This is a genomic window from Streptomyces sp. NPDC034043, from assembly GCF_055575675.1.
Window position 1 is genome coordinate 1 of record NZ_JBVISF010000015.1, and the last position, 55465, is coordinate 55465.

A 55465-nucleotide genomic window follows, 5' to 3' on the forward strand; every position below is an offset into this window, starting at 1 on the left:
GTACGGTCCTGCTCCAGCGCGTCCAGATCACCCGTGAACTGCGGAATCGTGCACGGATTGATCGGTACGTGGTCGGTCACTTCTGACCCGCCCCCCGAAGTCGAGCTGCGTTCGCGACCATTCTTGTCTACCCGTCAAATGACGTGAACACAAATGCGAATGGTTCCACGCGGCGTTGTGGTGGCAGTGCCGCGGCTGACCCGGCGGCGAGGGCCTCTCAGTCTTGAACCGCCCCTGGGGAAACACGTCCGCGCCGGTGCGTGGTTGTCGGGCCGCGCCCGCCGGCCGGCGGGCGCGGCGCGCTTGGCCCGGGTGGTGGTGATGACGTGGCCCGGCTCGTCGCTCTCGCGCATCAGGATGTGGCCGGCTTGCCGGCCGACCTCGATGCAGTTCTCGCCGTTGCCTCCGGAGAAGGAGGACTTCTGATCCGCTCCTCGCGATGCCGAGGCGCCCCCGCCTCGATGTGGCTGATCTTCGCCTGATCGACCGACAGCTGACCGGCCGCTTGCCGGGCCCGTCATGCCTCCGGCCTCGCCCATCGGTCGAGCGGACAGATGCGAACAAGACGGCACCGGTGCATGGTTGACGTTTTTCGTGACACCGCGTCGCACACCAGAAAGTCCGAAGTGCAGCCGTCGGTACGCGCCTTGGGGCGCGTGTCATCTGGGGCGGCCAAAGCCACGCATGGTGCGCGCGCCGCGAACTCGTACAGCGTTGGGAGACGACCACGATGAACACGAGCGCATTACGTCACGCCGGGCCCGTGCCGGCGGAAGGCCTCAGCTACCGGATGGTCGCGCCCAGCCGGGCCGAGACCGTCAAGGTCGCCCGGGACTGGGTGGTGTCCGTACTGCGGAGTGCCGGGTGCGGGGAGCTGGGGGAGCGGGCCCGGCTGTGTGTGTCCGAGGTCGTGACCAACGCCCACCGGCATACCGACACCGCCGAGATCGCCGTCGAGGTCAGCCTGCTCGGCGGGCACGTCACCGTGTACGTCTACGACTGCGCGCCCGAGCGGTGGCCCGTGGGAGGCACCGGCGGCGGGTTGATGGCGACCCGCGGTCGGGGGCTCGCGCTCGTCGCCGCGACCGCCGACGACTGGGCGGCGGTCGCGCAGGGGGACTGCGTCAAGGTCGTCTGGTTCAGCTTCGCGGCCGATGCGTGACGCGCCGAGGCCGCCCGCACCGGCGCCGGTCGGGCGGGGTGCGGGCGGCCCGGTCGAGGGGTCGGGTCAGCAGGGGCGGATGTGGTAGACCGGGGTCCAGGACGCCGTGCCCGTGCCCTTGGCCACGTGCGACCAGCGCTCGCTGCCGTCGGAGTTGTAGAAGCGGGCCCGGGTTCCGGAGGTCTGGTTGTTGTTGAACGTGCCGTCGCCGATGCCGCTGAAGCCGTAGTAGCCGCAGCGGTAGTAGTCGTAGGTGTAGCCGCGGCCGTCCACGATGCACAGGTGGCCGTTGTCGCAGGCCAGCGCCGTGTCCGGGGCCGCCAGGTCGCGGGTCTCGGTCTGGCCCGGGGCCCTGACGACGAGCTCGCCGCCGGCGACGGTCAGTTTGTTCGCGGAGATCTGGCGGGCCTGCGGGTCCGACGCGAGGACGGCGTCGACCCGCTGCTGGAGCTCGGCCGCCTGCGGGGCGGTCAGCCCCGCCGCGCGGGTCTGCTGGGAGAAGGCGGTCGAGGTGGAGGCTTCGGCTGTCAGTACCGGGCCCGCTATCAGGGCCGCGGTCACGGTCATCATCGCCAGGATCTTGCGCGGTGACATGGGTGTTCCCCTTTTCGTCTTCGGCAGCCAGGTGGACGCCGCTCGTGGCGGCGGTCTGGGAGTCGCGGGACTCATCGTTCCGAAGTCGGGTCGGGTGCATGAAGGGGGGATTCGGCCGGGTTGCGGCTCTTGTGTGGATAACTGCCGTGTGCACCAGCCTCGGACGGCACAGGAGTATCCGATCAGGTGTGTGGTCAATGCACCGTTTCCGCTGGCCGGCCCGGGTTCCCGGTCGGGCCCGGCGGCCGTGGCGTGATGGGACGGGTCACAGGACCGCCACCGGGGCCACCGGGGTGCCGGTGCCGCCGACGAAAGGTTCCGGCATGGCGGAGAGGAAGAAGCGGTAGCGGCCCGCTTCCGCACAGGCTGTGGACAGTTCCTCCAGGTTCCAGTTCTGGCCCTGGTGCATGCCCATCTCGACCAGGTCCAGCGCGTGCACCGGCAGCCAGAGGTTCTCGATCTCCGGCGGGAAGATCTCGAAGGTGAGGGTGTCGTTCGCGACGGCCGCCACGTCCCGCGCGTGGAACCACAGCGGGGTGCGGACGGAGAGGCCGGGGGAGGGGAATCCGTAGCCGTGCTTGTCGCCCGCGAGGTAGACCTGGACCTGGCCGGTGCGGACGAGGACGACGTCCCCCGCGCGGACCGTGACGCCGCCGAACTCCTCCGCCTCCCCGAGGTCGTCCGGGGTGACCGCGTGACCGCCCGGGAGTCGGTCCAGGCCCTTGGCGCGGGCCACGTCCAGCAGGACCCCGCGCGAGACGATGTGCCGGGCCTTGTCGATGCCGCTGAACTCCGAGCGTCCGTGCGCGGTGATCGTCGACGCCGGGCGGCCGTTGTAGATGCGGCCCGAGTGGGAGACGTGGGTCAGGGCGTCCCAGTGGGTGGCCGACTGGAGTCCCATCGTCACGGCGTCGTCGCTGCACGCCACCGTGCCCGGGCCGAAGAGCTCCTGGTTGATCTGGACCATGGTGTGGAGGGGGTTGACCCGGCCCGGGATGAGGCCCGCCTGGACGCCGTCCTCCTTCAAGGGGAGCGCGAGGGGGATCCGGCGGCCCGTACGGATCTCCGCGGCGGCGGCGCGCACCACCTCGTCGGTGATCAGGTTCAGGGTGCCGATCTCGTCGTCGGCGCCCCAGCGGCCCCAGTTGTTGACGCGCTCGGCGATGTCGTGGAACTCGGGAGGGAGGGTCACCGGCCATCAGCTCCTAGGGCCCGGGGCTTGTGTGAAGGGATCCGACTGGCCATAGAATCTAACGGTCCGTCAGAAAACACGGGAAGGGGTCGGCCGTGGGGAACTTCTTGGCAGGCAAGGTGGTCGCCGTCACCGGCGCGGGCCGGGGCATCGGCCGGGCGGTGGCGCTCGCCGCCGCCGCCGAGGGCGCCAAGGTCGTCGTCAACGACCACGGCGTCGGGATTGGGGGCGGCGAACCGACCAGCGAGGTCGCGCAGGACGTGGTCAAGGAGATCCACGCCGCCGGCGGCGAGGCCGTCGCCGTCGCCGACGACATCTCCACCATGGCCGGCGGTCAGCGCGTCGTGGACACCGCCCTCGCCGAGTACGGGCGCCTCGACGGCGTCGTCTGCGTCGCCGGGATCCTGCGCGAGCGGATGCTGTTCAACATGTCCGAGGAGGAGTGGGACCCCGTCGTCGCCACCCACCTCAAGGGCACCTTCACCGTCTTCCGCGCCGCCTCCGCCGTCATGCGCCGGCAGGGCTCCGGCACGCTCATCGGCTTCACCAGCGGCAACCACGCCGGATCCGTCGCCCAGGCCAACTACAGCGCCGCCAAGGGCGGGATCATCTCCCTCGTCCGCAGCGCCGCCCTCGGGCTGAACAAGTACGGGGTCACCGCCAACGCCGTCGCGCCCGTCGCCCGGACCCGGATGTCCGCCAACGTGCCGATGGAGCTCAAGGAGATCGGCGAGCCCGAGGACGTCGCCGCGCTCGTCACCTACCTCCTCAGCGACCGCGCCAAGGCCGAGGACATCACCGGACAGGTCTACACGATCGCCGGCCCCAAGATCGCCGTCTGGGCCCAGCCGCGCGAGCTCCGCGCCGGCTACGCCGAAGGCGCCTGGACCCCCGAGAAGATCGCCGACTTCCTCCCCGGAACCGTCGGCACCGACCCGATGCCGATGCTCGCCCAGCTCGAAGCCATGGCCAAGGCCGCCGCCGCCAAGGACCGGCCCAACGCCTGAGGGGAGCGCCGTGGACTTCAGCTTCGGGCCCGAGGACGAAGAGCTGCGCGCCCGCGCCCGCGCATGGCTCACCGGGCACCTCGTGGGCCCGTACGCGCGGGCCGCCGGCCTCGGCGGACCGGGCAGCGAATACGAAGGCGCCGGGATCCGCCGCGACTGGGAGCGCGAGCTGGGCCGCGGCGGCTGGATCGGCCAGGGCTGGCAGGAGGAGGGCTACGGCAACCGGCGGCTCTCCCTCACCGGACAGGTGGTGTGGGCCGAGGAGTACGCGGCGCTGCGCGCCCCCGCCCGGGTCGGCCACATCGGCGAGAACCTCCTCGCCCCCACCCTGATCGCCTACGGCAGCCGCGAGCAGAAGGACCGCTACCTGCCCCCGATCGCCCGCGGCGAGGAGCTGTGGTGCCAGGGCTACAGCGAGCCCGGCGCCGGATCCGACCTCGCCGCGGTGCGCACGGCCGCCGTACGCGACACCGCGGACGGGCTGCTGCGCGTCACCGGGCAGAAGATCTGGACCTCCCTGGCCCGCGAGGCCGACTGGTGCTTCGTCCTGGCCCGCACCGAGGCCGGCTCCCGCCGCCACCGGGGGCTGTCCTTCCTCCTCGTCCCCATGGACCAGCCGGGCAGGGTGGAGGTCCGGCCGATCCGGCAGATGTCCGGGACGGCGGAGTTCAACGAGGTCTTCTTCGACGGGGCCGTGGCGCGGGAGGCCGTCGGCGGCGAGGGCAACGGCTGGGCCGTCGCCATGGGCCTGCTGGCCCTGGAACGCGGCGTCTCCACCCTGGTCCAGCAGATCGGCTTCGCCGCCGAACTGGAGCGCGTGGTCAAGGCGTACGCGGCTTCGGGCGCGCCGGACCCGGTCCTGCGCGAGCGCCTCGTACGGCAGTGGGCGGAGCTGCGCACCATGCGCTGGAACGCCCTGCGGACGCTGGGGGGTGCGGGGGGTGCGGGCGACGCCGGTGCGCCCAGCGTGGCGAAGCTGCTGTGGGGCGGGTGGCACCGGCGGCTCGGGGAACTGGCCGTCCAGGTGCGGGGTGCGGTCGCGACGGCCGGGCCCGGGCTCTGGGCGCGGGGGGACCCGTACGAACGAGGGCTCGACGAGGAACAGCGCCTCTTCCTGTTCACCCGGGCCGACACGATCTACGGCGGCTCGGACGAGATCCAGCGGAACATCATCGCCGAGCGGGTGCTCGGCCTGCCTAAGGAGCCCAGGTGAGAGGCGTCGTGTTCGACGGCAAGCAGGCCCAGGTGGTCGGGGACCTGGAGATCCGGGATCCGGGACCGGGGGAGGTGCTGGTCGCGATAGCGGCGGCCGGGCTGTGCCACAGCGACCTTTCGGTGATCGACGGGACGATCCCCTTCCCGCAGCCGGTCGTGCTCGGGCACGAGGGCGCGGGCGTGGTCGAGGCCGTGGGGGCGGGGGTGACGCACGTGGCGCCCGGTGACCACGTGGCGCTGTCCACCCTCGCCAACTGCGGGACCTGCGCGGACTGCGACCGGGGCCGTCCGACGATGTGCCGCAAGGCGATCGGGATGCCGGACCGGCCCTTCTCGCGGGACGGACAGCCGCTGTTCCAGTTCGCCTCCAACTCGGCGTTCGCGGAGCGGACCCTGGTCAAGGCCGTGCAGGCGGTCAAGATCCCGGATGACGTTCCGCTGACCTCCGCCGCGCTGATCGGCTGCGGGGTGCTCACCGGCGTGGGCGCGGTCCTCAACCGGGCGAAGGTCGGCCTCGGTGAGACGGTCGTGGTCATCGGGACCGGCGGGATCGGGCTCAACGTCATCCAGGGCGCCCGGATCGCGGGCGCGGCGGTCATCGTCGCGGTGGACGCGAACCCGGCGAAGGAGGCGGTGGCCCGGCAGTTCGGCGCCACCCACTTCGTCGACGCCTCGGCCGTGGCCGACACCTCGGCGGCGGTCCGGGAGGTCCTCCCGACGGGCGCGGACCACGCCTTCGAGTGCGTGGGCCACGTCAAGCTGATCCGGCAGGCCGTCGACCTCCTCGACCGGCACGGGCAGGCGGTGCTCCTCGGGGTGCCTGGCTTCAAGGAGGAGGCGTCCTTCCTGGTGTCCTCCATGTACCTGGACAAGACGATCATGGGCTGCCGGTACGGGTCCTCGCGCCCCCAGCACGACATCGCGCTCTACGCGGAGCTCTACCGGCAGGGGAAGCTGCTGCTGGACGAACTGGTGACGGAGGTCTACCCGGTGGAGGACTTCGCGAAGGCCGCGGACGACGCCCACCACGGGCGGGTCGCGCGCGGGGTGCTCACGTTCTGATCCGAATGGCCCGGCGCGTACGGAGTCCCCCGTGCGCGCCGGGTCCTCAGGTCAGCGCCGGCGCCGGCGCGGGCGTGGGGAGCGTGGGGAGGGCCCGGGGCCGGGGGCGGCGGTCAGTCGGCCAGGCGGGCGAAGCGGCCCTTGTGGAAGAGCAGCGGGTCGCCCTCGTCGGCCGCGCCCATGGCTTCGACCCGGCCCACGACGATGAGGTGGTCGCCGCCGGTGTGGACGGCGTGGATCCGGCAGTCGATCCAGGCCGGTACGTCGTCCAGCCGCGGGGATCCGGTCGCGGGGGCGGGCTGGTGGGAGACGCCGGCGAACTTGTCGGCGCCGCTGACCGCGAAGGCCCGGCACAGCCCGCCCTGCTCGGCTCCGAGGATGTTGACGCAGAACACCCCGGCGCGGGCGATGCGCGGCCAGGTGGCCGACGTGCGGGCCACCATGAAGGTGACCAGCGGCGGGTCCAGGGAGAGCGAGGCGAAGGACTGGCAGGCGAAGCCGGCCGGGCCCTCCTCGCCGTCGGCGGGCGGGGCGGTGACGACCGTGACGCCGCTCGCGAAGTTGCCCAGTACGGCCCGGAACTCGGCGGGACTGACGGGCGCGCGCTCGTCCGCGCCGACGGCCCGCAGGCCGGGGCGGGGCGGGGGGTACCCCGGGACGAAGTCCGGGGGAGCGCCGGGCTGCCCGCCGGAGGTGGGGGAGCCGGCTGATCTGAGGTATCGGACGACGGTGGCCGCCATCCCTGCGTGTCCCATCACATGACGATTGAAGCTGACGGAGTGTCAGATTGGAAGGGGGTGGAGTGCGGGTGGGGGGAGGGTGCCGGGCGGGTGCCGGGTGCGGGTGTAGGGTGCCGGTCGGTTGAACGTGTTCAAGTCGGAGGGGCGGGGCACGATGGCGCACGAGGTGCGGGAGCTGGGCGTGGTCCGCGGGGCGCGTGTGCTGCGCGGATCGGGCGGGAGCGGGTCGGCATCCGTCTGGAGCCGGGAGCTGCCCGGGGCGGTGGCCATGGCGGCCGGGCAGCCGCTGCTGCTGTTGGGGGCCGCCACGCTGCACGCCTCGCGGCAGCCCGGGTGGGACCCCGCCGACGGCGGGATCTTCGGGCCGATGTTCCTGCTCTGCTTCGGGATCGTGCTGTTCCCGCTGCTGGGGCTGCTGCACACCGTCCTGTTCGCGCTGCCCGTCACCGCCGCGGCCCGGGCGCTGGGCCGCCGCACCGGCCTGCCCGCCGCCGCCCTGGCCGTCCTGCTGGGAGCGGCCCTCGCCGCGCTGTACGCGGCCGAGGGATGGCGGCGCGGGCTGCCCTTCGGGCCGGCCTGGGCGTGGGTGGCCGGGCTCGCGGTGCTCCCGGTGACCGGGGCGCTGTACGCCCGCGCGCGGGACGCGGGGCCGCTGACGATGCTCGCGCGGGGCGTCGGCGTCACGGTGGCCGGCCTGCTGGTGCTGCTGCTGTTCGGCGTCGGGCTCGCCGTCGGGGGCTGAGGACCGCCGCCCGCGACCCCCGAACGGGTGAATCCGCCCGGCCTCGGGCGGCCGTACGCCGTCGCGTGCGCGAGGCGTGGGCAAGGTGGCCAGCGACCGTGTCGCCCCACCCGCTGGAGGACCCCATGCTCGGCACCGCGTTCCGTACCGGCTCACCCAACTGGCTCGACCTCGGCAGCCCCGACACCGGCGCGGCCGCCGCGTTCTACCGGGCGGTCCTCGGCTGGGAGTTCGTCTCCGCCGGACCCGAGGCGGGCGGGTACGGCTTCTTCCGCCTCGGCGGGAAGACGGTGGCCGCACTCGGTCCGCTCACCGAGGAGGGCGCGCGGTCGGCGTGGATGGTGCACTTCCAGAGCCCCGACATGCGGGCCACGGCCGAATCGGTGCGGGCCGGGGGCGGGCAGGTGCGGACGGAGCCCATGGACGTCATGGGCGAGGGCTGGCTGGCCCAGTTCACCGACCCGCAGGGCGCGCAGTTCGCCGCCTGGCAGCCCGGGAAGACCGGCGGGCTGGAGATCGCCTCCGAGGAGAACACGCTGGTGTGGGTGGAGCTCCACGTACCGGACCCGGTCGCCGCGATCCGGTTCTACACCGGGGTGTTCGGCTGGCGGTCCGCCGAGATGGAGGCGCCGGGGATGACGTACCGGGTGCTGAGCGTCGGCGACGGGGACCAGGAGGAGGGGTCCTTCGGCGGGGTCGCGCCGCAGGGCGAGGGCGCGGGCGGCGCGTCGACGATGGTGCCGCGGTGGGTGCCGTACTTCCAGGTGGCGGACGTGGACGCCACCGTCGCGGCGGCCGAGGAGCACGGCGGCGCGGTGCTGATGCCGGCGGAGGACGTGCCCGAGGTCGGCCGGATCGCCTGGGCCTCCGACCCGGCCGGGGCGGTGTTCGCGCTGCTGAAGCCGGAGCCGCGGAGGTAGCGGGGCGGCGGGGGCGGGGGCGGGGGTCGGGGGCGGGGACCGGCCGGCGGGGTGCGCGCCCCGCCGGGCGGGCGCGTCAGCGGTCAGCGGCCCAGGTACTTCGGGGTGCGGCGCTCCACGAAGCTCGCCACGCCCTCGTTCGCGTCGGCGGTGGTCATGTTGAGCTCCTGGGCGGTGGCCTCGGCGGCGAGGGCGGTGGCGCGGTCGCCGTCGAGGGAGGCGTTGACCAGCTGCTTCGTGAGCGCGAGGGCACGGGTCGGGCCCTGCGCGAGGCGCTCCGCCCAGTCGCGGGCGGCGGCCTCCAGCCCGTCGGCCGGGACCACCCGGTTGACCAGCCCGAGGCGGGCGGCCTCCTCGGCGGGGACGGCGTCACCGAAGAACAGCAGCTCCTTGGCTTTCTGGGGGCCGAGGAGGCGGGGCAGGAGGTAGGCGCCGCCGCCGTCGGGGACGAGGCCGCGGCGGACGAACACCTCGATGAAGCGGGCGGTTTCGGCGGCGATGACGAGGTCGCAGGCGAGGGCGAGGTGGGCGCCGATGCCGGCGGCGGTGCCGTTGACCGCGGCGATGACGGGCTTCTCGCAGTCGAGGACCGCGGTGATCAGGCGTTGGGCGCCGAGGCGGATCATCCGGGCGACGTCACCGGCGACGCGGTCGCCGGTGACCGGCGCCCCGCCGCGCAGGTCGGCGCCGGCGCAGAAGCCCTTGCCGGTGGCGGTGAGGACGACGGCGCGGATGCCGGGGTCGGCGGAGGCGGTGCCGAGCAGGGAGATGACGCGGTCGCGCTGGTCCGGGGTGAGGGCGTTCATGGCGTCGGGGCGGTTGAGGGTGATCCAGCTGACGCTGGCCTCGACGCGGTGCAGGATCTCGTCCATGGGGTGCGGGGGCTCCTGTCGGGGTGGCGGTTGCCCGTGCCCTGGCCGGGCGGTTGTCTGGTGGGGCGGGGTGCCCGGCTGGGCGGGGTGGGGGTGGGGGTGGGGGTTGCGCTGTCGGGGCGGTTGCCCTGTGGGACGGTGCCGGGGTGCGGTGTTGCCCTGCCGGGCCGGGTTCGGTGGGGTGGCTTCGGGTGGGTCGGGGGCGGTGCCGGGGTGGGGTGTCGTCCGGGGCGGGCTTCGATGTTCGGCGCCCGTTCCGGGTCTGAGTCGTACGAGGCACCGCGCGCCGAATTCATCTCGTTTTAGCCCCGGACAACACCCCACCCCGTCCCCGCCCCCTTGCGTCCGTTGTCCGGCCGCCCGCCCGTGGTTTGCCCACGCAGGTGTGCTGCTCCAGCTCGGCCGGCAACTCCAGCCTCGCCGGCGTTTGAGGCGCGGGGGTCTGGGGGCTGGCCCCCAGGAGACGGTCCGCAGATGGACGGGCTGCGCAGGTACATCCAGCTTGGTCGGCAACTCCAGCCTCGCCGGCGTTTGAGGCGCGGGGGTCTGGGGGCTGGCCCCCAGGAGACGGTCCGCAGGCGGGCGGGCTGCGCAGGTACATCCAGCCTCGCCGGCGTTTGAGGCGCGGGGGGGCTGGGGGCTGGCCCCCAGGAAGGGGGCCGGGGCGGAGCTCCGGGGAACGGGCGAAGGGTGGGGCGGGGACGGCCCCGCGCAGCGGCGTCAGAGGCACACGGCCAGCGCGTCCAGCGCCACCGCGCCCTGGCCGCGGGGGAGGACCATGAGGGGGTTGATGTCCAGCTCGGAGAGTTCGTCGCCCAGTTCCAGCGCCATCCGCTGCACCCGCAGGACGACCTCCACCAGCGCGTCCACGTCCGCCGGGGGTGCCCCCCGTACGCCTTCCAGCAGGGCGTGCCCGCGTAGTTCGCGGAGCATCGTGCGGGCCTGGTCCTCCCCGAAGGGGGGTACGCGGACCGCCGTGTCGCCCAGGACCTCCACCAGGACGCCGCCCAGGCCGACGGTGACGGTGGGGCCGAAGAGGGGGTCCTGGGTGACGCCGACGACCATTTCGACGCCGCGTTCGATCATCTGGCAGACCAGGATGCCGTCCAGGGGGACGTTCTCGTAGCGGGCTATGTCCGTCAGTTCGCGGTACGCGTCGCGGATCTGGCTCGCCGAGGTGAGGCCGACCTTGACCAGGCCGAGTTCCGTCTTGTGGGCCAGCTGGGGGGCGGAGGCCTTCATGACGACCGGGTAGCCGACGAGGCCGGCCGCGCGGACGGCGGCCGCCGCGCTGGTCACCAGCTGCTCGCGCGGGACGCGGATGCCGTAGGCGCGCAGCAGCTGCTTGGCGGCGTGTTCGCTGAGCTGCTGGCCGGGGCGCATCAGGGCCTGGGCCTTGCGGTGGGAGGGGGAGGGGGTGCGGGGGGCGTCGGCGAAGGGGGAGCGGTAGGAGGCGGTGAAGCGGTGGTGCCCGAGGTAGGCGCGGACGGCGGTGATGCAGTTGCCGAAGGTGCGGAAGGTGGCCACGCGGGAGGAGCCGAGGAGGGTGGTGCGGTAGGCCTCCTCGGTGCCGACGGGGGAGCCCCAGATGACGCAGACCAGCTTGTCGGTGGCTTCGGCGGCGTCGACGAGGTCCTGGGCGAGCCGGTCGCTCATCGGGGGGAAGGGGCCGGTGATCGGGCAGATGAGGACGCCGACCGAGGGGTCGGCGAGGAGCGCGTCGATGATCTTGCGGCCGCGCCAGTCGCCCACCGGGTGGCCGCCGTTGTCGACGGGGTTGGCGACGTCGAGGTAGGAGGGGATCCACTGGTGGAGCTCGGCCTGTTTGGCCTCGGAGAGGGTCGGCAGGGTCAGGCCCGCCTCGGTGGCGAGGTCGGAGAAGTGGGCGCCGGTGCCGCCGGAGATGGAGTACACGACGACCCCGTCGGCCCGTGGCGGCCGGGCGCGGGCCAGGAGGGCGGCGGTGTCCTGGAGCTCGTCCAGTCCGTCGACCCGGATGACCCCGAACTGCCGCATGGCGGCGTCCACGACGGTGTCGGCCCCGGTGAGCTTGCCGGTGTGGGAGGCGGCCGTGCGGGCTCCGGTCTCGGTGCGGCCGACCTTGACGGCGACGACGGGGACCTTGTTGCGGGCGGCGCGGTCGGCGGCCAGGAGGAAGGAGCGGCCGTCCTTGAGGCCTTCGACGTAGCAGGCGATGGCCCCGACCTCGGGCCGCTCGGCGAAGTAGGAGATGAAGTCGGAGGTTTCGAGGTCGGCCTCGTTGCCGGTCGGCGCCCAGTGGGAGAGGCGGATGCCCAGCTCCTGGAGGGTGTAGACGGGCCGCCCCTGGTGGCCGGACTGGGTGATGAGGGCGATGGCGGGGCCGTCGAGGTCGTCGCGGAACTCCTGGAAGGCGTTGAGGTTGGTGTTGGGGCCGAGCAGACGCAGTCCGGAGCGGTGGACGGCGGCGGCGAGGCGGGCCTGGGCGGCGGCGCCCGCGTCGCCCGTCTCGGCGAAGCCGGAGGCGAAGGCGACGGCGAACTTGACTTTGGTGTCGGCGAGTTCCTCGATGACGGGGACCGGGTCCGCGACGAGGAGCACCGCGAGGTCGACCTGTTCCGGCAGCGCGGCCACGGAGGGGTGGCAGGGCAGGCCGAAGACGGTGGTGCGGGTGGGGTGCACGGGGTGGACGCGGGCGCCGACGCGTTCGGCCCAGGCGATGAGCTGGCGGGTGATGCCGGTGTTGGGCCTGCCCTCGGCGTCGGAGGCGCCGACGACCGCCACGGACTCGGGCCGGAAGAACCGGTCCAGGTCGGGCACGTCGGAGCGCAGGGGCCGTCCGCTGACGTCCAGCGCGGCCGTGTCCTCGGCGGTGGCCGTGGAGTGGACGGCCGTCCTGGGGGTCTCCCCGCAGGCCTCGACGCGCGCGCGGAAGTCGGTGGTGAGGGTGCCGTGAGTAGATCCAAGCATCGCTTCGCCCCGCCCTGCTCGATGAGTCCCTAGCTGACGCGTAGTCAGATTACTGAACTGACGCGCCGTCAGGAACAGGGCTGCGCAGGAAAGGTGGTGGAGGTGATGTGCTTGAACGGTGGCAGAGGCGTCCGGTCCGGTACAGGGTGATTTCGGCCCTCTAGCGGCGGGAGAGGGCCTTGGCTATGCGTACGGCGTCGAGGGACAGCTCGCGGAACATGCCGCTGATCGGGTTCGTGTACCCGGTGAAGTGGAGGCCCGGGGCGTTCCGCGGGGCGTGGGCGCCATGGGAGACGGGGCGGCCGCGGTCGTCCAGTACGTCCAGGTGGCCCACCAGCCCCTCCAGCCCGCGCCGGTAGCCCGTCGCCGCCACCACCGCGTCCGGGGTGATCCGCGTACCGTCGGCCAGCACCACCTCGGCGCCGTCGAAGGCGGCCACGGCGGCCACCGGTTCCACCCGGCCCGTGCGCACGGCCTTGATCAGGCCGACGTCCTGCACCGGCACCGCCCCCTGCCGGACCCTGCTGTACAGGCCGGTGTCCGGGCGCGGGAGTCCGTACGCCGACAGGTCGGGGACGGTCTTGGCCGCGAGCGCCCCCAGCCGGTCCACCAGCCGGACGGGGAGCCGGCGCACCAGGATCCCGGTGCGCTGCGCCGGCCAGCCCAGGGTGGAGCGGCGCACGATGTGCGGGGCGGTGCGCACGGCGAGCCGCACCCGGGCGGCCCCGCCCTCGGCGAGGTCCACGGCTATCTCGGCGCCGGTGTTGCCGGCGCCGACGACGAGCACGTCCTGCCCGGCGTACGGGGCCGGGTCGCGGTAGTCGCGGGCGTGCAGCAGCCGTCCGGTGTACGTGTCGCGGCCCGGCCAGTCGGGGAGTGCCGGGGTGTGGTTGTAGCCCGTCGCCACCACCACCGCGCGGGCCGCGAGCAGGCGCCCGCCGGAGGCGTGCAGGGTCCAGCCGTCCCCGTCGGCGGCGGGCTCGATCCGGGTCACCTCGACCCCGGTCACCAGCTCCAGCTCGTGGAACTCGGCGTACTTCTCCAGGTACCGGACCACGTCGGCCCGCGCGACCCAGCGTCCGAACCGGCGCGGGATCGCCAGCCCCGGCAGGGCCGACAGCCGCCGGGTGGTGTGCAGCCGCAGCCGCTCGTAGTGGTTGCGCCACGAGGAGCCGACCGCGCCGGACCGCTCGACGACCACCGCGCGCACCCCGCGGGCGCGCAGGGCGGCGGCGACGGCGAGGCCGCCGGGGCCCGCGCCGATCACGTACACGGGGCGGGGCTCGGTGGAGGTCAGGTCGGGCTCGGACATGGGCAGTGAGCGTATCGACACCCAGCGTTGATGGGTCTCGGACGAGGAGGGAATCGATTGCGGATCGATCACGGGCGGCGGCGGGCCCGGCGCGGCCCGCCGCCATGGCGGCACGAGTGATGACAAAGTGGGGCATTCGATCCCGGAGAGGAGTGCGTGCGCGATGTGGCAGCCCGACGGGTGGGACGTGCGCGTCCGCCTCGGTGTCCTCACCCCCCACGCCGACGTCGGCCCCGAATCGGAGCTGCGCGCCATGGCCCCGTCGGACGTGGGCCTGCACACCGCCCGGGTGCCGTTCGCCGCGATGGGGCCCGGCGGCGCGATGGGGCCGACCGTGCCGCTCGCCCCGGTGCGGGCCTTCGCCGAGCCGCCGCACGTGGACGACGCGGCCGAGCTGCTCGCCGCCGCGCCGGTGGCGGCGATCGCCTACGCCTTCACCAGCTCCGCGTACGTGATCGGCGCGCGCGGGGAGGCGTACATGCTCGACCGGCTGCGCGAGCGCGCCGGCGGGCTGCCCGTGGTCGCCACCTGCGCCGCCGCCGTCGAGGCGCTGCGCGCGCTCGGCGTCGCGCGGCTCGCGCTGGTCGATCCGCCCTGGTTCGACGCCACCCTGAGCGACCTGGGGCGGGGCTACTACGAGGAGGCCGGGTTCGGGGTTCCGTACGCCGCTCCGTGCGGGCTGCCCAGCGGGCAGGCGCTGATCCGGCCGGACGCCCTGTACGGCTGGGTGCTGGAGCAGGTCCCCGACGAGGCCGAGGCGGTGGTCGTCGGCGGCAACGGCTTCCGGGCCGTCGGGGTGATCGAGGCCCTGGAGGCGGAGCTGGACCGGCCGGTGCTGACCGCGAACCAGGTGCTGCTGTGGGCCGCCCTGCGCGCGGCGGGCGGGCCGACGGGCGGGATCGCCGGGTACGGGCGGCTGTTCTCGGCACCCTGACGCGGGGCCTTGCGCGATCCGCTCCGGTCCGCTGAACTGACGTATCGTCAGATCGAGGGGTGGAGGGGCGAACCGTGCAGACCATCTGGCTCACCGGCGCCGAATGGCTCGCCGTGCTGCGGATAGGCCTCGGCCTTTGGTGGCTGGAGAGCTGGCGGCACAAGGACAAGAAGGGCTGGTTCGAGCGCGGCACCGGCATCGCCTGGGCCGCCGACGTCGCCGGGAAACACCGCTGGACCTTCGTCAGGACCGGCTTCGACAAGGTCGTCCGGCCCCGGCCCAGGCTGATGGCGTACACCGTCGTCTACGCCGAACTCGCCCTCGGGCTGGGCCTGGTGCTCGGCTTCCTCACCCCCGTCGCCCTCGCCGGCGGGCTGCTCCTGAACCTGCTCTACCTGGTCCTGATGATCCACGACTGGGCCGAACAGGGGCAGAACGCGATGATGGCGCTCATCTCGCTCGTCGCGCTCCTCGCGATGTCCTGGCAGACCTGGTCCCTCGACGCGACGATCGGAATCCTGCTGTGAGCGCCGTACGGTACGACCTCCCCGAGCCGGACGAGTTCACCCGCCCCTACTGGGACGCCGCCGCCGAAGGCCGCCTCCTGCTGCGCCGCTGCGCCGACTGCGGGCGCGCCCACCACTACCCGCGCGAGTTCTGCCCCCTGTGCTGGGCCGGCGAGGACCGCGTCGCCTGGGAGCCGGCGAGCGGCCGCGCCACCCTCTACACCTGGTCCGTCGTCCACCGCAACGACCTGCCGCCCTTCGGTACGCGCGTCCCCTACGCGGCGGCCGTCGTCGACCTCGAGGAGGGACCCCGGATGATGACCGAGGTCGTCGACTGCCCGTACGAGGACCTGCGCGTCGGCATGCCCCTGCGGGTCGCCTTCCGGGAGGCCGCGGAGGGGGTGCGGGTGGCGGTGTTCCGGCCGGACGGGCCCGCCGCTCAGGGCCAGAGCAGCTCCCGCAGCCAGGAGTCCCCGGCCGAACGGCGGTAGCGCAGGCGGACGTGCCGGCGGGCGGCGTCACCCTGGAAGAACTCCGCCTCCGCGGGCTCCAGTACGTACCGCGTCCAGGTCGGCGCCGGCGCGTCCGGCTCCGCCGCGGCCCGCTCCCACGCCGCCGCCGAGGCCCGCGCCAGCTCCTCGGCGGAGCCCAGCACCTCGCTCTGCCGGCCGGTCAGCGCGGCCGCCAGCGCCCCGCGCGAACGCACCGCCAGGTCCGCCCGGCTCTCCTCGGGCCCGCAGGCCACGACCCGGCCCCGGATCCGTACCTGCCGGCCCACCGACGGCCAGTAGAAGACCAGCGCCGCGTCGGCCCGGCCGGCCAGCTGGCGGCCCTTCGCGCTCGTGGAGTGGGAGGCGAAGTGCCAGCCCCGCTCGTCGGCGTCGTGCAGCATCAGCACGCGCGCGTCGGGCCGCCCCTCGGCGTCGACCGTCGCCAGGCTCATCGTGTGCGGCTCCGGCTGCCCCGCCCGGGCGGCGTGCAGGAACCACTCCCGGAACAGCGCCGTCGGCGCGGCGGGGGCCCCGGCCGGATCGAAGCCGGGAAGCGGCGCCTCCCACACCCGCAGGGAGTGCAGGACCTCGTGGAACTCGCTGCTGCTGTCGCTCATGCCGCCCAGGCTAGGCGGTACCCCGCCCGGCCCGGGACGACCGGTCCTGCGGGGACGAGGCCCGCCTTCGGCGGGGAGGGAACGGGGCCTACGTCCGCGGGGAGCGCGGGGAGCGGGGCGTGTGCGGTCATGCGGCGGTCTTCGGCGGCGGCCGACAGGGCCGTGGCCGCGTCGGAGACGCAAGATGCGGCGAGCTGGCCGGCCACCCCGATGCGCCCGGCCCGGTAGGCATCCCATCCGGCCGCGAGATCGTCGGCGAAGTCGACGGGCTCCCTGTCGGTACCGATGCCTGCCGCGGTGTCGTGGACCGTACGCGAGAGCTCGCGCACGGTGGTCCGGTCGTCCGAGAGCATCGCCCTCCTGGGCGCCTGCTGCCCCACGATCACGGAGATGTCGGCGCCCAGGGCATGGGCGAGCCGGAGGAGGGTGGGCAGCGAGATCTGTCCCCGGTCCTGCTCCGCCTTGCGGATCGTGGCGATGGACAGGCCGGCGCTTTCGGCGAGCTCTTCCTGGGTGACGGCTCCGCGCAGCAGTTTGATCCGCTGACCGGTGGTGTGCTGGTTCCCCTTCATGGCGTCCCCTTCGTCCCTTGGGACGGGTACTGCTCACACGGGAGTTGCCGGCGTCCATGCCCCGTAAAGATGAAGGCCGCCACCGGCCGGCCCGGTGCCGGGCGGCGGCGCAGTCGCCGCCGCCCGGCCAGAGGCTCCGCCCGACCCCGACCGGAAGCGAGGGGGCCGGCAGCTCCGTCAGATCCAGCCGTGGTCGCGGGCCAGGAGGGCCGCCTGGAAGCGGTTCGTCGCCCCCAGGCGCTGCATCAGGTCCGCCACGTACTTGCGGTACGTGCGGACCGATACGCCCACCTCGCGCGCTCCCGACTCGTCCTTCTCCGCCTCGTACATGGTCGTCAGCACCTTGCGCTCGATCTCGCTCAGCCCGCCCTCCGGTCCCTGGCGGGCCGCGACCGCCTCCGCCAGCGGGACCGAGTCCGACCACATCCGCTCGAACAGCGAGACCAGGTTGGCCACCAGTCCCGTCTCGCGGATCACCAGCGCCCCCAGGCGCGGGTCCTGCGGGTCGATCGGGGTCAGCGCCGCCGCCCGGTCGAAGACCAGCATCCGTTCCAGCGGCTTGTCCGAGATCCGGATGTCCGCGCCCATCGCCGAGATCTCCTGGAGGTAGGCCAGCGTCGGGGCGTCCTCCACCGCCGCCGGGCGCATGATCGTGCGCATCTTGATGCCCCGCCGCAGGATGCGGGCGTCCAGCGGGCGCGACGCCTCGATGCTGGCGGCGCTGAGCGCCCCGTGCGGCTGGGTGGTCAGCCCCTCCTCACGGGTGAAGAACGTCAGCTCGTCGATCACCGCCCGGACGTTGGGCGTCCCCTCCACCCGCTCGATGGCCGGCCGCTCCGACGCCCCGCGCATGACCGGGCGTACCGCGTCCCGCTCCGCCAGCAGCGATTCCACCACCCGCTGCTCGGCCGTCACCCGCCTCAGCTCCTCCTGCAGTTCCCTCAGCCGCAGGTCGATGAGCCGCTGCACGGCGATCGCGGGCGGGGCCGGCCGGATGCTGCCGTTGTCCGCCAGGGAGGTCAGCTCCATCGATTCCAGCCGCGCCAGCCACTCCTCCACCTCGGGCAGCGGCGCCCCGAGGTGTTCGGCCAGTACGGCGGGTGTGCCCTCCGTGAGGCGGAGCAGGCATCTGTACAGGTCTTCGTCCTCGGTTGTCATCCCCAAGTGCACGAGGCTTCCGGCGCGCAATGTTCCCCCTTGTGGTGGTGCTCCGTGTGGTCAGCACGGTGGGCTGATCATACGAACGCGGACACCGGCTGACCATGGGTAACGGAAGCATTCCCACCGGTTTTGGTTCCCGCGTCCGTGCAGCTTGTTGCACACACCGACGCAGGAAGCTGCGTCCAGATTCGCTCGAAAGTCCGACCAGCGAACGGCAGTCTTATCCATGTCGGAACGACGACGATCCACACAGGGGGAAACGATGAAGAAGACCAAGCTCGGCGGGCGCGCTCGAATCGCCTCCGTCATCGCGGGATTCGCGGTGGCGGCCGGACTCACCTTCTCCGGGCCTTTCATTCACCCGCCCACCCAGGACACACTCACCGCGTCCGGTCAGGCGGCCGACAGGGCCCGTTGCTTCCTCTCCGTGGTGGAACTCGAGGACGTCGACTTCCGGAACTGCGCCGGCATGGGCAAGCCGCACTCCGACCGGCGTGAAACCTTCGACTGGGTTTAGAACGCAGAGCCGCAGATCCCACAACGCAGAGCCGCAGATCCCGCAACGCAGTACGAGGAAGGAAGAGGGGAGCACGACACCATGACCGCCTACTCGGTACTCATACCGTTCCTGCCGCGCCGGCCGGAACAGATCCTCCCCTACGCCGGCCTCGTCCACTGGACGCACGCCCAGCGGCTCTGGCAGGGGCAGTCCCTGATGGTCGAACCCCACCACGGGTTCGTCCACGCCGCGGGAGCCGGCTTCCGGGTCCCGACCGGGCTGGGCGTGACGCTCATGCCGCTGCGCCACCCCTACGAGGCCGCGCTCCAGGCCCGCTCGCTGGCCCTGGCCACCGGGCAGCCGGTGACCGCCGGCTTCGGGCCCGGGGCGCCCTCCCTCCAGCAGGCCCTGCGCGGGGCCCCGTACCGCAGTCCACTGACCGCGGCCCGCGAGTACCTGACGGCCGTGCGCGGCCTGCTGGCCGGGGAGAACGTACGGATGGAGGGCGAGTACGTCACCTGTGACGCGCAGCTCGCGCCCTTCCCCTCCGCCCCGGTGGAGATCGGGCTCGGCGTGCTGCGGCCCGCCATGGCCCGGCTCGCCGGGGAGGTCGCCGACGTGGCGATCACCTGGCTGACCCCGGCCGCCTACCTGCGGGACACCGTCCTGCCGGCGCTGCGCGAGGGCGCGGCGAAGACCGGCCGGCCGGTGCCCAGGCTGACCGCGATCGTGCCCCTGGCCCTCGCCCGGACCGACCGGACACCCGGCGAGATCGCACTGGCCAGCAACGCCGCGCACCTGGGACTCCCGCACTACGTCGACATGCTGCGCAAGTCCGGGATCGGCATCACCGGCACGGACCGGGAGCTCGACGCGCGGGCCCTCGTCGAAGGGCGCGGATTCCTCAGCGGCGACATCACGGAACTCCTCGCGCAGCTGAAGGAGTACGAGGAGGCGGGCGTCGACGAAGTCGTCCTGAACGTCACCGGCGTGGCGAATTGCCTCGGTCCGCAGGCGGCCACCGAAGAACTCAGGACGATTCTGTCCGCCCTGGCCTGACCCCGGCCCCGTCCGGGTCCGGCCCCACTCGGGCCGGGCCCCGATCCGGCCTGCCCGGACGCGTCCCCGGCCGGAGTCCGGCCGGGCTCCGATCACCGGATCCACCGCGTCCACCGCGTCCACCGCGGCCACAAAGTCAACCGACTCGACCGAGTCCACCGGGTCCGCCGCTTTCAGCGCGTCCAGCGCGTCCGGCGCGTCCACCGAATCGCTTCGAATCGCTTCGCATTCCTTGAAGGGGGAGTCATGGCGGGAATCAAACGGCATCTGATGCTCTGGGGTACCGGAAAGCCGGGCGCGGAGCTTTCCGCGACGGGCTCCGCGACGGTCGTCCTGGAGAATCCGGACCACCTTTCCACGCTGCTCGGCTCCGATCTCGTCGGCCCGCACTCCGTGGTGTTCACCCCCGGCCGCACCGAGGACACGGCCGGCCCCGAAGGCCCCGTCGTCGTCGGCTACGAGGGCTCGCTGAGCGAGCCCGGCGCCGAATGCTCCCTCGGCACCGACTTCTACCTCCAGATCCAGAACTACGGCGTCAGCGCCTACATGTCGGTGGTCGGCCCGACGCTGATCCGCGTCGCCGACGACACGGACCTCGACGCCTACCTCGCCGACGCCGACCAGGCCCGGCAGACGGGGGAGTTCCAGGACTTCCTCACCAACCCCGTCATCCAGCTCGCCGACCTGCCCGCCCTCGGTGCCGGTCCGGCCGGCGACGGCCCCCGCCACCGCCTGTACGCCGACCAGGACGGCTTCCTGTCCACCACCCCGGGCGGCGCCCGGCTCGGTGTCCTCGGCGAGGACACCCTGGAGCGGCTGGAGACCCGCTGGCTGCTCGACGGCGCCGCCGGACAGCGGCCGGCCGCGGAACGCCCCTGGCTGGGGCGGTACCTCGCGGCGGTCGGCGCCATCCGCGACCTGCGGGCCCGCGGGCTGGCCGGCGTACGGGTGTCCGGGTTCGGCGGGCGGCTGGGTTCCGCCGCCGCGTCCGTCCCGGCCGGGACCGAGGCGGACACCGCCGACGCGCTGCTGCCGCTGCTGCTGTGGTCGGACGGGGACGCCTTCGTCCACGACCCGGCGAGCGGGCGCACCTTCGGCCTCGACCGGGCCGCCGCCGCCTTCGCGGAAGTACTGCTGGTCGCCGGTTCGGTGGAGGCGGGCGCCTCCTACGCCGACCGGGCGGGCCTGGAGCAGGTCGCGGCGTACTTCGAGGACGCGGGAGTCGTCCTCTGCGCGGCCGCCGGAGCCCCGGCGGCAGCCCTCGGCGACCGTGCGGACGAGCTCGTGACGGCGGGGCACTGACCGCCATGACCACGATGACGACCACCCCCATGTCCGACGCGGGCCACCGCGTCCCCACCCCCGCCGACGTCCCCGGACGCGCCGGCGAGCTGCTCGCCTCCCTCGGCGGGCGGGCCGTGCTGTGCGACCTGTACGACGCGGTCGGCGCCTCCGTCTACCACGACCTCGCCGGCACCGGCACCCACGAGGTGCGCGAGCTGCTCACCCTGGTCCGCCGCGTCCCGGGCCCCGTGCTCGACCTGGCGGCCGGCTCCGGACGCCTGACGCTGCCCCTGCTGGCACTGGGCCGCGAGGTGACCGCCCTCGAACTCTCCCCGTACATGCTGGAGCTGCTCGACGAGCGGCTCGCCGCGGTACCGCCCGCACTGCGCGAGCGCTGCCTGCCCGTACGGGCCGACATGAGCGACTTCGACCTCGGCCGGCGCTTCGGGGCGATCGTGCTGGGCACCACCACCATCTCCCTGCTCGACGCCGACGGACGCACCGGCCTGTACCGGGCGGTGCGCGAACACCTGGAGCCCGGCGGCCGGTTCCTGCTCTCGACGGTCGACATGACCGCCACCGGGGAGGCCGGGCCCGCCGAGGTCGACATGGAGATCGTCACCGACAGCGGCCGCGCCTACCGGCTCTTCGAGCACTGGACGCCGGACTCCGGCAGCCGCACCGTCACGCTCTTCCCCGCCGCCATCGGCGACGAAGGCCCGGTGCGGGTGTGCACCACCACCATCGGCGTCCTGCCCGCCGCACTGCTGGAGGCCGAACTGGCCGCCGCCGGGTTCCGCGTCCTGTCCCGGCACCCGCTGCCCGCCGTAGGCGAGCGCCACCACGACGTACTGCTGGAAACGGAGGTGACCCGGTGAACGGGACGACCACGACACACCCCGGCCACCACCCGCTGTGGCCGTCCCTGACCGCACCGCGGGACCAGGGCCGCGACGACACCTGCGCGGTCTCCGCCCACGGCGTACGGGTCCGCTTCGCCGACGGCCGTGAACTCCTCGACGGCTCCAGCGGCCTGTGGAACACCAACATCGGCTACGGCAACGAGGAGATCGCCCGCGCCGCCGCCGAGGCCCTGCGCGAGGCCTCGTACCTCTCCGTCTTCCGCTACGAGAACGTCTACGCCCGGCGCGCCGCCGAGGCCCTCGTCGAAGCGGCCGGCCCCGCCCACTACGGCCGGGTTCTGTTCTCCACCTCGGGCGGCGCCGCCAACGACCTCGTCATGAAGGTCGCCCGGCAGTACCACGCACTGCGCGAACAGCCGCAGCGCAAGGTGGTCGTCGGCCTGCGCGGCAGCTACCACGGCCTGACCTACGGCAGCTTCGCGCTGACCGGGGACGACCTCGGACAGCAGCTGTACGGCGTGGACCAGCGGTTCGTCCGCCACGTCACCCCCAACGACCCGGCCGAGCTGGGCACCCTCATGGCCCGCCAGGGCGGCCAGATCGCCGCCGTCGTCGTCGAGCCGGTGCTCGGCAGCGGCGCCGTGCCCCTCACCGAGGAGTACCTCGCCGAACTGCTGCGGCTGCGCCGCGAGCACGGCTTCCTGCTGGTCGCCGACGAGGTCGCCACCGGCTTCGGCCGCACCGGCAGCCTCTTCGCCTCCCAGCAGTGGGCCGAACAGCCCGACCTGCTCGTCTCCTCCAAGGGACTCACCAACGGCACCAGCGCGGCCGCCGTCGTGATCGCCTCCCGCCAGGTGGCGGAGGCCTTCACCGAGGCCGGCGCCGTCCTCACCCACGGCGAGACCCAGGCCGGCACCCCGGTCACCTGCGCCACCATCACCGCCACCCTCGACGAGATGCGCCGCCTCGACGCGGTCGCCCTCGGCCGGCGGCTGTCGGCCCGGCTCGACACCGAACTGGCCGCGCTCGTCGCCACCCACCCCCGGGTGGCGGCCACCACCGGCCTGGGCTGCTTCCGCTCCGTCCGGCTGTGCGACCCGGACGGCACCCCCTTCCCGCAGGACCAGGTACACGCCCTGGTGCGGGCGATCCGGGAGGCCGGCGCCATCGTCCACCCCGGGGTGAACGGGGTACAGCTCTTCCCCGCCCTCACCTACACCGACGCCGACCTCACCGAACTCCTGGCCCGCGTCACCGCCGGGCTGGACCTCCACCTGGCACGGACCACCGCCCCGGCGGCGGAGGCCCTGGCGTGAGCGCCGGCTGGCACGCCCCGGCCCAGCAGCTGATCGGCTGCGACAGCCTGGGCGCCTGGTTCACCGGACGCCCCGAGCGGCGGATCACCGTCCTCGTGGACGAAGCGGTCGCCGCCGCCCCGGTCACCGCCCGGATCCGCGCCCTGCTGCCCGGGGACCGGTACGGGACGACGGTGCTGGAACTGTCCGGCCCCGGCGACCTGGACACGGTGGCCGCGCTCGCCGGCCGGTTCGCGGACACGGACACGGAGCTGATCGTCGGCATCGGCGGCGGCTCCCTCCTCGACCAGGCCAAGCTGGCCGCCCTGATGCGGACCAACCCCGACGCGTACGCCCGCCTCACGGTGCCGCAGCGCAGCGGACTGCTGGTCCTCGGACACCACACCCGGCACGGACTCCCGCTGGTCGCCGTACCCACCACGGTCGGCACCGGCACCGAGTCCAGCGGCGTCGCCTGCCTCGGCTACCCCGGCCTCGGCAAGCGGCTCGTGATGGGCACCGCCCTGCGGCCCAGGGCAGCCGTCCTGGACCCGGCCGCCACCGCCACCCTCGACGACGCACTGGTCGCCGAGGGGGTCCTCGAAGCCCTGCACCGCGTGATCAGTCCGTACGTCGGCGACCACGGGGACCTGCCCACCGAGGACGCCCTGGTGGAGACCATCGCCGAACGGCTGGTGCTGCTCGGCCACGAGGTGCGCGACGCGCGCCGCGCCGGACGCCCCACCGGCGACCGGCTGCGGCTGGAGATCGCCAAGCTCAGCGGCCTCAGCCACGCCGAATGGGCCCACCTGGGCCGCGACCTGTACGCGGTCAAGGGCTGGCTCATCGCCAACGAGCTGTCCTCCGCCCTCGGCGTGCGCAAGATGACCGCGGTCGCCGCGATCCTGCCGCACCTGTGGCGGGCCGTCTGCGCCGGCGAGACACGGCTCGGCTCGGACGTCAGGCTCCGGCGCCTGTGGTCCCGGCTGCGGGCCACCGACCCGGACACCCTCCCCGAGGACCCGGCGGCGGGCATCGAAGCCCTCGTCGACTCCTGGGGGATCGACCGCGGCATCAGCGCGGGCCCCGACCGGCTCGCCGAGATCGCCGGCCGCACCGTCCGCGCCTGGGGCGCCGGGCTGCCGATGCTCGGCGGCCTGCGGACCGACGACGTGTACGGCCTGCTGGCCGGGGCCGCGGCGGCCTGACACCACCGGGCGCACCCGGCGCCCGTACGCACCACCCACGGACTTCCGCACCCGCAGGCACGGCCGCGCGGTGCGGACGGGAGCACATCCCGAACACGCACCACACCCCGAATGACCCTTACGGAAAAGGAGTACCCCTCATGCAGGACAACCTCGCGATCGAGACCTTCCCGGCCCTGGAGCTGGGCATGCAGGAGCTCGAGGCCATGGAGGCCCCGGGCTGGTGGACCGGCATCGGCGTGGGCGCCGGTGTGGTCGTCGCCTCGGCCGCCGGTTACGGCAGCTACGTCGCCTCCGCGGCCCTCATCGCCACCTGAGAAGCCCGTACCGCGCACGGCGGTACGCCTTCCACCCACCGAAGCACCGAAGCGCTGAAGCGCTGAAGAACACCCACGGAAAAGGAGTACCCCTCATGCAGGACAACCTCGCGATCGAGACCTTCCCGGCCCTGGAGCTGGGCATGCAGGAGCTCGAGGCCATGGAGGCCCCGGGCTGGTGGACCGGCATCGGTGTCGGCGCCGGTGTGGTCGTCGCCTCGGCCGCCGGTTACGGCAGCTACGTCGCCTCCGCGGCGCTCATCGCCACCTGAGAAGCCCGTACCGCGCACGGCGGTACGCCTTCCACCCACCGAGAAACAACACGAGGAAACGGGAGAACCCCATGCAGGACGTTCTGAAGCAGGACATCGCCATCGAGAACCTCGAGCTCGGCATGCAGGAGCTGGAGGCCATGGAGGCCCCGGGCTTCTGGTCCGGCTTCAAGCAGGGTCTCGTCATCAGCGGCGTCGCCGTCGCGAGCGCCACGCTCGCCACCTGATCGCACCGGTAGCCACGGCTACCCCGATCACAGCGGACCGGAACGCCGGTCCCCCAGGGTGACCCGGTCCCGTGGCGGTGGCGAAAGCCACCGCCGCGGGCCCCCGCACCGCATCACGCACCACACGCACGGAGCAGAAGGAAGAGGGAGCCAACATGCCGAAGGAGAACCCCCGCAAGGGGACGAACGGACAGCTGGGGACGACCGCCGCGCTGCTCGCGCTGGCACTGGCCGTCGCCAACGCGCAGCTGACCGGAGCCGCGCTCGTCGCCGTCATGACGGTCATCGGCCTGGGCCTGGTCGCCTGCGCCGCCAAGGTCGGCGCCAACGTCGCCGCGAGCAAGCGATGAGCGCCGCCGGCGTCGTCCGCGCGTCGGGCCTCACCAAGGAGTTCGGCCCGTTCACCGCCGTGCAGGACGTGACCTTCGAGGTCCGCCCCGGCCGGGTGACCGGACTGCTCGGCCGCAACGGCGCCGGCAAGTCCACCTCCCTGCGCATGCTGCTCGGCCTGGCCCGCCCCACCTCCGGCACCGCCACCGTCTTCGGCCACCCCTACACCGAACTCCCCGACGCCGCCCGCCGCGTCGGCGTCTGCATGGACGGCATCGGCCCCACCCCCGGCGCCTCCGGCCGCCGCGACCTGCGGATCTGGGCCCGTACCCTCGGCGTCTCCCCGGCCCGCGTCGACGCGGTACTGGAACGCGTCGGTCTCACCGACAGCGCCGACCGCGCCGCCAAGGGCTACTCCACCGGCATGCGCCAGCGCCTGGCCCTCGCCACCGCGCTGCTCGCCGACCCGGAACTCCTCGTCCTGGACGAGCCGGCCAACGGCCTCGACCCCGACGGCATCCGCTGGCTGCGCGACACCCTGCGCGCCCTGGCCGCCGAAGGCCGCACCGTCCTGGTCTCCAGCCACCTCCTCGCCGAGGTCGAGCAGACCGTCGACGACGTCATCGTCATCCAGCGCACCCTGCGCTTCGCCGGCTCCCTCGCCGAGCTCACCTCCGACGGCGCCGAACGCCTCGAAGACCGCTTCTTCTCGCTGGTGGACGGGGACACCGGGACCGCCGCGCGCACCGAAAGGCCGAACCATGCGTAACGTCCTCGCCGGCGAGTGGATGAAGGCCTGGACGGGCCGCACCTGGCTGATCCTCGCCACCGCAGGGATCTTCATGTCCCTGCTCGCCTGCTTCGGGTACGCCTCCACGGGCGACGAGAGCATCGCCCTCGGCAAGGCCACCGCCGCCACCGTCACCGACGACATGGCCCAGGCGTGGATGATGACCTTCCTGATGTCCGCCGTGTTCGGCGCCATCCTCGTCACCCGCGAGTACAACTCCGGCGCCATCGCCCGCTCGGTCCTGCTGAGCGGCGGCCGGATGCGGCTGCTGTCCGCCAAGGCCCTCGTCGCCACCGCCGCCGGGCTCCTCAACGGCCTCCTCGCCGCCGCCCTCGCCGTGCTGTGCGCCTTCACCCTGCCCGGCCACTTCGGCTACGACGGCGACTGGACCGGCCACACCACCCGCATCGTGCTCGGCGTGATCACCGTGAACGTGCTCGCCGCCCCCTGGGGCGCGCTCCTCGGCTGGATCATCCGCAGCCAGCTCGCCACCGTCATCACCGTCATCGCGCTCACCCTCCTCGTCGAGCCGGGCCTCCAGGAGATCGCTCCGGAGGCGGCCGCATACCTGCCCACCATCGCGATGAGTTCCGTCTACCTCGACGGCAAGCCCGAGCTGCTCTCCGTACCGCTCGCCCTCCTGGTCCTCGCCGGCTGGCTCGCCGCCGCCGGGACCGCCGCCCGTCAGCTGCTGCTCTCCCGCGACGTCATCTAAGGCGTGATCCAGACATGTCCACCAAGACGCTCATCCGGAAGGCGGCCCCCAAGCCGGCCGCCGCCGCCACGGACGACTGGGACCCCGCGCTCCTGGAACGCCCGCGCATCGCCGCGAACGTGGAGATCCACGAGCCCATCGAGAGCGGCGCGCCGTGGGTCCTCCAGCGCGGCAACCACCAACACTTCCGCCTCCAGCCCGACATGGCGCGCCTCGTCCGGGCGATGGACGGCTCCCTCGACCACACCGGCCTCGCCGAGGTCCTCGGCCCGCCGTGGACCGCGCAGCACGTCGGGACCGCCGTGCACAAGCTCGCCGAGACCAAGGTCCTCGACGACGGCAAGCCCGCCGAACGCCGAAGCACCTGGTTCCGCTTCGTGCCGCCGATGACGCTCCAGTTCACGGTGGTGCACCCCGAGCGGCTCCTGGCCCGTCTCGCCCCCGTGATCCGCCTGTTCGCCGGGCGGACCTCGGCCGCCGTCGCCGCCCTGTTCGCCCTCGGTGGAGTCCTCGCCCTCGCGCTGATGACACCCGAGGTCGACGCCGCACTCGGCCGGCCGCTCCCCTTCTACGCCTACTTCGGCGTGATGGCCGGAGTGCTCGCCACCACCGCCGTCCACGAGGTCGGCCACGGCGCGGTCCTCACGTACTACGGCGGAAAGCCCAGCCGGATGGGCTTCATGCTCTTCTACATGTCGCCCGCCTTCTTCTGCGACGTCTCCGACGGCTGGCGGCTCTCCCGCAAGGAACAGCGCGTCCGGGTCGCCCTCGCCGGCATCGCCACCCAGACCGTGATCGCCGGGGCCGCCGCCCTGAGCGCCCTGGCCCTGGGCCCCTCGGACCTGCGCGACGCCGTCCTCGTCTTCGCCGTCGCCACCTACACCAGCGGCGTCGTCAACCTGCTGCCCTTCGTGAAGCTCGACGGCTACATCGCCCTCATGAGCCACCTCGACGTGCCGCACCTGCGCGACCGGGCCATGACCGACGCCCGCCGCTTCCTCGCGAAGATCCTCTTCGGCGGCCGCGGCTACACCCGCGAACTCCCCGCCCGCCGCTGGGCGGTGGCCTTCGGACTGGCCTGCATGACCTTCCCCCTCTACGTCATCGCCGGCGCCCTGGCCCTGTGGTCCGACCTGCTCCAGCGGCTCGGCGCCGTCGGCACCAGCACCGTCCTGATGGTCGTCTGCTACCTCGTCTACCGCCTCGGCCTCGGCTTCGGCCGCCTCGCCGCCGAAGGCCGCACCGCCGGCGCCCCGCTGTGGCGCACCATCGCCGCGGCCGTGCTGCTCACCGGGGCGGCCGGGGCCGCGCTGGTCCTCGTCAAGGCGCCGTACACCCTCGCCGCCGGCTACGTGGCCCACGACCGGGGCCGCGTCGAGCTGGTCCTGCCGGACACCGCCGACCTGTCCTCCGTGCGCCCCGACTCCCCGGTCCGCTTCTACCGGGCCGGGCTGATGACCCGCGAGCAGACCGGCACCGCGAGCGTCGCCGCGCTGACCCGCACCCAGACCAGCGCACCCATGTCGGCGTTCTTCCCGGTGGCCGCGACCCCGGTGCGGATGCCCGTCGTCAGCCTCCCCCTGACCGTCGGCCGCGCCCCCGCCGACCGCGTCGGAGCGGCGCAGGTCGACCTCGGCCGGCTCCCGCTGGGCGAGTGGCTGTACACGAAGTACGTCGCCCCGCTCTGGCGCCGGTAGCCGCCGCCCCTCCACCCACCCGTCACGAACGGAGAGCACCATGGATCTTCGCTACATGAACTACTGCCAGCCCGGCAATCCGTTCTACGACGTACCGGCCACCGCCGCCGCCGACGCCAGTGTCTTCCCGGCGGTGACCGGCCCCCTCCCGGAGGGCTGGACCCGCACCGACAACACGCACTGGCTGCTGATGACCCCGCCCGGCACCCGGCTGCCCGCCCAGGGCTGGAAGATCCACGTGTCGGCCACCCTCGAGAACGCCGACCGCGTCCTCGGCCTGGTCTGGGACTTCTGCGTCGCCGAGCGGGTCACCTTCAAGTTCATCCGCAGCGCCGGCATCCTCAAGATGCGCAACAGCAAGTACGGGGACCGCGGCAGCAGCGGCAAGTTCTTCACCGTCTACCCGGTCGACGAGGCGCAGCTGGAGCGGATCCTGCACGGCCTCGGCGACCTCCTCGACGGCGAGAGCGGCCCCACCATCCTCAGCGACCTGCGCTGGCGCTCCGGCCCGCTGTACGTGCGCTACGGAGGCTTCGTCTCCCGCCTGGGCCGCTCCGAGACGGGCGAGCTGGTGCACTGCATCGAAGACCCGGAGGGCCGCCTGGTACCCGACGTGCGCGGCCCGTCCTTCCGGCCGCCGTCCTGGGTGGAACTGCCCGCCTTCCTCGGCGAGGCGCTCGCCGCCCGCAACGCGGCCACCCTCCAGGACTTCCCGTTCCGCGCGACGAAGGCCCTGCACTTCTCCAACGGCGGCGGCGTCTACGAGGCCACCGACATCCGCGACGGCGGCCGCGTCCTGCTGAAGGAGGCCCGCCCGCTCGCCGGCCTCGACGAGGAGGGCGCCGACGCCGTGGCCCGGCTGGAGCGCGAGCACTGGGCGCTGGACAGGCTCGCCGGGCTGGACTGCATCCCGCCGGTCGTGGACTACCGCAAGGGCAACGAGCACTGGTTCCTGGCCCGCGAGTACGTCGACGGCAAGCCGCTCGCCCGGGAACTCCTCAGCCGCAACCCGCTCGTCAACGACGACCGCACCGAAGGCGCGTACGCCGCGTACGCGGACTGGGCGCTGAGGATCGTCGACCAGGTGGAGCGGGGTGTCGAGGCCATGCACGCCAAGGGCGTCGTCTTCGGCGACCTGCACCCCAACAACATCCTGGTCCGCCCCGACGACACCGTCTCCTTCATCGACCTGGAGACCGCCACCCCCGCCGAGGCGGAATCCGCCCAGGCCATCGGCGCCCCCGGCTTCCGCGCGCCCGCCGGCTACAAGGGCACCGCCGTCGACCGGTACGCCCTCGGCTGCATCCGCATCGGCGTGTTCCTGCCGCTGACGGTCATGGCCACCTGGTCCCCGGCCAAGGTGGACCAGCTGATCGGCCTGGTCACCGAGCACTTCCCGGTACCCGACGGCTTCGCCGGGCAGGTCATGGCCGACCTCGGACCCGACCCGCACCCCGGGCAGCTCCCCGACACCGGCCCCGCCCCCCTGTGGACCGCGCCCACGCCCGCCGGCTGGCCCGCGCTGCGGACCACCCTCGCCGAGGACCTGCTCGCCAGCGCCACCCCGCAGCGCGAGGACCGGCTCTTCCCCGGCGACGTCGAGCAGTTCTCCGTACCCGGCGGCGGCGCCACCTTCGCCTACGGCGCGGCCGGAGTGCTGTGGACCCTCGCCGAGCTGGGCTTCGCCCCCGCCGACGAGCACGTGGCCTGGCTGACGGACGCCACCGCCCGCACCGCGGACATGGGCCCCGGCTTCTACGACGGGCTGAGCGGCATCGCCTACGCCCTGGACCGGCTCGGCCGCGCCGACGAGGCCGCCGCAGTCCTGGACCGGGTCTCCCGCGCACCTCTGGAGGACGTCGACCACGGCCTCTTCGGGGGCCTCGCCGGGATCGGCCTGACCCAGCTGCACTTCGGGAACACCGACGAGGCCGCCCGGATCGCCGCGCTCATCGCCGACCAGGGGCCGGGCGGGGGCCCGGGCCGCCCCCGGCCCGGTCTGCTGCGCGGCGCGTCGGGCGGGGCGCTGCTGATGCTCCGGCTGCACGAAGCCACCGGCGACCCGAAGCACCTGCACGTGGCGGGCGAGTTGATGCGCCACGACCTCGCGGAGGCGGGCTGGTCCGAGGACAGCGACCCGGCCGGCTCCGAGGACGCCGCCTGGAAGGTGCCGTTCCTGGCCTTCGGCGGCGCCGGCCTCGCCATGGTGCTCCACGAGGTGGAACGCCTGCTGCCCGACCCGGAGTTCACCCGGGCGAGGGACGCGCTGCGCGCGCAGGCCGGCCCGTCCTTCATGCTCAACGCCGGGCTCTTCCACGGCCGGGCCGGGGCCCTGCTCGCCCTGCGCCACCTGCACGACGGCTCCGCCGCCACCGGCCGGGCCGTCCAGCGCCACCTGGACACCCTGGGCTGGCACGCGGTGCGCTGCGACGGCCACCTGGCCTTCTTCGGCGACCACACGCTGCGCCTGTCCGCCGACCTGGCGACGGGTTCGGCCGGTGTTCTCCTCGCGGTGGAGGCCGCGCTGGGCGATGCTGGCCCGGGCCTGCCGTTCCTCGCGCCGGGCCGCCGATGACCTGCCAGGAGGCTCCGATGCGTACCACCACGTACCACTTCGTCGTCGCCCCCGACGGACGCGGCCCCGAGGGATCGGCGCCGGAGCTGGCGGCCGTGCGGCTGATCTCGTTACTGCCACCGGGCTGGGGCTACGCGCCCGACTTCCCCGGCGGGACGGTGTCCCTGCGGCTGACCCCGCCGCCCGGGACCACCGAGGAGGCGGCGCACGCCGCCTTCGCCGGCACCCTCGCCCACCCCGGCCTGCTGGGCTGGACCTGGGCGAACCCGCCCGGCCGCTAGGCCCTGTCGTCAAAGTCCCGCCTGGCCCGCGGCCCCCGGCACCGCACCTCGCCGCGTTGTCGGGGCACCCGAGTACGTCCAGTACTCGGGCGCCCCTCTGCCTTGCGACGCACGGCACCGGACGCCGCGGACCTGACCGGCGCTACTTCGACGACAGGACCTAGCAGATCGGCGCCCCGTCCGGGACCACAAGGGCGGAGCCCACCCCAACGGGCCCCGGACGGTGGGACGATGGGGTGAGCCGACGAGGTCAGGTCGAGGTCACCAGGGGGTGCCATGAGCGTTGACGTCCGCGAAAGGCTAGCCGAGCTCGGATTACGGCTGCCGGAGGTGAGCGCCCCCAAGGGGGCCTACGTACCCGCCGTGCGCAGCGGCATCCACGTCTTCGTCGCAGGACAGATCCCGCTCAGCGGCGGGGAACTGACCCAGACGGGCAGGGTCGGCGCGGAGGTGTCACCGGAGCGGGCCAGGGAGCTGAGCCGGCAGTGCGCGCTGGCGGCACTGGCCGCCGCGGACTCGGTGGCCCCGCTGGAGGCCGTGGTGCGGGTGGTGAAGGTGGTCGGGTACGTGTCCTCCGCGCCCGGGTTCACCCGGCAGGCGGGAGTGGTCGACGGGGCGAGCGAGCTGCTGGTGGAGGTGTTCGGCGAGGCGGGCCGGCACGCGCGCAGCGCCGTCGGGATGGACATCCTGCCGCTCGACGCCCCGGTGGAGATCGAGGTCCTCCTCGAGGTCTCCCACGGGGCCTAGAAGCCACCCGGCGACCGGGCGGGGCCCGGCCCGGTCGCCGGGGCCCGCCAGGCCGGGTCAAGCCCGTGGCCGCCGGGTTGGGGCAGCCGATCGGGCCCCACAGCCCCGGCCGGGCGACGGGCCCCTCAGCCCGGGGCAGGCGCCAAATGCCGCCGCCCGGGTCAGGTGATCGGGACCGCCGTGCCCGTCACCTCGATGCCCGCCGCCGGGTCCGCCGGTACGCCCACCGTGATCAGGCTCGGCCGGCCCATGTCGACGCCCTGGTGGACGGTGAGCAGCGCGGGCGGCTCGACCAGGCCCAGGCTCCGCAGGTACCCGCCGAGGGCAGCGGCGGCCGCACCGGTCGCCGGGTCCTCGACCACCCCGCCGGGCGGGAAGGGGTTGCGGGCGTGGAAGACGTCCGCCGACTCGCGGTGCACCAGGGCGACCGTGGCCCAGCCGCGGCGCGCCATCAGGTCGCCGAGGGCGGGCATGTCGTAGTCCAGGTCGGCCAGCCGGGCCCGGCTCGCCGCCGCGATCACCGGGTGCCAGGCCCCGGCGTACGCGGCGCGCGGCGGCAGCGCCGCGTCGAGCTCGTCGGCGGACCAGCGCAGCGCGGCCAGCAGCTCCGCCAGATCGGCGTCGGAGATGGCCTCCGTACGCGGCGCCACGCTCACCAGGGTCGCCACGACGCCGCCGTCCGGGCCGGCCGAGGTGGTCACCGGGACCGGGCCCGCCTGCGTGTGCAGCAGCAGGTCCCCGACGCCGTGCCGCTGGGCGTAGGCCACGGCGGTCGCGATGGTGGCGTGCCCGCAGAAGGGCACCTCGGTCTGCGGGCTGAAGTAGCGGATGTCCAGCGCCCCGTCCTGGCGGGGCACGGCGAAGGCGGTCTCCGAGTAGCCGACGTCCGCCGCGACGGCGGCCATCGTCTCCTCGTCGATGCCGGTGGCGTCCAGCACCACACCCGCCGGGTTGCCGCCCAGCGGGTCGGTGCTGAAGGCCACGTAACGCAAGAGGTCCATCACCCGAACGTAGCGGGCCCGTCCTCGGGCCGTCAAAATCCGTGCCACACACGGTAATTGACGCCAGCCGGGACCGTGCCCGCCCCGCGGCGGGCCGGTCAGGCCCAGGTGAGCAGCTGGCCGGACGTACCGATCCCCACCGCGAACCCCAGTGCGATCCTGCGGTCCCCGCGGCTCGGCCGGACCGCGTGGAAGAACCGCGGATCGATCAGCAGCGCCTCACCGACCCGCGGAGCCAGCTCGATGGACTCGGCACCCGCCACCACCGCCTCGTCGAACCCGTACCGGGCCGACAGCCGGTGCGCCTCGTCCTCGGGCCGCCAGCGGTGCCTCCACAGCACCGTCTCACCGCCCTCGGGCGGCACGCTGAGGTACAGGTTGAACGCGAACTGCCCGATCAGCGGTACGTCGAGCAGGTCCCCGTCGTACTCGCGCAGCGCGTCGTCGAAATGGACCTGGAAGCCCTGGTTCGGCTCCCGGGCCACCCCGTCGCCCATCTCCACGCCGCCCCGGCGGCCCACCGCCACCCCGCCCGGCCAGGCCGCGGCGAGCGCCTCCCGGCAGGTGCGGAACGGATCGAACGAAAGGCCCAGACCCTGCCAGGCCTCGTGGTGCCCCTGAAGCGCCTTCCAGTAGGAGTCGGCGACGCCCCCGTCCGCCATGTGGTCGCTGACGCCCACCCCGAACCGCATCACCGGCGGATCGACGCGGGCCTTCCCGTACGAGTCGAACACCTGCCGTCGCAGCGCGCCGAGCACCTCGTCGCACCGCTCGCGCGGCAGGAAGTCGGGAACCCGGACCGCCGCGTACCGCCCGGCGGCCAGCCCGGCGAGCAGCTCGTGGGTGAACGCCGGTGCGGTCACGGCGCGGAAGAACGGATCGTGCGATGGGTTCGGTAACGCGCTCTGAGTGGATTGCCCTGACGTCATTCGATCGCCCCCCGGCGTCGGAAAGACAACAGAAAACAATGGCACCTATCCGGGATGCGCCCCGCTGGTCGCGCGGAACGCGGTCTTCGCGTCGAGCTCCAGTGCCTGCCGTCCGGCCTCCAGCGCTTCCATCGCGATCCGCCGGCCGACCTCCGCCTGCATCTGCTCCAGGTCACTCCCCGGAGCACCCCATCTGAGGGACTGGTCGTCGTTCGTATCGGTGGGGACAGCAGTCATCGGCGGACCTCCGCGCATTTCGGTGTGGGACGCGTCACACAGGGTGAGGCAACGTCAGGCTACGCGCAAGCCCGCACCGGCCGACGGAGTTCCGCCCAACTGGTATGAAAAGCACGAGGTTTCAGCCCGGCATCTCCCGCAGCAGCTTCTCCAGCAGAGCCCTGGCCTGCACCAACAACGGGTGCTCCGGACCCACCACCCGGGTGAGGTCGCGCACGAGCGCCTTCAACTCGTTCACCGCTTCGGGCGTACGCCCCACCACCCCCAGAAGCACCAGCACGAAGGTGTACCGGAAACGCATCACCAAGTTCGAATCCGGCGGCTGGGCCGCGTCCCGCAGCGCCTCCCGGATCACCTGCTCCGCCTCCGGCGCCCGGCCCTGGCGCAGCAGCGCGTGCGTCAGCGTCTCCCGCACCCGCAGGATCTCCGGCGTCGACGGCGGCCAGTGGTTGCGCCGGCTGATGTCCAGGATCTGCCAGGCCTCCGCCTCCGCCTCCGCGTGCCGGCCCAGCGCCAGCATCGTCCGGGCCAGCGTGTGGCGCACCACGAGCGTGTCGTAGTGCTCCCGGCCGCGCACCTCGTTCTCCGCCTCCACGATCGAACGGAGCATCTCCTCCGCCTCCGCCTCCCGCCCCTCCTGCTCGTTGATCGCACGGGCCAGCTTGTGCCGGCTGGCCAGGGTGTCGGCGTGGTCCCTGCCCAGGATCCGGGTACGCGCCCGCACCACCAGCGCCAGCACCTGCTCGGCCTCCCGCAGCTGCTCCCGGTCCAGGTGGATGCGGCCCTGCTCGTGCCGCAGCCCCAGGATCTCCCGGTCGTCGACGTCGAAGCCGAAGGAGGAGCAGCGCTCCACCATCGGCAGCACCAGGTCGTACGCGGGCCCCAGCATCCCCGTCGCGATCAGGTAGCGGGCGGTCAGCCGGGCCAGCTCCAGCGCCTCCGTGCGCACCGTGCGGTCCGACAGCTTCAGGTCCCCCAGCAGACAGGCCCGGGAAACCTCCAGCGCGTGCGGGGCGAGCGCCGCCCACAGCGGCCAGTTCGCCGGATGGTCGGGATTGCGCAGGTGGGCGGCCTGGAGCACCGTCCGCACCGCCAGCCCGTAGTAGTCCGCCGGCCGGTCCCGCACCTCCCGGTCCTCGCGCAGCACCCCGTGCACGACGGGGTGCAGGGTGAGTACGTGCGCCAGGTCGCGCTCGGCGACGCCCTCGCGCTCGTAGAAGTCCACCAGCCCGAACTCCTCCAGGCCCGCGAGGGCCGCGTACGTGCGCGCCGGGGTGATCCCGGGGAACAGCGGGGACTGGGAGAGCACCGGATCGACGAGCAGGCAGCGGTACGGGATCGGGGCGATGCTCAGGCAGGCGAACACCTTCAGCAGGGTCGCCGCCTGCGCCCGCTCCTGCCGGCTCAGCAGGTCCATGGCGATCCCGCAGACCTTCTCCACGATCTCCCGGCCCAGCAGCTCGCTCAGGTCCGGGCCCGCCTGGCCCGGGGCGGTCTCCACCCGCGCGGCGACCGTCCGGCCGAAGGTCTCGAAGTCCCGGATGTCGCTGTCCAGGGAGATCTGGCTCTCGCTGACCGCCCTGATCACGTCGGCGGCGTGCCGCAGCGCCAGCGGCAGCCCGCCCAGCTGCCGCGACAGCTGCCGCGCCTGCTCGTTCGTGCCGCCCAGACCGCCGGTCCGCTCCAGCAGCATCGACGCCCCGTCGTCCTCGCCGAGCGGCACCACCTGGTGGATGACGCTGTGCTCCCCCCAGGTCTGCTGGCGGCGCACCCGGCTGGTGACCAGTACCGTGCCGTTCGCGTTCTGCGGGCGGCGCAGCCAGCCGCCGCCGTCCGCGACCTGGCCGTCGCGCGGGCCGAGCCGCTCGGGGTCGTCGGCGTTGTCGAAGATCAGCAGCCAGGGGTCCGGGCACGCGTTGAGCAGCGTCCACACCAGGTCCATGGCGGTCCCCAGCAGCCAGGCCCGCTCCACCGTGATCGACGGCGCCCCCAGGTCCCGGGCGATCATCCGCATGCGCAGGCTCAGCTCCGGCATCGACACCCACCAGACCCGGTGCCCGGCGCGCTGCGCCCGGTCGGCGACCTCCAGCGCCAGCCGGCTCTTGCCCGACCCGCCCAGGCCCGACAGGACGTGCACCTGCTGGCGGGCCTCCTCCTTCAGCAGCGAGCCGACCAGGCTCAGCCGCTCCTGCCCCTTCAGCTTGCCCTCCTCCAACGGCCCGTACGGAGGCGGCGGGAAGGGTGCCAGGTCCAGCTCCCCGGCGGCGGGCGGCGGCAGCGAGGGCCGCCCGGCCGCCTCGGCGGGGGAGCGGGGCACGACCGGCCCGGCCGCCTCCACCGGCCCCGGGTCGTGGGCCGCCTCCAGCAGGGCGGCGCGGACCGCCATGTACGGGGCGGCGGTGCGGTCGGCGGGCTGCACGATCGAGAAGTGGTCGGCGGTGACCACCCCGCCCTTGGGGAACACCCCGCGCGCGACGACGGGCGGCACGATCTCGTCCGCGGAACCCCCGTAGGCGCGCACCGGTATGGGGCACTCCTGGTCCGTGTACGTCCGGCCGTGGACGACGGCACTGAGGACGGTGCGCTGCGCCTCCGTCACCGCCCGGTCGAAGGGGCGCAGCTGCTGCTCCTGCGGGTTGTTCCAGAGCTTGAGCCACTTGCGGACGGTGAGGAAGAAGCCGGACCCGGTGTTGGGGCAGGCGAACATCGTGAAGTGCTTGATGCGGGCCAGCTCCTTGCCCTCGCCGTTCCACAGCTTCCGCGCGAGGAACCGCTGGACGATCAGCCCGCCCTGGCTGTGGGTGACGAGCACGATCCGCTCGGCCTCGGCCAGTTCGGTCTCGAGGAAGGTGCCGAGCTGGTCGGCGACGTCGTCGGTCTCCGCGACCCGGCGGTCGGGCCGCAGCCGGACGAGCGGGGAGTCGTACCCGAAGCGGTGGACGCTGACCCAGTCGGCCAGCTCGGGATCGGTGACGAGAAGTGCGTGGAAGGCCGCCCACACCTTGGCGGAGGAGAACAGACCGTGCACCAGCACGAGGTGGACGCGCGTCCGTACCGCCATCGCGAACCTCCGCAGCCAGAATGTGGGTTGAAGCAGAAGGATTTCGGTCGCAGATGAAAACTCGGGGGAAGAGCTACCCGCGTCAATGATGCACGAGGGACGACCGCAGGAGCCATAACAAGACACCCTCCGACCCGGCGCGCAAAAGGCGCGCCGGCCGCGCGCGGGGGCGCACCGAGGATGCCCCTGGGGGGCGCGAGCGCCCCGGGGGCGGGGTGGGGGCGGGGGTGTGGGTTGGCGGCGGGAGCCGGGGGGTGGGGTTTCGGCGGGGCGGTGTCGGGGCTGGTTTGGGGGGTTCCCGGCAGTCCCATCGTCCTTCCGGTTCGTGCCGGCCTGTCAAGGGCGCTCCTTCGTCGCGTCACTGCGTGATGGCCTTCGGCCACCCTTGACAGGCCGTCCCGCCCCGGAAAGACAAGGACTGCCGGGAACCCCCCAAAAGAACGGTCACGGGGCAAGAGCCGGGGAGCAACTCCCTCAGCGATGAGACGGGTGCCCGGGGGACGGCCCGCCGGGCATCCGGGCCCCCAGAGATGCCCAACACTCCACCCCCGCGCACCAGATCGCTACGCGCTCCTCCCGGTTCAGCGTCCGGCGGTCGTCATGGGCCGACACCTGCACGAAATGTCGATCAGGGCCGCATGTGGGACCGGTGGGCGCGTCAGATCGCTACGCGCTCCTCATGGCTCAGCGTCCGGCGACCGTCTTGGGCTGATACCCGCACCACATGACCATCAGGGCACCCTCGCGGGGCCTCTCGCGGGCCTCTTAATGGTCTGTCGGAGCCTGGGGATGCCTTCTTCAACGGCAGACTCCGACAGATACCCTTCACGCCTCACCCACGCCCGCCAAAGTCGGGCAAAAGGGATAAGCGACCTCGCTGGCGGATCGCATGCCCACAGGTGGCCAGCAGGCCGCCTCCCGGGCGGAAGCGCGTAGCGATCTGACGCGCCCACCGGTCCCACCAGCTGCCCTGATCGACATGTGTGCGGGGATCAGCCCCGGACGGCCGTCGGACGCTATGCCATGAGGAGCACGTAGCGATCTGACGCGCGGGGGTGGACCGCCGAGGGGCTTTGGGGACCGGATCCGGGAGCAGGCCGACGCCCGGCCCCTCGTCTCGTCACTGAGGGACCCGCCCCTCCCATTCCTGCCCCGTGACCGTTCTTTTGGGGGGCTCCCGGCAGTCCTTGTCTTTCCGGGGCGGGACGGTCGGTCAAGGGTGGCCGTAGGCCATCGCGTAGCGACGCGACGAAGGAGCGCCCTTGAGGGACCGGCACGAACCGGAAGGACGATGGGACTGACGGGAACCCCCCAAACCGGCTGTGATGCCGGCCGGGGTGGTGCGGGCGGTCGCTACCCCCGGCCCAGGAGCACCGTTGCCGATGAGCAGAACCAGCCTCCCGTGCCCGACGCCAGGGCCACCTCCGGGAGGCGGCCGCCGGGCTTGGTGACCTGGCCCGGGCCCGCTTCGCCGCGGAGTTGGCGGACGGCTTCGACCAGGAGGAAGAGGCCGCGCATGCCCGGGTGGCAGGCGGAGAGGCCGCCGCCGTCGGTGTTGACCGGGAGTTCGCCGTCGCGGAGCAGGCGGCCCTTGTCGACGAAGGCTCCGCCTTCGCCCTTGGCGCAGAAGCCGAGGTCCTCCAGCGTCACCAGGGTCATGTACGTGAAGGCGTCGTAGATCTCCGCGAGGTCCACGTCCGCCGGGGTGAGGCCCGCGTCGGCGAAGGCCCGGCGGCCCGAGACGGCCGCCGGGGAGACGGTGAAGTCCTCCCACTGCGACATGGTGGTGTGGGAGACGGACGTGCCCGTGCCCAGGATCCAGACCGGGGCCTTGGCGGTGTCGGGGACGTAGTCCTCCGCCGCCAGCAGCACCGCGCAGCCGCCGTCCGAGCGGATGCAGCAGTGGAGCTTGGTGAAGGGGTCCGCGATCGGTTCGGACGTCAGGACGTCCTCCACCGTGATGGGGTCCCGGAACATCGCGTCGGGGTTCGCCGCCGCGTTCGCGCGGGCCTGGACGGCCACCGATGCCAGCTGCTCCAGCGTCGTCCCGTACTCGTGCATGTGCCGCCGCGCGGCCATCGCGTACTTGGCGACCAGTGTGTGTCCGTACGGCACCTCGAACTGCAGCGGCCCCCGTGCCCCGAACGACAGGTTCGAGGTGCGGCGGCGGGCCTTGATGTCGGCGCGGGCCGTGGAGCCGTAGACCAGCAGGACGGCGTTGGCGTGGCCGGCGGCGATGGCGTCGGCGGCGTGGGCCGCCATGACCTCCCACGTGGAGCCGCCGACGGAGGTCGAGTCGACCCAGGTGGGCCGCAGCCCGAGGTACTCGGCCACCTCGGCCGGGGCGAGGACGCCGAGCCCCGCCGAGGCGAAGCCGTCGATGACGGAGCGGTCGAGGCCGGAGTCGGCGAGGGCGCGGCGGGCGGCCTGCGCGTGCAGGGCGTAGGGGGTCGGGCCGTCCACCCGGCCGCAGTCGGAGAGGGCGACGCCGACCACCGCGACCCGGCGGCGGGACGGGGAGGGGGGCACGGGTGCAGACAGGGGTCCAGGCATGGAGGGACGGTACATCTGACGGGTCGTCAGATGCTAGACCGGGAGCGCCCCGGCCGGGGGTGCGGGCCGGGGCGCGGAACCCGGGGTCGGGCTGGCCCTCCGGGCCGCCCCCAGGCCGCCCCCCGGGGCGGCGACCCCCGCCCCCCAGGGCGGCGACCTCCGCCCCCCAGGGCGTCGGCCCCCGCCCCTCAGGCCGCCTCCCGCAAACCCCCCGCCCCGCCCCCTGGGCTTCTCGCCCCCGCCGCCCTAACATGACGCCCCGTCAGATACGGGGAGGAGCCCGACGATGGATGCCGCCTTCACCGCGGAGCAGGACGAGATGCGCCGTACCCTGCGCGAGGTCCTGGGCAAGCGCTGCGGCCCGGACGAGGTCAAAGCCGCCGTCCGGACCGCCGCGGGGCACGACCGCGAGCTGTGGCAGGAGCTCTCCCGCCGGCTCGGGCTGCCCGGCCTCGCCGTCGCCGAGGAGTACGGCGGCGTCGGCTGTCCCCCGGGCGACCTCGCGCTGGCCTGCGAGGAGACCGGGCGGGCACTGCTGCCCTCGCCGCTGCTGGCCACCGCCGTCCTCGCCGTCCCGCTGGTCGCCGCCCTCGGCACCCCCGGGCAGCGCTCCGCCCTGCTGCCGTCGCTGGCCGCCGGGGAGCTGACGGCCGCCCTCGCCGTGCCCGGCCCCGTCCTGGCCGCCGCCCTCGCCCTGACCGGCGACAACACCCCGGGCGACTGGGCGGGCGGGGGCCGCGCCGGTGGGGTCCAGGCGCGCCGCGCCGAGGACGGCTGGCGGCTGTACGGGGAGGTGCCGCAGGTGCTCGACGGGCACAGCGCCGGCCTGCTCGTCGTCGCCGCGCACACCGGCGGCTTCGCCCGGAGCCGGATCCTGCTGTTCCTCGTACGGGAGGGCGCGCCCGGCCTCGTACGGGACCGGCAGACCGCCCTCGACGAGACCCGCCCCCAGGCCCGCGTCCAACTACGGGACGTGCCGGCGGAGTCGCTGGGCGCCGAGACCGGCGCCGGTGTGCTCCCCGCCCTGGCCGCCGTCGGCCGGGGGGCGGCCGCCGTCCTCGCCGCCGAGGCGGTCGGGGCGGCCGACCGGGCGCTGTCGCGCACCGTGGAGTACGTGCGCCGGCGCGAGCAGTTCGGCCGGGCCGTCGGTTCCTTCCAGGCGGTCAAGCACCGCCTCGCCGACCTCTACGTACAGGTCCAGGCGGCGCGCTCGGCCGCCTACTACGCCGCCTGGGACCAGGACCAGGGCGGCCTCGCCCTCGCGCAGGCGCTGGAGGCGCTGCGCACCACCGCCGGCGAGGCGATCCAGCTGCACGGGGGCATCGGATTCACCTGGGAGCACGACGCCCACCTCTACTTCAAGCGGGCGGCCGCCGACGAGCTGCTCTTCGGTCCCGTCCACAGCCTCCGCGCGCACGCCGCGCACCACGCGGGCCTCTTCGGACCGTCCGTGACCCCGGAGAGGGTGGCCGTCTGATGGCTCTCGGCGTCAAGCTGATGCAGAAGGTCTCCTCGACCCTCCTCTTCGCCAGGATCGCGCCCCGCTTCATCCCCGCCCTGGACAAGGCCGTGCACCGGCTGACCCGGGGAAAGGTGCTGCTCAGCGCCCGGATGCTGCCGGGGGTGGTGCTCACCGCCAAGGGTGCGAGGACGGGTGAGCCGCGCACCACACCGCTCGCGTGCATGCCGGAGGACGGAGGCGTGAGCTGGCTGCTGATCGGCTCCAACTTCGGCCGCCCCGGTCACCCGGCCTGGACCGGGAACCTGCTCAAGCACCCCGACGCGGACGTGAGCTGGCAGGGGCGGGACATCGCCGTACGGGCCCGGCTGCTGGAGGGGGCCGAGCGGGCGGCGGCGTGGCAGGAGGTGCTGAGGTTCTGGCCGCCGTACGCGACGTACCAGGCGCGCGTCGAGCGCGAGATCAGACTGTTCCGCCTGGAGCGGCGCTGATCACGGGCCGCCCGGCAGGGCGCCCCGACGCGGCCGCGCGGTGGCGGGGGGAACCGGGCGGCGGACCCTCCAGGGGGTCCGCCGTCACCTGGTCGGCTTCTTGCCGGTGATGCCCAGGTGGACGAGCAGGGCGAGGTTCGGCTTGAGCTCGGCCTGCTTGACGCCCCAGGTCTGGAAGCCCTTCTGGTGCGAGGCGACCGCGGCCAGCATCGCGACGAGCGAGCCCGCCATCGCCGCCGGGCTGAGGTCCTTGTCGACCTTGCCCTTGGCCTGGAGCTCCTTCATCGACTCCGTGAGGGAGTTGGTGACGGAGTTCAGGATCTTCATGCGGATCTTGTAGAACCGCTTGTCGCCCTCGGCGGCGCCGAGGTCGACGACCCGCAGGATCGCGTCGTTGCGCCGCCAGAACTCCAGGAATCCCTCGACGAGTTCCTCGGCGGCGGCCCAGCCGGCCTTGCCGACCCAGTTGCGGCCCTCGACGAGCGCCGTCAACTGCGCGCCCTCCGTGGCCATGTGCTCGGCGATCTCCAGGACGGCACCCTCGACGTCCGGGAAGTACTGGTAGAAGGTCGCGGGGGAGGTGCCGGCCTTGCGCGCGACGTCGATCACCTTGACGTCGCGGTACGGCGAGGAGCTGAGCATCTCGCTGAGGCAGTCGAGCAGCTTCTGCCGCGTCGCCTGGCCGCGCCGGCCGGCGACACGCCCGTCGACGGTGCGTACTTGTCCTGTCATGCCGTCAGCTTACCGAGGGGGGATCGGCGCGCTATTCGGCCGCCTGCAAATGGGGTTACGAGGCCGCCGACCAGCCCGGGAGCCGCCCGTGCGCGGCCGCGGGGGGCGGATTCCGGCCGCACCGCCCGCGAAGCCCGGGGCGGGACCACGGCACCCGGGGGACCCCCTCCGTACCGGGTGGTATCCCCCGAATAGTCTTATCAACAGGCTGTGGACAAGTTTTCGGGCGGACCATGGCCAAGAGGGATGAAACATCCTCTGTCCGGACAACCACGCTCCAATCGACCCGACCCGCCCGGAGACCGCCCGAACCGCACGCCGACCGGTCCGACGCCCGCCCCCGCCCCACCCGCACGCCCCGTACGACGGAAGGAACCCGCCCCATGGCCGCAGCCGCATTCGCGGAAGGCTCGCCCTGCTGGGTCGACGCCTCGCTCCCGGACGTCGAGGCGGGCAAGCGCTTCTACGGCGAGCTCTTCGGGTGGACCTTCGCCGGCAGCGCCGGAGCCGAGTACGGCCACTACACCCAGGCCTACAGCCGCGGCCGGAACGTCGCCGCCCTCGCCCCCAAGCCGGACGGCCGCATGCCCACCGTCTGGGGCGTCTACCTGTACACCTCCGACGCCTACGCCTGCGCGGCCCGCATCCGCGCCGCGGGCGGCCAGATGGTGATGGACCCGCAGCCCGTCGGCCCCTACGGCACCGCCGCCATGGCCGCCGACCCCGGCGGTGCCGTCTTCGGCCTCTGGCAGCCCGGCACCCACCACGGCTTCGACGCCCAGGACGAACCCAACACGTACTGCTGGGCGGAGGTCTACACGCGCGCCCGCGACGCCGTCGACGTCTTCTACGCCAACGTCTTCGGCTACGTCCCGCAGGACCAGGACGACTCCGGGACCGGCGTCGAGTACCGCCTCTGGTCCCCGCCCGGCAGCGCGCCCGGCCCCGACACCGCCGTCCTCGGGCGCAGCCTGATCACCGACGCCTTCCCGGAGATCATGCCGGCGCACTTCCTCGTCTACTTCGCCGTCCCCGACTGCGACCGCGCCGTCGCCACCGTGCAGCGGATCGGCGGGCGCGTCACCGCCGATCCGTTCGACACGCCGTACGGGCGCATCGCGGTCGTCGCGGACAATCAAGGGGCCGTCTTCGCGCTCCTGTCGGAGCCGCGCGCGAACGCGCACCCGGAGCCGGGGCCGGACCAGGCGCGGGCCTGACAGAATCGGGTCGTACCCGTGCGCGGGCCGCTGTCAGGCGCGCGCGGGTGGAAGCGGGTCCGGCAGGGGCCCGTACGGGGAGGTAGTGGAGGCGAGTGGTGGAGCAGCTGACGCAGCACGACCCGAGACGGATCGGCCCCTTCGAGGTGCTGGGACGGCTCGGCGCCGGCGGCATGGGGCTGGTCTACCTCGCACGGTCGGCGTCCGGACGCCGGGTGGCGATCAAGACGGTGCGGACGGAGCTCGCCGAGGACCAGCTGTTCCGGGTGCGGTTCACCAGGGAGGTGGAGGCGGCGCGCGCCGTCTCCGGCTTCTACACGGCGGCGGTCGTCGACGCCGACCCGCGGGCGGCCGTGCCGTGGCTGGCGACCGCGTACGTCCCGGCGCCCTCGCTGGAGGAGATCGTCAACGAGTGCGGGCCCATGCCCGCCCGGGCCGTACGGTGGCTCGCGGCCGGCATCGCCGAGGCCCTGCAGTCCATCCACGGCGCGGGGCTGGTCCACCGCGACCTGAAGCCGTCCAACGTGCTCGTCGTCGAGGACGGCCCCCGCGTCATCGACTTCGGCATCGCGAGCGGGGTGTCCAACACCCGGCTGACGATGACGAACGTCGCCGTCGGCACCCCGGCCTACATGTCGCCCGAGCAGGCGAAGGACTCGCGCGGCGTCAAGGGCGCCAGCGACGTCTTCTCGCTCGGCTCGACCCTCGTCTTCGCCGCGACCGGGCACCCGCCGTACCACGGGGCGAACCCGGTCGAGACGGTGTTCATGCTGCTGCGCGAGGGCCCCAACCTGGAGGGGCTGCCGGACGAGCTGCGGCCGCTGATCGACTCCTGCATGCAGATGGACGCCACGCGGCGCCCGACCCCCGCCGACCTCCAGGCGCAGCTCGCCCCGCACCTGTTCGACGGCGGCGACGACAGCGGGACGGCCTCCGCGTGGCTCCCCGAGCGGGCCGTCGCGATGATCGAGGCCCGCCGCGCGGGCAACCGTACGGGGACCACCCCGCCCCCCGTGGCCTCCCAGGCGCCGCCCGCCGGTCCCACGCACCGCCGGCCCCCGCGCGGCGCCGCCGAACCGTGGGCGGACCCCCGCACCGGGCAGGCCGCGCCGCCGCGCCCGGACCGGCCGCCGCTGACCCCGCCCCCGGTGCCCGGGCCCGCCCCGGTGCCGGTGTCCTCGATGCCCGGCATGCCGGTGCTGCTCGGCGGTTCGCCGGTGCCGATCGGGCCCGGCCCGCGCGCGACGGCCTCCGCCCCTGCGGGGCACGCCGCCGCGGACTCGGCGACGGGCTGGGTGCGCCCGCCGGCCGGCGTCTCCGCGTCCGCCGCGGCCCCGCCGGCCACCCCGTCCGTGCCGGCTCCCGGACCGTCCCCGGACAGCGGCCGCTGGCGGCCGTGGCGCTTCCGCATGTCCAACGAGGTCTGGGGCACCCCGACCGTCGCGGGCGACCTGCTGTACGTGACCTCCTTCGAGGTGCACGCCCTGGACGTCGGCAGCGGCCGGCGCCAGTTCAAGACCCGGGACGTCGCCTGGTCCATGGCCGTCGCCGACGGCCGCATCCACGCCTCCGACGGCCCCTCCCTCTTCGCCCTCGACGCCAAGGACGGCTCCGAGCGGTGGCGGGTGAACGCCGACGCCTGGGTGTACGCGCTGCGCGCCGAGCGGGGCACCGTCATCACCGCCACGCGCGGCGGCGGCGTCCAGGGCTGGGAGGCGTCCAACGGCCAGAAGCTGTGGGAGCTGAGCGGCGCCCAGTCCGACTTCGAGACCCCCGAGGCGGCCCCCGTCCTCCACGAGGGCACCGTCTACGTGTGGCAGGACGCCCGGCTGCGCGCGCTGGACGCCCGCTCCGGCCAGGAGGCCTGGTCGTACCCGGTCGGCGACGCGGCATCCTGCGGCAACGTCCCGGTCCGCGTCACCCCAGCCCCCGACGGCAACGTCTACGTCGCGGCCGGCACCCGCGTGCTGTCCGTCGACCGCGCCTCGGGCCGGGTCCGCTGGCACTTCGAGGCCCCCGCGGTCTTCCTGGCCCCGCCCGCGTTCGCGCCCGGGCCGGCGGTCACGGGCGGCGGCGTCTACCTCGCCGACTACCTGGGCACCGTGTACGCCCTGGACGCGGCCACCGGCAAGGACCGCTGGCGCATCGCAACCGAGCCGCGCCCGGCGGCGGACCCGGTCCTGGTGGCGAACGGCAGCGTCCACCTGGGCGCGGGCAGCGCCCTGTACACGCTGGACGCGGTCACCGGCACCCCGAAGTGGCGGTTCGCGGCGGGCGGCGAGATCACCGGCCCCCCGGTGGTCGCGGACGGCCGGGTCCACTTCGGCTCCGCCGACCACTGCCTCTACACCCTGGACGCGGCGGGCGGGCAGCTCCGCTGGAAGCTGGCCACGGGCGGCGAGATCACCGGCGCCCCCGTGGCGGAGGCGGGCGTGGTCTACGCATGCAGCAAGGACCGCTGCGTCTACGCCCTGGACGCCGCCAAGGGCACGGGCACCCGCACGGGCGCCTGACGCGGACCCAGCCCCCCCGGCCCTGCCGGCGCGGGGGCGCGGGGGCGCGCGGCCGCGCCGGGGACGGCCCGGCGGGCCCGCGGGCGCCCCCGCCGCGACGACACGCCGATGGCATATGTCCGTACGTCGCCCGAGCGGCGCGGCGACGCGCCACGAAGGCCGTCGGTGGACCCTCGGGTCGCGTTCCGCACCGGGAGTGACAGGATGGGACCCATGAGCAACGTTTACTTCGACATCAGCATCGACGGCGCCCCCGCCGGCCGCATCGTCTTCAGCCTCTTCGACAAGGTCGTCCCGAAGACCGCCCAGAACTTCCGCGAGCTCGCCACCGGCCAGCACGGCTTCGGCTACGCGGGCTCGCCGTTCCACCGCGTCATCCCGCAGTTCATGCTCCAGGGCGGTGACTTCACCAACCAGAACGGCACCGGTGGCAAGAGCATCTACGGCGCGAAGTTCGAGGACGAGAACTTCGACCTGAAGCACGACCGCCCGTACCTGCTGTCGATGGCGAACGCCGGCCGCAACACCAACGGCTCGCAGTTCTTCATCACCACCGTCGTCACCCCGTGGCTCGACGGCAAGCACGTCGTCTTCGGCGAGGTCGTCGAGGGCCAGGAAGTGGTCGACGCCATCGAGAAGCTGGGCACCCCCTCGGGCGCCACCCGCGGCAAGATCGAGATCGCCGCCTCCGGCGTCGTCGACGCCGCCTGATCCACCGCACGTGCCGGTCGGCCCCGCTCCCCCTCCGGGGTGCGGGGCCGCCGCCGTCTCAGGGCTCCCCCGGCTCCGGGGCCGTCGTATCGCGCGGCAGTTCGCGGCGGCGGCGGCGGGGGCGGCCGCGCATGACCGCCGCGGCGAGCAGGAGCAGGGCGCCCGCGCCGAACGCGTTGGCCACCCCGTCGCCGAGGCCCGTGCCCTCGACGCCGACCGACAGGCCCCCGGCCGCCTGGCCCTGCCGGACCATCCAGAGCACCGCGAAGCCGAGGACGACGACCCCGGCGACCGCCATCAGCAGCCGCGAGCGCCGTACGACCGCCAGCAGCGCGAGCACCGCCGCGCACAGGCAGGGCAGCAGCAGCGAGCCGAACGGCGCGGCCCCGTCGTCGGTGATGCCGGAGCCGGAGAAGAGCTCCTCGAGGCGGTAGTCCCGTCCGGGACGGCCGTCGTACCAGGCGCGGAAAGTGCTCCAGACGGCGGCGATCGCCCCGATCAGGGCCATGAGCGAGCCGGCTGCGTTGCGGATCATGCCCGTCCCTCCGGGGTAGCGGTCATGATCCCGACGCTACGTCCGCGGTCTGGGGGCCGCACGCCGGGCGGGTCAGGACGGGGTGCGGGCCGATTCCACGTGGGCGCGCAGGGCGTCGTTCATCGCGGTGAGGTCGCGGGCCGTGCCCGCCAGCAGCTTGCCGAGCAAGGGGACCAGCAGCCCCCGGTAGCGCTCCCCGTGCTCCAGCCGGGTGGTGCGGTCCGGGCCCTCGGCCAGGCGCAGGAAGTGTTCGGCGTCGAAGAGGCCGCGCAGGAGGAAGGGCCCGCCCCAGCGCAGCTCCCTGCCGGGGACGGCCACCAGCACGGTCGGCCGGGACGCCGTCGGCCTCCCCGACCGCGGGTACGCCCTCAGGGCCAGCCGTTCCCCGGGTACCGCCTCCCCGGCGGCCTCCCGGATGAACGGGTTCCAGGTGCGGTAGCGGGGGAAGTCGGCGAGGACCGCCCAGACCTGCCGGGGGGTCGCGTCGATGGTGATCTCGGTGGAGATGGTGCGCACTGGTGCCGTGCTCCTCAAGGGTGGTTCGCTGGCACCGAAGGGACGCGGAGGGGTGCGGCGGCCGCCGGGTTCGGTGCTCGGGATGCAACCACGGATTCCGTCGGCGGAGCGCGGGCAGGGGGGCGTCTTCGCTGGTGGCGCAGAGAATGGAGGAGGGCGTTCCGGGTGTGGGGTGGTGAATGCCGACACGTCGGACGGCCGGGGCCCGCCCGTCAGCGCAGCCGGAACCCGCGCCCCGCCCGCGCGGCGCCCGTCATCGCAGCCGGAACCCCGCGCCCCGCCCGCGCCGCGCGAACAGCTCCGCCTGCCGTTCCGGCGGCAGGTTCCCCAGCGCGATCAGCGCCGGCGCCTGGTCCAGGGCCTGCTGGAGCGCGGCCCGCTTCGCCGACCACAGGGCCCGCACGGTGCCCTGTACGCCCTCCGCCGGGAACCCGGCGAGGGTCCGCGCCGAGCGCAGCGCCGCCTCCAGCAGTTCCCCGGGTTCCGCCAGCTCCGAGACCAGCCCGATCTCGTACGCCCGCCGCGCGGAGAGGCGTTCAGCGGTGCCCATCAGGGACATCCGGGCCGCCTCGCCGAAGGGCATCCGCTGCGCCATGTACACGGCCTCGTAGGCGCTGACCATCCCGTACGAGGTGTGCGGGTCGAAGTAGGTGGCGCTCGTGGAGGAGACGATGAACTCCGCCTCGCCCAGCAGGTAGAACGCCCCGCCGCAGGCCATGCCGTTGACGGCGGCGATCACCGGTTTCCACAGGTCGTTGGCCTTCGGCCCGATCGCGATCAGCGGGTCGTCGGCCGAGTACGGGGACCGCGGCTGCGGCACCTCCACGGACCGGTCGATCCCCGTGCAGAAGGCGGCGGTGCCCGCGCCGGTCAGCACCACCGCCCGCACGTCCGCGTCGAAGCGCAGCTCCCGCCACACCCGGGCCAGCGCGGCGGCCGTCTCCAGGTCGATCGCGTTGTGCCGGTGCTCCCGGTCCAGGGTGACGACCGCGACCCCGGCGGCCCCGTCCCGTTCCACGCGCGGGGTCACGCCTTCTCCAGGATCCAGCGCGGCACGCTCATCCCGCCGGTCTCGGTGAAGGCCACCTGCACCCGGGCGCCGATGCGCAGCCGGGCCGGGTCCACGGAGTTCAGCGGGGCGTCGGCCGAGGCGACCAGGTTCCCGGCCAGCCGGATCCCCGGCGCGTCCGCCAGCTCCACGAGGATGACGTTGTACGGGGCCTGCGCGGCGTACGCGGGCAGCAGCGGCGGGTGCGGCCGTACGTAGGACCAGATCCGGCCCCGGCCGCTCATCGGACGCCACTCGCCGTCGAAGGACCGGCAGTGCGGGCAGCAGGGCCGGGGCGGGAAGCGCAGCCGGCCGCAGGCGGCGCAGGCCTGGACGCGGAGTTCGCCCCGGGCGGCGTACTCCCAGAAGGGGGCGCCGTCCTCGTCGGGGACGGGCAGCAGGAGGGACTCTTCGGCGGGGGACTCTCCGGCAGGGGACTCTTCGGCAGTGGTCATCGTCGGTTCCTCACGCGCGCAGCAGGATCGCGGACGTCGGGACTCCCTCGCCCGCCGTCACCAGGCAGGTGGCGGCGTCCGGCACCTGCGCGGTGGAGGTGCCGCGCAGCTGCTTGACGCCCTCGTTGATCAGGTTGAAGCCGTGGACGTAGGCCTCGCTCAGCCCGCCGCCGCCGGTGTTGACCGGCAGCCGGCCGCCGGTCTCCAGGGCCCCGCCCTCGGTGAAGGCGGCGCCCTCGCCGCGCCCGCAGAAGCCGTAGCCCTCCAGGGAGAGCGGGATCAGGGGGGTGAAGGCGTCGTAGATCTGGGCGACGTCCACGTCCGCCGGGCCGAAGTCGGCCTGCTTCCACAGGTGGCGGGCGGCGGTCCAGGCGGGGCCGGACAGCGGGTCGTCGTTCCAGTAGTTGACCATCCCGTGGTGCTGGGCGGGCAGGCCCTGGGCGGCGGAGTGCACGTAGACGGGCTTCTGCCGGCAGTCCCGGGCGCGCTCGGCGGAGACGATCACGCAGGCGAGCGCGCCGTCCGTCTCCAGGCAGTTGTCGAAGAGGCAGAGCGGGTCGCTGATCATGCGGGAGGTCATGTACATCTCGCGGGTCAGCGGGCGTTCGTACATCATCGCGGCGGGGTTCTCGTTGGCCCGGTTGCGGCAGGCCATGGCGACGTTGAAGAGGTGGTCGCGGGTGGCCCCGTACTCGTGCATGTAGCGGCGCGCCAGCATGCCGATCTCGTCGGCGGGGCGCAGCAGTCCGAAGGGGCGGGTCCACTGGCCGGGGGTGGGCAGCTGGACGGCGGTGTTCTTCCAGGGTCTGGGGCCGCTGCCGCGTTTGCGCGAGCGCCAGGCGACGCCGACGGTGGCCTGGCCGGTGGCTATGGCGGCGGCGAGGTGGCCGACGGTGGCACAGGAACCGCCGCCGCCGTACCCGACCTTGGAGAAGAAGGTGACGTCGCCGGCGCCGATGGACTTGGCGACCTCGACCTCGTCGGTCTCCTCCATCGTGTAGGAGGCGAAGGCGTCGACCTCGGCGGGTGCGATGCCCGCGTCGGCGAGGGCCGCGAGGACGGCCCGGCAGGCCAGTTCCTTCTCGGACTGCGGCAGCCGTTTGGCGAAGGCGGTCTGGCCGATTCCGACGATTGCCGTAGCGTCCTTGAGCGTTGCCGCCATCGCCACCTCCGGGTGCACCAGTACTGACAGCCGCGAAGGCTACAGCTAATCTGACGGATAGTCAGCTACTGGGATCCAGGGAGGGCGGGCGGATGTACGAAGGCGCGGGCGCGAACGGCATCGAACGCGGATCCGGGCCGGGCACCGGCCCCACGGCCCCGGCCACCGGAACCGCGAGCCCCGACCCCCGGGGCGACCTGCGCTGGGGCACCGTCGCCGCCCTCGTGCGGGACGCCGCCGAGCGGTACGCGACCCGCGAAGCCGTCGTCGACGGACGAACCCGCATCGCCTACGCCGAGCTCGGCACCCGCGTCGAACGGGCCGCCGCGGCCTGTCTCGCCGCCGGCGTCCAGCCGGGGGACCGGGTCGCCGTCTGGGCGCCCAACGGCCTCGAGTGGATCGTCTCCGCCCTCGGCGCCGTCTCCGCGGGCGCGGTGCTCGTCCCCCTCAACACCCGCTTCAAGGGCGCCGAGGCCGCGTACGTCCTGCGTCGCAGCCGGGCCCGCCTGCTGTTCGTCACCGGCACCTTCCTCGGCACCTCCTACGTCGCCTCCCTGCGCCGCGCCACCACCGAAGGCCCCGGCACCGGACCCCTCCCCGGCCTGCCCCACCTCCAGCACGCGGTCGTCCTCGCCGGCGACGCCCCCGAGTCCTTCCGCACCTGGAAGGACTTCCTCGCCGGCGGCGACGCGGTACCCGCCCGGGCCGTCCGCGAACGCGCGGACGCCATTGGCCCCGACACCCCCTCCGACATCATCTTCACCTCCGGCACCACCGGCAGCCCCAAGGGCGCCGTCATCACCCACGCCCAGACCCTGCGCTGCTACGCCGTGTGGAGCGAGCTCGCCGGACTGCGCGAGGGCGACCGCTACCTCATCGTGAACCCCTTCTTCCACACCTTCGGCTACAAGGCCGGGATCATCGCCTGCCTGATGCGCGGCGCCACGATGGTCCCCCAGCCCGTCTTCGGCGTCGACACCGTCCTCGCCAACATCGCCGCCGAACGGATCTCCGTACTCCCCGGCCCGCCCACCCTCCACCAGTCCCTCCTCGACCACCCCCAGCGCGACCACCACGACCTGTCCGCCCTGCGCCTGGTCGTCACCGGCGCCGCCGTCGTCCCCCTCCGGCTCGTCGAACGGCTCCGCGCCGAACTGCGCATCGCCACCGTCCTCACCGCCTACGGGCTCTCCGAGGCCGGCGGCATCGTCACCATGTGCCGCCGCGACGACCCGGCCGAGACCGTCGCCGCCACCTCGGGGCGGGCCATCCCCGGCACCGAGGTACGCGTCACCGGCCCCGACGGCACCGCCCTCCCCGCCGGCACGCCCGGCGAGGTCCTCGTCCGCGGCCACCACGTCATGCGCGGCTACTTCGAGGACCCCGAGGGCACGGCCGCCGCCATCACCCCCGACGGCTGGCTGCGCACCGGCGACGTCGGCGTCCTCGACGCGGCGGGCAACCTGCGCATCACCGACCGGATCAAGGACATGTTCATCGTCGGCGGCTTCAACGCCTACCCCGCCGAGATCGAGCAACTCCTCGGCCTGCACCCCGACATCGCCGACGTCGCGGTCGTCGGCGTCCCCGACCCGCGGCTCGGCGAGGTCGGGAAGGCGTACGCGGTCCGCCGCCCCGGCTCCACCCTCACCGCCGACGACCTGATCGCCTGGTCCCGCCGGGAGATGGCCAACTACAAGGTCCCCCGGGAGGTGGAGTTCCTCCCCGCGCTCCCGCGCAACGCGAGCGGCAAGGTCCTCAAGACCGAGCTCAGGAAACGCTGACCGCGGCCACCGGGGCGGTACGACCGCCCCCCCCGGCCGCCGCGACCCGCCCGCCGCCGCCCCGACACGCCCCGGCCCGCCCTCGGCGGCCCTCCCCGCCACCCGCGTTAGCCTGCACGGGTGAGCTGGCAACAAGCAGGTGTTCGATTTCGCTGGGACGTCCGGATATGGGCCGGTGCCGCCGTCGTCGTCGCGCTGGTCCTCGCCGCCGTCGTCCTGCTGCCCGGCGCGCCCGCCGGAGGCGGCAGGCCGGCCGGCGGGCCCGGCGGCAAGAAGGCACCCGGGCTGACCGCCGCCGTCTCCGCACCCTTCAGCGCCTTCACCGAGGGCTACGACTGCTACCGCATCCCCACCCTCATCACCACCAAGGACGGCACCCTGCTGGCCATCGCCGAGGCCCGCACCGCGAGCTGCAACGACATCGGCGACATCGACATCGTCCTCAAGCGCTCCACCGACGAAGGCCGCACCTGGGGCCCCATGCAGGTCGTCCGCGGCGCCGGCGACCCCGGCGCCTACGGCAACCCCGTCCCCGTCGTCGACTCCGCCTCCGGACGCATCACCCTGCTCCACGCCTACAGCACCTGGACCCCCGACGCCGACGGCAACCGCGTACGCGGCCCCCGCGAACTGCGCCTGGCCCACAGCACCGACGACGGCGCCGGCTGGAGCACCGACCCCGCCCCGCAGCCCCAGCTCAAGGGCGCCGACTGGGCCTGGGTCTCCGTCGGCCCCGGCCACGGCATCCAGCTCACCCCGACCCGCCCCGACCGCCCCGGCCGGCTCGTCGTCAGCGCCGACTACCGCACCGAGTCCAACGAATCCGGCGCCCAGCTCCTCTACAGCGACGACGGCGGCCTCACCTGGCGGCCCGGAGCCCGCTGGGGCGCCCCCGAAGGCACCCCCGCCCCCAACGAGCCCGCCCTGACCCAGCTGCCCGACGGCCGGATCTACATCAACGCCCGCTCCACCGCCACCTGCGGCACCGACGACCACCGCGTCTCCGCGATCGTCGAGGACGCCGCCGCGCCCGCCGTCCCCGACCCCGGCTTCCTCCCCGTCACCGGCCTCCCGGCACCGCCCGCCTCCGGCTCCGTGCTCCAGCTCCCCGGCGGACCCCTGCTGCTGTCGGCGCCCAGCCGCCCCGGCGCAGAGTTCTCCGACCGCTGGACCCTGGCCGTGCGCACCTCGCAGGACGAGGGCCGCACCTGGTCCAAGGGCGGCGCCGTCGTCCTGCGGGAACGCGCCGGCTACTCCGACATGACGGTCCTGCCGGGCGGCCGGATCGGCATGCTCTACGAGACCGCCAACGGCACCCCGCACGGGTACATCAAGTTCACCGCGTTCGGCCCCCACGAGCTCCGGGCCGCCACCGAGGACCTGACCCCCCGCCACACCACCGACGCCACCCCCTTCCACCACCACGCCGTCGTGCACGGCGCCCCCAGGCTCGGCAACCGCCCCGACGGCGGGAAGGCCATGCGCTTCGACGGCAAGGACGACTTCCTCCGCCTGATCAACTGCCCCGACCAACTACGCCTCGGCGAAGGTGACTTCGCCGTCACCACCTGGGTCAAGTACAAGACCCGCGGCCAGGACGAGGAGAGCGGCCTGCGCCAGCCCCTCGTCTGGGGCTACGGCCAGGGCCCGGCCGCCCGGCAGTTCCGCATCGAGGCCGACCCCGCCACCGGCCGCCTCGAAGCCACCGTCAACGCCGGCACCGGCCCCGCCTCGGTCGCCACCCGCACCCGCGTGGACGACGACACCTGGCACCACGTCGTCCTCCAGCGCAAGGGCACCCGCCTCGAACTCTCCGTCGACGGCGCCCCGCCCGCGACCACCGCACTGACCCCCGACCAGATGGACTTCCGCCCCACCGGGGCCTTCACCATCCACCTCGGCACGCAGCCCGACTACAAGGCCTTCTACGCGGGCGCCCTGGACGACGTACGCGTCTACGGCCGCGCCCTGTCCACGAACGACGCGGCCCGCCTCCGCGCCGGCCACGACGTCACCGACCAGCAACGGGTCCACCTGCCCTTCGACCGCGTCTGGTGACGGACCCTAGGCGGTGGCCGCCTTGCGGGCCAGGAGGAGGCGCCAGTGCGGGGTGCCGTCCTCGCGGTGGCCGAAGTGCTCCAGCGGGACCGTTTCCACCGTGAAGCCGGCCGCCCTGAGGTCCGCGCGGACCGGGCCGAAGGGGAAGGTGCGGTAGTACATGACGAACGGCGGGCGCCACACCGCGTTGCGCACCCGCATCGCCGCGTCGAAGCCCGCCACCGCCCACCACAGCGGTGAGGTGAGCGGCACCGGGGCGGAGACGGGGAAGGCGAAGACGCCGCCCGGCCGCAGCGCGCGGTGCACCCCGGCGAAGAGGGCGGGCCGCTCGGCCGGCAGGAAGTGCCCGAAGGCCCCGAAGCTCACCGCGAGGTCGTACGCGTCCCCGAGCGCGTCCGGCAGCGCCAGCGCGTCGGCCCGTACGAGGTCCACGCCCTCGGGGTGCGCCCGCGCGGCCTGCGCCAGCATGCCCGCGCTGAGGTCGACCCCGGTGACCCGGTCCCGGCACAGCCGGCGCAGCATCCCCAGGCCGGCGCCGGTACCGCAGCAGACGTCCAGGCCCGAGCCGAAGGAGCCCTCCCGCGCGGCGAGGGTCTCCTCGACGGCGTCGAGCATCCGGTCGGGCGTGCGGAACGGGGTCCGGTCGAACTTGGGTGCGAGCAGGTCGTAGCCGCGCTCGACGGACGAAAGGGCCTGGACGGCCAGTTCGCGCAGGCTGGGGCCCTGAGAAGTGAACACGGTCACATCCTACGGCGGTGCCCCCGCCGTGCCCCCGCCGTGCCCCTGCCGTCCACCT

General features: G+C 73.9%; 54 protein-coding genes. 32 read left to right on the forward strand and 22 right to left on the reverse strand.

Annotated elements, in window-relative coordinates; translation table 11 throughout:
* Nucleotides 1-134: 134 nt before the first annotated feature.
* Nucleotides 135-539: a DUF397 domain-containing protein gene (locus tag ACZ51S_RS28500; protein WP_468962384.1), complete on the reverse strand. Its 405-nt coding sequence runs from the start codon at nt 537-539 to the stop codon at nt 135-137.
* 191 nt (nt 540-730) lie between these two features.
* Here ACZ51S_RS28500 and ACZ51S_RS28505 point away from each other — a divergent pair, with 191 nt between their 5' ends.
* Entirely contained in the window at nt 731-1162 is a 432-nt protein-coding gene (locus ACZ51S_RS28505; protein WP_468479491.1) for an ATP-binding protein, read from the forward strand.
* Nucleotides 1163-1228: 66 nt separating this feature from the next.
* Here the strand turns inward: ACZ51S_RS28505 and ACZ51S_RS28510 are convergent, their stop codons facing one another.
* Both ACZ51S_RS28510 and ACZ51S_RS28515 read right to left on the reverse strand, forming a co-directional pair.
* Complete coding sequence (locus ACZ51S_RS28510; protein WP_468962386.1) at nt 1229-1756, reverse strand: hypothetical protein; 528 nt, start codon at nt 1754-1756, stop codon at nt 1229-1231.
* Nucleotides 1757-2021: 265 nt separating this feature from the next.
* A complete protein-coding gene (locus ACZ51S_RS28515) occupies nt 2022-2948 on the reverse strand; it encodes a cyclase family protein (protein ID WP_468888070.1) in 927 nt (308 codons plus the stop codon).
* A 95-nt stretch (nt 2949-3043) separates the two neighbouring features.
* Here ACZ51S_RS28515 and ACZ51S_RS28520 point away from each other — a divergent pair, with 95 nt between their 5' ends.
* Genes ACZ51S_RS28520 through ACZ51S_RS28530 form a run of 3 tightly spaced genes read left to right on the forward strand, consistent with a single transcriptional unit; the run spans nt 3044 to nt 6232 of the window.
* Nucleotides 3044-3955, forward strand: coding sequence for an SDR family oxidoreductase (locus tag ACZ51S_RS28520; protein ID WP_468479494.1), 912 nt, complete (start codon nt 3044-3046; stop codon nt 3953-3955).
* A gap of 10 nt (nt 3956-3965) precedes the next feature.
* Nucleotides 3966-5168, forward strand: coding sequence for an acyl-CoA dehydrogenase family protein (locus tag ACZ51S_RS28525; RefSeq protein WP_468888068.1), 1203 nt, complete (start codon nt 3966-3968; stop codon nt 5166-5168).
* The gene (locus tag ACZ51S_RS28530; protein WP_468962388.1) at nt 5165-6232 is read left to right on the forward strand and encodes a Zn-dependent alcohol dehydrogenase; all 1068 of its coding nucleotides are present in this window, start codon (nt 5165-5167) and stop codon (nt 6230-6232) included. Before ACZ51S_RS28525 ends, ACZ51S_RS28530 begins: the two co-directional genes overlap by 4 nt.
* Before the next feature lie 113 nt (nt 6233-6345).
* On the opposite strand, the gene ACZ51S_RS28535 is transcribed toward ACZ51S_RS28530, so the two are convergent.
* The gene (locus tag ACZ51S_RS28535) at nt 6346-6972 is read right to left on the reverse strand and encodes a flavin reductase family protein (RefSeq protein ID WP_468804725.1); all 627 of its coding nucleotides are present in this window, start codon (nt 6970-6972) and stop codon (nt 6346-6348) included.
* Between the two features lie 121 nt (nt 6973-7093).
* On the opposite strand from ACZ51S_RS28535, the gene ACZ51S_RS28540 reads away from it, so the two are divergent.
* Together ACZ51S_RS28540 and ACZ51S_RS28545 are read left to right on the forward strand one after the other, a co-directional pair.
* Nucleotides 7094-7714, forward strand: a complete 621-nt coding sequence (locus tag ACZ51S_RS28540) for a hypothetical protein (protein ID WP_468888065.1) — start codon at nt 7094-7096, stop codon at nt 7712-7714.
* A gap of 125 nt (nt 7715-7839) precedes the next feature.
* Complete coding sequence (locus ACZ51S_RS28545) at nt 7840-8634, forward strand: VOC family protein (protein ID WP_468962446.1); 795 nt, start codon at nt 7840-7842, stop codon at nt 8632-8634.
* An 83-nt stretch (nt 8635-8717) separates the two neighbouring features.
* On the opposite strand, the gene ACZ51S_RS28550 is transcribed toward ACZ51S_RS28545, so the two are convergent.
* The 3 genes from ACZ51S_RS28550 to ACZ51S_RS28560 form a co-directional block, all read right to left on the reverse strand.
* Complete coding sequence (locus tag ACZ51S_RS28550) at nt 8718-9506, reverse strand: enoyl-CoA hydratase/isomerase family protein (protein ID WP_388942964.1); 789 nt, start codon at nt 9504-9506, stop codon at nt 8718-8720.
* A gap of 720 nt (nt 9507-10226) precedes the next feature.
* Nucleotides 10227-12455: an acetate--CoA ligase family protein gene (locus ACZ51S_RS28555; RefSeq protein ID WP_468803620.1), complete on the reverse strand. Its 2229-nt coding sequence runs from the start codon at nt 12453-12455 to the stop codon at nt 10227-10229.
* A 160-nt stretch (nt 12456-12615) separates the two neighbouring features.
* Complete coding sequence (locus tag ACZ51S_RS28560; RefSeq protein WP_468803621.1) at nt 12616-13767, reverse strand: flavin-containing monooxygenase; 1152 nt, start codon at nt 13765-13767, stop codon at nt 12616-12618.
* A 163-nt stretch (nt 13768-13930) separates the two neighbouring features.
* Between ACZ51S_RS28560 and ACZ51S_RS28565 the strand changes: the two genes are divergently transcribed.
* From ACZ51S_RS28565 to ACZ51S_RS28575, 3 genes are all read left to right on the forward strand, one after another.
* Nucleotides 13931-14701 carry a maleate cis-trans isomerase family protein gene (locus ACZ51S_RS28565; RefSeq protein ID WP_468479501.1) on the forward strand — a complete coding sequence of 257 codons (771 nt, stop codon included), beginning with the start codon at nt 13931-13933 and terminating at the stop codon, nt 14699-14701.
* Nucleotides 14702-14775: 74 nt separating this feature from the next.
* A complete protein-coding gene (locus ACZ51S_RS28570; RefSeq protein WP_468803622.1) occupies nt 14776-15228 on the forward strand; it encodes a DoxX family membrane protein in 453 nt (150 codons plus the stop codon).
* Nucleotides 15225-15698 (forward strand): Zn-ribbon domain-containing OB-fold protein, encoded by a 474-nt coding sequence (locus tag ACZ51S_RS28575; RefSeq protein WP_468803623.1) that lies wholly within the window; start codon nt 15225-15227, stop codon nt 15696-15698. The genes ACZ51S_RS28570 and ACZ51S_RS28575 overlap by 4 nt, the downstream gene beginning before the upstream one ends.
* Here ACZ51S_RS28575 and ACZ51S_RS28580 read toward each other — a convergent pair.
* The 3 genes from ACZ51S_RS28580 to ACZ51S_RS28590 form a co-directional block, all read right to left on the reverse strand.
* Nucleotides 15647-16315 carry a pyridoxine/pyridoxamine 5'-phosphate oxidase gene (locus tag ACZ51S_RS28580; protein WP_468479517.1) on the reverse strand — a complete coding sequence of 223 codons (669 nt, stop codon included), beginning with the start codon at nt 16313-16315 and terminating at the stop codon, nt 15647-15649. The two genes, ACZ51S_RS28575 and ACZ51S_RS28580, sit on opposite strands and share 52 nt — an antisense overlap.
* Nucleotides 16312-16887, reverse strand: coding sequence for a helix-turn-helix domain-containing protein (locus ACZ51S_RS28585; RefSeq protein WP_468803624.1), 576 nt, complete (start codon nt 16885-16887; stop codon nt 16312-16314). Before ACZ51S_RS28585 ends, ACZ51S_RS28580 begins: the two co-directional genes overlap by 4 nt.
* 177 nt (nt 16888-17064) lie before the next feature.
* Nucleotides 17065-18045 carry a LuxR C-terminal-related transcriptional regulator gene (locus tag ACZ51S_RS28590; RefSeq protein ID WP_468479503.1) on the reverse strand — a complete coding sequence of 327 codons (981 nt, stop codon included), beginning with the start codon at nt 18043-18045 and terminating at the stop codon, nt 17065-17067.
* A gap of 265 nt (nt 18046-18310) precedes the next feature.
* Between ACZ51S_RS28590 and ACZ51S_RS28595 the strand changes: the two genes are divergently transcribed.
* The 16 genes from ACZ51S_RS28595 to ACZ51S_RS28670 all read left to right on the forward strand — a co-directional run bounded on the left by ACZ51S_RS28595 (nt 18311) and on the right by ACZ51S_RS28670 (nt 32207).
* Nucleotides 18311-18565 (forward strand): hypothetical protein, encoded by a 255-nt coding sequence (locus tag ACZ51S_RS28595; RefSeq protein ID WP_468479504.1) that lies wholly within the window; start codon nt 18311-18313, stop codon nt 18563-18565.
* A gap of 81 nt (nt 18566-18646) precedes the next feature.
* Nucleotides 18647-19606 (forward strand): LLM class flavin-dependent oxidoreductase, encoded by a 960-nt coding sequence (locus ACZ51S_RS28600; RefSeq protein ID WP_468479505.1) that lies wholly within the window; start codon nt 18647-18649, stop codon nt 19604-19606.
* 246 nt (nt 19607-19852) lie between these two features.
* Nucleotides 19853-20908, forward strand: a complete 1056-nt coding sequence (mpaB, locus tag ACZ51S_RS28605) for a daptide biosynthesis RiPP recognition protein (RefSeq protein WP_468479506.1) — start codon at nt 19853-19855, stop codon at nt 20906-20908.
* Between the two features lie 5 nt (nt 20909-20913).
* On the forward strand, nt 20914-21768 hold the full coding sequence (gene mpaM, locus ACZ51S_RS28610) for a daptide-type RiPP biosynthesis methyltransferase (protein ID WP_468479507.1): 855 nt from the start codon (nt 20914-20916) through the stop codon (nt 21766-21768).
* Nucleotides 21765-23069 (forward strand): daptide-type RiPP biosynthesis aminotransferase, encoded by a 1305-nt coding sequence (gene mpaD, locus ACZ51S_RS28615; RefSeq protein ID WP_468962393.1) that lies wholly within the window; start codon nt 21765-21767, stop codon nt 23067-23069. Before mpaM ends, mpaD begins: the two co-directional genes overlap by 4 nt.
* The gene (gene mpaC, locus ACZ51S_RS28620) at nt 23066-24256 is read left to right on the forward strand and encodes a daptide-type RiPP biosynthesis dehydogenase (RefSeq protein ID WP_468962395.1); all 1191 of its coding nucleotides are present in this window, start codon (nt 23066-23068) and stop codon (nt 24254-24256) included. The genes mpaD and mpaC overlap by 4 nt, the downstream gene beginning before the upstream one ends.
* Nucleotides 24257-24396: 140 nt before the next feature.
* Nucleotides 24397-24573 (forward strand): daptide-type RiPP, encoded by a 177-nt coding sequence (locus ACZ51S_RS28625; protein ID WP_388943013.1) that lies wholly within the window; start codon nt 24397-24399, stop codon nt 24571-24573.
* Nucleotides 24574-24668: 95 nt separating this feature from the next.
* A complete protein-coding gene (locus ACZ51S_RS28630) occupies nt 24669-24845 on the forward strand; it encodes a daptide-type RiPP (RefSeq protein WP_388943013.1) in 177 nt (58 codons plus the stop codon).
* A gap of 71 nt (nt 24846-24916) precedes the next feature.
* Nucleotides 24917-25072 carry a daptide-type RiPP gene (locus ACZ51S_RS28635; protein ID WP_468479510.1) on the forward strand — a complete coding sequence of 52 codons (156 nt, stop codon included), beginning with the start codon at nt 24917-24919 and terminating at the stop codon, nt 25070-25072.
* 155 nt (nt 25073-25227) lie between these two features.
* Nucleotides 25228-25422: a hypothetical protein gene (locus ACZ51S_RS28640; RefSeq protein ID WP_388943019.1), complete on the forward strand. Its 195-nt coding sequence runs from the start codon at nt 25228-25230 to the stop codon at nt 25420-25422.
* Nucleotides 25419-26171 carry an ABC transporter ATP-binding protein gene (locus tag ACZ51S_RS28645; protein ID WP_468479511.1) on the forward strand — a complete coding sequence of 251 codons (753 nt, stop codon included), beginning with the start codon at nt 25419-25421 and terminating at the stop codon, nt 26169-26171. The genes ACZ51S_RS28640 and ACZ51S_RS28645 overlap by 4 nt, the downstream gene beginning before the upstream one ends.
* Entirely contained in the window at nt 26164-26907 is a 744-nt protein-coding gene (locus tag ACZ51S_RS28650; protein WP_468479512.1) for an ABC transporter permease, read from the forward strand. Before ACZ51S_RS28645 ends, ACZ51S_RS28650 begins: the two co-directional genes overlap by 8 nt.
* A 14-nt stretch (nt 26908-26921) precedes the next feature.
* On the forward strand, nt 26922-28604 hold the full coding sequence (gene mpaP / locus ACZ51S_RS28655) for a daptide biosynthesis intramembrane metalloprotease (protein ID WP_468479513.1): 1683 nt from the start codon (nt 26922-26924) through the stop codon (nt 28602-28604).
* A gap of 40 nt (nt 28605-28644) precedes the next feature.
* The gene (gene lanKC / locus ACZ51S_RS28660) at nt 28645-31179 is read left to right on the forward strand and encodes a class III lanthionine synthetase LanKC (protein ID WP_468962397.1); all 2535 of its coding nucleotides are present in this window, start codon (nt 28645-28647) and stop codon (nt 31177-31179) included.
* 17 nt (nt 31180-31196) lie between these two features.
* On the forward strand, nt 31197-31460 hold the full coding sequence (locus ACZ51S_RS28665; RefSeq protein ID WP_388943035.1) for a hypothetical protein: 264 nt from the start codon (nt 31197-31199) through the stop codon (nt 31458-31460).
* 276 nt (nt 31461-31736) lie between these two features.
* Nucleotides 31737-32207: a RidA family protein gene (locus ACZ51S_RS28670; RefSeq protein WP_468477120.1), complete on the forward strand. Its 471-nt coding sequence runs from the start codon at nt 31737-31739 to the stop codon at nt 32205-32207.
* Nucleotides 32208-32368: 161 nt separating this feature from the next.
* Here the strand turns inward: ACZ51S_RS28670 and ACZ51S_RS28675 are convergent, their stop codons facing one another.
* From ACZ51S_RS28675 to ACZ51S_RS28695, 5 genes are all read right to left on the reverse strand, one after another.
* The gene (locus ACZ51S_RS28675; protein WP_388943041.1) at nt 32369-33208 is read right to left on the reverse strand and encodes a PhzF family phenazine biosynthesis protein; all 840 of its coding nucleotides are present in this window, start codon (nt 33206-33208) and stop codon (nt 32369-32371) included.
* Between the two features lie 98 nt (nt 33209-33306).
* The gene (locus ACZ51S_RS28680) at nt 33307-34071 is read right to left on the reverse strand and encodes a 2OG-Fe(II)-dependent halogenase WelO5 family protein (RefSeq protein ID WP_468477118.1); all 765 of its coding nucleotides are present in this window, start codon (nt 34069-34071) and stop codon (nt 33307-33309) included.
* Nucleotides 34072-34182: 111 nt separating this feature from the next.
* Nucleotides 34183-34374: a hypothetical protein gene (locus ACZ51S_RS28685; protein ID WP_388943047.1), complete on the reverse strand. Its 192-nt coding sequence runs from the start codon at nt 34372-34374 to the stop codon at nt 34183-34185.
* A 121-nt stretch (nt 34375-34495) separates the two neighbouring features.
* The gene (locus ACZ51S_RS28690) at nt 34496-37435 is read right to left on the reverse strand and encodes an alpha/beta hydrolase (RefSeq protein WP_468477117.1); all 2940 of its coding nucleotides are present in this window, start codon (nt 37433-37435) and stop codon (nt 34496-34498) included.
* 1353 nt (nt 37436-38788) lie between these two features.
* Nucleotides 38789-39988 carry a thiolase C-terminal domain-containing protein gene (locus tag ACZ51S_RS28695; protein ID WP_468477116.1) on the reverse strand — a complete coding sequence of 400 codons (1200 nt, stop codon included), beginning with the start codon at nt 39986-39988 and terminating at the stop codon, nt 38789-38791.
* A 286-nt stretch (nt 39989-40274) separates the two neighbouring features.
* On the opposite strand from ACZ51S_RS28695, the gene ACZ51S_RS28700 reads away from it, so the two are divergent.
* Nucleotides 40275-41465, forward strand: a complete 1191-nt coding sequence (locus tag ACZ51S_RS28700; protein WP_468803629.1) for an acyl-CoA dehydrogenase family protein — start codon at nt 40275-40277, stop codon at nt 41463-41465.
* The gene (locus tag ACZ51S_RS28705) at nt 41465-41938 is read left to right on the forward strand and encodes a nitroreductase family deazaflavin-dependent oxidoreductase (protein ID WP_468477114.1); all 474 of its coding nucleotides are present in this window, start codon (nt 41465-41467) and stop codon (nt 41936-41938) included. The genes ACZ51S_RS28700 and ACZ51S_RS28705 overlap by 1 nt, the downstream gene beginning before the upstream one ends.
* A gap of 84 nt (nt 41939-42022) precedes the next feature.
* Here ACZ51S_RS28705 and ACZ51S_RS28710 read toward each other — a convergent pair whose 3' ends face one another.
* Nucleotides 42023-42670 carry a TetR family transcriptional regulator gene (locus ACZ51S_RS28710; protein ID WP_388943060.1) on the reverse strand — a complete coding sequence of 216 codons (648 nt, stop codon included), beginning with the start codon at nt 42668-42670 and terminating at the stop codon, nt 42023-42025.
* A gap of 383 nt (nt 42671-43053) precedes the next feature.
* Here ACZ51S_RS28710 and ACZ51S_RS28715 point away from each other — a divergent pair, with 383 nt between their 5' ends.
* The 3 genes from ACZ51S_RS28715 (at nt 43054) to ACZ51S_RS28725 (ending at nt 47111) form a co-directional block, all read left to right on the forward strand.
* The gene (locus ACZ51S_RS28715) at nt 43054-43887 is read left to right on the forward strand and encodes a VOC family protein (RefSeq protein WP_388943063.1); all 834 of its coding nucleotides are present in this window, start codon (nt 43054-43056) and stop codon (nt 43885-43887) included.
* Nucleotides 43888-43982: 95 nt separating this feature from the next.
* Nucleotides 43983-46400 carry a protein serine/threonine kinase AfsK gene (afsK, locus tag ACZ51S_RS28720; RefSeq protein ID WP_468962400.1) on the forward strand — a complete coding sequence of 806 codons (2418 nt, stop codon included), beginning with the start codon at nt 43983-43985 and terminating at the stop codon, nt 46398-46400.
* 213 nt (nt 46401-46613) lie between these two features.
* Nucleotides 46614-47111, forward strand: coding sequence for a peptidylprolyl isomerase (locus ACZ51S_RS28725; protein ID WP_468477112.1), 498 nt, complete (start codon nt 46614-46616; stop codon nt 47109-47111).
* Nucleotides 47112-47169: 58 nt separating this feature from the next.
* Here the strand turns inward: ACZ51S_RS28725 and ACZ51S_RS28730 are convergent, their stop codons facing one another.
* From ACZ51S_RS28730 to ACZ51S_RS28750, 5 genes are all read right to left on the reverse strand, one after another.
* Nucleotides 47170-47646, reverse strand: coding sequence for a hypothetical protein (locus ACZ51S_RS28730; protein WP_468477111.1), 477 nt, complete (start codon nt 47644-47646; stop codon nt 47170-47172).
* A 72-nt stretch (nt 47647-47718) separates the two neighbouring features.
* Complete coding sequence (locus ACZ51S_RS28735; protein ID WP_468477110.1) at nt 47719-48162, reverse strand: SRPBCC family protein; 444 nt, start codon at nt 48160-48162, stop codon at nt 47719-47721.
* A 253-nt stretch (nt 48163-48415) separates the two neighbouring features.
* Complete coding sequence (locus tag ACZ51S_RS28740) at nt 48416-49192, reverse strand: enoyl-CoA hydratase/isomerase family protein (RefSeq protein WP_468477109.1); 777 nt, start codon at nt 49190-49192, stop codon at nt 48416-48418.
* Entirely contained in the window at nt 49189-49665 is a 477-nt protein-coding gene (locus ACZ51S_RS28745) for a Zn-ribbon domain-containing OB-fold protein (RefSeq protein ID WP_468477108.1), read from the reverse strand. The genes ACZ51S_RS28740 and ACZ51S_RS28745 overlap by 4 nt, the downstream gene beginning before the upstream one ends.
* Nucleotides 49666-49675: 10 nt before the next feature.
* Entirely contained in the window at nt 49676-50827 is a 1152-nt protein-coding gene (locus ACZ51S_RS28750; protein ID WP_468477107.1) for a lipid-transfer protein, read from the reverse strand.
* A gap of 92 nt (nt 50828-50919) precedes the next feature.
* Here ACZ51S_RS28750 and ACZ51S_RS28755 point away from each other — a divergent pair, with 92 nt between their 5' ends.
* Together ACZ51S_RS28755 and ACZ51S_RS28760 are read left to right on the forward strand one after the other, a co-directional pair.
* Nucleotides 50920-52611, forward strand: a complete 1692-nt coding sequence (locus tag ACZ51S_RS28755; RefSeq protein ID WP_468477106.1) for a FadD3 family acyl-CoA ligase — start codon at nt 50920-50922, stop codon at nt 52609-52611.
* Nucleotides 52612-52731: 120 nt separating this feature from the next.
* A complete protein-coding gene (locus ACZ51S_RS28760; RefSeq protein WP_468962402.1) occupies nt 52732-54669 on the forward strand; it encodes an exo-alpha-sialidase in 1938 nt (645 codons plus the stop codon).
* 6 nt (nt 54670-54675) lie between these two features.
* Here ACZ51S_RS28760 and ACZ51S_RS28765 read toward each other — a convergent pair whose 3' ends face one another.
* Nucleotides 54676-55407, reverse strand: a complete 732-nt coding sequence (locus ACZ51S_RS28765) for a class I SAM-dependent DNA methyltransferase (RefSeq protein ID WP_468477104.1) — start codon at nt 55405-55407, stop codon at nt 54676-54678.
* Nucleotides 55408-55465 lie beyond the last annotated feature (58 nt).

Excerpts from the sequence above, each read along its gene's own strand:
- ACZ51S_RS28500 (WP_468962384.1), bottom strand. The coding sequence starts at position 539 with ATGGGCGAGGCCGGAGGCATGACGGGCCCGGCAAGCGGCCGGTCAGCT.
- ACZ51S_RS28505 (WP_468479491.1), top strand. The coding sequence starts at position 731 with ATGAACACGAGCGCATTACGTCACGCCGGGCCCGTGCCGGCGGAAGGC.
- ACZ51S_RS28510 (WP_468962386.1), bottom strand. The coding sequence starts at position 1,756 with ATGTCACCGCGCAAGATCCTGGCGATGATGACCGTGACCGCGGCCCTG.
- ACZ51S_RS28535 (WP_468804725.1), bottom strand. The coding sequence starts at position 6,972 with ATGGCGGCCACCGTCGTCCGATACCTCAGATCAGCCGGCTCCCCCACC.
- ACZ51S_RS28545 (WP_468962446.1), top strand. The coding sequence starts at position 7,840 with ATGCTCGGCACCGCGTTCCGTACCGGCTCACCCAACTGGCTCGACCTC.
- ACZ51S_RS28550 (WP_388942964.1), bottom strand. The coding sequence starts at position 9,506 with ATGGACGAGATCCTGCACCGCGTCGAGGCCAGCGTCAGCTGGATCACC.
- ACZ51S_RS28555 (WP_468803620.1), bottom strand. The coding sequence starts at position 12,455 with ATGCTTGGATCTACTCACGGCACCCTCACCACCGACTTCCGCGCGCGC.
- ACZ51S_RS28560 (WP_468803621.1), bottom strand. The coding sequence starts at position 13,767 with ATGTCCGAGCCCGACCTGACCTCCACCGAGCCCCGCCCCGTGTACGTG.
- ACZ51S_RS28565 (WP_468479501.1), top strand. The coding sequence starts at position 13,931 with ATGTGGCAGCCCGACGGGTGGGACGTGCGCGTCCGCCTCGGTGTCCTC.
- ACZ51S_RS28580 (WP_468479517.1), bottom strand. The coding sequence starts at position 16,315 with ATGAGCGACAGCAGCAGCGAGTTCCACGAGGTCCTGCACTCCCTGCGG.
- ACZ51S_RS28585 (WP_468803624.1), bottom strand. The coding sequence starts at position 16,887 with ATGAAGGGGAACCAGCACACCACCGGTCAGCGGATCAAACTGCTGCGC.
- ACZ51S_RS28590 (WP_468479503.1), bottom strand. The coding sequence starts at position 18,045 with ATGACAACCGAGGACGAAGACCTGTACAGATGCCTGCTCCGCCTCACG.
- ACZ51S_RS28595 (WP_468479504.1), top strand. The coding sequence starts at position 18,311 with ATGAAGAAGACCAAGCTCGGCGGGCGCGCTCGAATCGCCTCCGTCATC.
- ACZ51S_RS28600 (WP_468479505.1), top strand. The coding sequence starts at position 18,647 with ATGACCGCCTACTCGGTACTCATACCGTTCCTGCCGCGCCGGCCGGAA.
- mpaB (WP_468479506.1), top strand. The coding sequence starts at position 19,853 with ATGGCGGGAATCAAACGGCATCTGATGCTCTGGGGTACCGGAAAGCCG.
- mpaM (WP_468479507.1), top strand. The coding sequence starts at position 20,914 with ATGACCACGATGACGACCACCCCCATGTCCGACGCGGGCCACCGCGTC.
- ACZ51S_RS28625 (WP_388943013.1), top strand. The coding sequence starts at position 24,397 with ATGCAGGACAACCTCGCGATCGAGACCTTCCCGGCCCTGGAGCTGGGC.
- ACZ51S_RS28630 (WP_388943013.1), top strand. The coding sequence starts at position 24,669 with ATGCAGGACAACCTCGCGATCGAGACCTTCCCGGCCCTGGAGCTGGGC.
- ACZ51S_RS28635 (WP_468479510.1), top strand. The coding sequence starts at position 24,917 with ATGCAGGACGTTCTGAAGCAGGACATCGCCATCGAGAACCTCGAGCTC.
- ACZ51S_RS28640 (WP_388943019.1), top strand. The coding sequence starts at position 25,228 with ATGCCGAAGGAGAACCCCCGCAAGGGGACGAACGGACAGCTGGGGACG.
- ACZ51S_RS28645 (WP_468479511.1), top strand. The coding sequence starts at position 25,419 with ATGAGCGCCGCCGGCGTCGTCCGCGCGTCGGGCCTCACCAAGGAGTTC.
- ACZ51S_RS28650 (WP_468479512.1), top strand. The coding sequence starts at position 26,164 with ATGCGTAACGTCCTCGCCGGCGAGTGGATGAAGGCCTGGACGGGCCGC.
- mpaP (WP_468479513.1), top strand. The coding sequence starts at position 26,922 with ATGTCCACCAAGACGCTCATCCGGAAGGCGGCCCCCAAGCCGGCCGCC.
- lanKC (WP_468962397.1), top strand. The coding sequence starts at position 28,645 with ATGGATCTTCGCTACATGAACTACTGCCAGCCCGGCAATCCGTTCTAC.
- ACZ51S_RS28665 (WP_388943035.1), top strand. The coding sequence starts at position 31,197 with ATGCGTACCACCACGTACCACTTCGTCGTCGCCCCCGACGGACGCGGC.
- ACZ51S_RS28670 (WP_468477120.1), top strand. The coding sequence starts at position 31,737 with ATGAGCGTTGACGTCCGCGAAAGGCTAGCCGAGCTCGGATTACGGCTG.
- ACZ51S_RS28675 (WP_388943041.1), bottom strand. The coding sequence starts at position 33,208 with ATGGACCTCTTGCGTTACGTGGCCTTCAGCACCGACCCGCTGGGCGGC.
- ACZ51S_RS28685 (WP_388943047.1), bottom strand. The coding sequence starts at position 34,374 with ATGACTGCTGTCCCCACCGATACGAACGACGACCAGTCCCTCAGATGG.
- ACZ51S_RS28690 (WP_468477117.1), bottom strand. The coding sequence starts at position 37,435 with ATGGCGGTACGGACGCGCGTCCACCTCGTGCTGGTGCACGGTCTGTTC.
- ACZ51S_RS28695 (WP_468477116.1), bottom strand. The coding sequence starts at position 39,988 with ATGCCTGGACCCCTGTCTGCACCCGTGCCCCCCTCCCCGTCCCGCCGC.
- ACZ51S_RS28700 (WP_468803629.1), top strand. The coding sequence starts at position 40,275 with ATGGATGCCGCCTTCACCGCGGAGCAGGACGAGATGCGCCGTACCCTG.
- ACZ51S_RS28705 (WP_468477114.1), top strand. The coding sequence starts at position 41,465 with ATGGCTCTCGGCGTCAAGCTGATGCAGAAGGTCTCCTCGACCCTCCTC.
- ACZ51S_RS28710 (WP_388943060.1), bottom strand. The coding sequence starts at position 42,670 with ATGACAGGACAAGTACGCACCGTCGACGGGCGTGTCGCCGGCCGGCGC.
- ACZ51S_RS28715 (WP_388943063.1), top strand. The coding sequence starts at position 43,054 with ATGGCCGCAGCCGCATTCGCGGAAGGCTCGCCCTGCTGGGTCGACGCC.
- ACZ51S_RS28725 (WP_468477112.1), top strand. The coding sequence starts at position 46,614 with ATGAGCAACGTTTACTTCGACATCAGCATCGACGGCGCCCCCGCCGGC.
- ACZ51S_RS28730 (WP_468477111.1), bottom strand. The coding sequence starts at position 47,646 with ATGATCCGCAACGCAGCCGGCTCGCTCATGGCCCTGATCGGGGCGATC.
- ACZ51S_RS28745 (WP_468477108.1), bottom strand. The coding sequence starts at position 49,665 with ATGACCACTGCCGAAGAGTCCCCTGCCGGAGAGTCCCCCGCCGAAGAG.
- ACZ51S_RS28750 (WP_468477107.1), bottom strand. The coding sequence starts at position 50,827 with ATGGCGGCAACGCTCAAGGACGCTACGGCAATCGTCGGAATCGGCCAG.
- ACZ51S_RS28755 (WP_468477106.1), top strand. The coding sequence starts at position 50,920 with ATGTACGAAGGCGCGGGCGCGAACGGCATCGAACGCGGATCCGGGCCG.